56 protein-coding genes (1 of these 56 cut by a window edge) are annotated in these 56,525 nt (G+C 68.4%); 24 read left to right on the forward strand and 32 right to left on the reverse strand.

The features are described 5' to 3' along the window. A protein-coding gene (locus RPX00_RS01530; RefSeq protein ID WP_406636706.1) for an oxidoreductase crosses the window boundary here: on the forward strand, window positions 1-587 show its 3' portion. It extends 187 nt beyond the left edge of the window; 587 of the gene's 774 nt are visible here — the last part of the coding sequence; its start codon lies beyond the left edge, outside the window; the stop codon is at window positions 585-587. A 4-nt stretch (window positions 588-591) separates the two neighbouring features. After that, window positions 592-921, forward strand: coding sequence for a VOC family protein (locus tag RPX00_RS01535; RefSeq protein ID WP_406636708.1), 330 nt, complete (start codon window positions 592-594; stop codon window positions 919-921). Window positions 922-1,142: 221 nt separating this feature from the next. On the opposite strand, the gene RPX00_RS01540 is transcribed toward RPX00_RS01535, so the two are convergent. The 5 genes from RPX00_RS01540 to RPX00_RS01560 form a co-directional block, all read right to left on the reverse strand. Continuing rightward, entirely contained in the window at window positions 1,143-1,598 is a 456-nt protein-coding gene (locus tag RPX00_RS01540; RefSeq protein ID WP_406636710.1) for an NUDIX hydrolase, read from the reverse strand. Then, a complete protein-coding gene (locus RPX00_RS01545; RefSeq protein WP_406636712.1) occupies window positions 1,598-2,089 on the reverse strand; it encodes a nitroreductase family deazaflavin-dependent oxidoreductase in 492 nt (163 codons plus the stop codon). Before RPX00_RS01545 ends, RPX00_RS01540 begins: the two co-directional genes overlap by 1 nt. A gap of 84 nt (window positions 2,090-2,173) precedes the next feature. Then, window positions 2,174-2,338, reverse strand: coding sequence for a hypothetical protein (locus RPX00_RS01550; RefSeq protein WP_406636714.1), 165 nt, complete (start codon window positions 2,336-2,338; stop codon window positions 2,174-2,176). Window positions 2,339-2,352: 14 nt separating this feature from the next. Beyond that, window positions 2,353-2,919 (reverse strand): TetR/AcrR family transcriptional regulator, encoded by a 567-nt coding sequence (locus tag RPX00_RS01555; RefSeq protein ID WP_406636716.1) that lies wholly within the window; start codon window positions 2,917-2,919, stop codon window positions 2,353-2,355. A 136-nt stretch (window positions 2,920-3,055) separates the two neighbouring features. Then, window positions 3,056-4,465 (reverse strand): cytochrome P450, encoded by a 1,410-nt coding sequence (locus RPX00_RS01560; protein ID WP_406636718.1) that lies wholly within the window; start codon window positions 4,463-4,465, stop codon window positions 3,056-3,058. A 55-nt stretch (window positions 4,466-4,520) separates the two neighbouring features. Here RPX00_RS01560 and RPX00_RS01565 point away from each other — a divergent pair, with 55 nt between their 5' ends. Then, window positions 4,521-5,102 carry a TetR/AcrR family transcriptional regulator gene (locus tag RPX00_RS01565; protein WP_406636720.1) on the forward strand — a complete coding sequence of 194 codons (582 nt, stop codon included), beginning with the start codon at window positions 4,521-4,523 and terminating at the stop codon, window positions 5,100-5,102. A 34-nt stretch (window positions 5,103-5,136) separates the two neighbouring features. Here the strand turns inward: RPX00_RS01565 and RPX00_RS01570 are convergent, their stop codons facing one another. Further along, complete coding sequence (locus tag RPX00_RS01570) at window positions 5,137-5,778, reverse strand: GntR family transcriptional regulator (RefSeq protein ID WP_406636722.1); 642 nt, start codon at window positions 5,776-5,778, stop codon at window positions 5,137-5,139. A 133-nt stretch (window positions 5,779-5,911) separates the two neighbouring features. On the opposite strand from RPX00_RS01570, the gene RPX00_RS01575 reads away from it, so the two are divergent. The 4 genes from RPX00_RS01575 to RPX00_RS01590 all read left to right on the forward strand — a co-directional run bounded on the left by RPX00_RS01575 (window position 5,912) and on the right by RPX00_RS01590 (window position 10,496). Continuing rightward, a complete protein-coding gene (locus tag RPX00_RS01575) occupies window positions 5,912-6,676 on the forward strand; it encodes an SDR family NAD(P)-dependent oxidoreductase (protein ID WP_406636724.1) in 765 nt (254 codons plus the stop codon). Window positions 6,677-6,827: 151 nt separating this feature from the next. Next, window positions 6,828-8,285, forward strand: coding sequence for a flavin-containing monooxygenase (locus RPX00_RS01580; protein WP_406636726.1), 1,458 nt, complete (start codon window positions 6,828-6,830; stop codon window positions 8,283-8,285). A 358-nt stretch (window positions 8,286-8,643) separates the two neighbouring features. After that, complete coding sequence (locus tag RPX00_RS01585; protein WP_406636728.1) at window positions 8,644-10,032, forward strand: amino acid permease; 1,389 nt, start codon at window positions 8,644-8,646, stop codon at window positions 10,030-10,032. Then, on the forward strand, window positions 10,029-10,496 hold the full coding sequence (locus RPX00_RS01590; protein WP_406636730.1) for an OsmC family protein: 468 nt from the start codon (window positions 10,029-10,031) through the stop codon (window positions 10,494-10,496). The genes RPX00_RS01585 and RPX00_RS01590 overlap by 4 nt, the downstream gene beginning before the upstream one ends. An 18-nt stretch (window positions 10,497-10,514) precedes the next feature. On the opposite strand, the gene RPX00_RS01595 is transcribed toward RPX00_RS01590, so the two are convergent. From RPX00_RS01595 to RPX00_RS01625, 7 genes are all read right to left on the reverse strand, one after another. Beyond that, the gene (locus RPX00_RS01595; protein ID WP_406636732.1) at window positions 10,515-10,892 is read right to left on the reverse strand and encodes a Rieske (2Fe-2S) protein; all 378 of its coding nucleotides are present in this window, start codon (window positions 10,890-10,892) and stop codon (window positions 10,515-10,517) included. Then, on the reverse strand, window positions 10,889-11,173 hold the full coding sequence (locus tag RPX00_RS01600; RefSeq protein ID WP_406636734.1) for a hypothetical protein: 285 nt from the start codon (window positions 11,171-11,173) through the stop codon (window positions 10,889-10,891). Before RPX00_RS01600 ends, RPX00_RS01595 begins: the two co-directional genes overlap by 4 nt. Next, a complete protein-coding gene (locus RPX00_RS01605; RefSeq protein ID WP_406636736.1) occupies window positions 11,173-12,438 on the reverse strand; it encodes an amidohydrolase family protein in 1,266 nt (421 codons plus the stop codon). The genes RPX00_RS01600 and RPX00_RS01605 overlap by 1 nt, the downstream gene beginning before the upstream one ends. Window positions 12,439-12,460: 22 nt before the next feature. After that, complete coding sequence (locus RPX00_RS01610) at window positions 12,461-13,621, reverse strand: ABC transporter ATP-binding protein (protein ID WP_406636738.1); 1,161 nt, start codon at window positions 13,619-13,621, stop codon at window positions 12,461-12,463. A 40-nt stretch (window positions 13,622-13,661) separates the two neighbouring features. After that, the gene (locus tag RPX00_RS01615) at window positions 13,662-16,553 is read right to left on the reverse strand and encodes an extracellular solute-binding protein (RefSeq protein WP_406636740.1); all 2,892 of its coding nucleotides are present in this window, start codon (window positions 16,551-16,553) and stop codon (window positions 13,662-13,664) included. 160 nt (window positions 16,554-16,713) lie between these two features. Further along, entirely contained in the window at window positions 16,714-17,757 is a 1,044-nt protein-coding gene (locus tag RPX00_RS01620; RefSeq protein WP_406636742.1) for a pyridoxal phosphate-dependent aminotransferase, read from the reverse strand. Window positions 17,758-17,844: 87 nt separating this feature from the next. Beyond that, complete coding sequence (locus RPX00_RS01625) at window positions 17,845-18,567, reverse strand: FadR/GntR family transcriptional regulator (protein ID WP_406636744.1); 723 nt, start codon at window positions 18,565-18,567, stop codon at window positions 17,845-17,847. Between the two features lie 118 nt (window positions 18,568-18,685). Here RPX00_RS01625 and RPX00_RS01630 point away from each other — a divergent pair, with 118 nt between their 5' ends. Continuing rightward, window positions 18,686-19,870 (forward strand): M20 family metallopeptidase, encoded by a 1,185-nt coding sequence (locus RPX00_RS01630; protein WP_406636746.1) that lies wholly within the window; start codon window positions 18,686-18,688, stop codon window positions 19,868-19,870. A 151-nt stretch (window positions 19,871-20,021) separates the two neighbouring features. Here RPX00_RS01630 and RPX00_RS01635 read toward each other — a convergent pair whose 3' ends face one another. Continuing rightward, entirely contained in the window at window positions 20,022-21,632 is a 1,611-nt protein-coding gene (locus RPX00_RS01635) for a thiamine pyrophosphate-binding protein (protein WP_406636748.1), read from the reverse strand. Between the two features lie 74 nt (window positions 21,633-21,706). Between RPX00_RS01635 and RPX00_RS01640 the strand changes: the two genes are divergently transcribed. Next, complete coding sequence (locus RPX00_RS01640; protein ID WP_406636750.1) at window positions 21,707-22,858, forward strand: PucR family transcriptional regulator; 1,152 nt, start codon at window positions 21,707-21,709, stop codon at window positions 22,856-22,858. 55 nt (window positions 22,859-22,913) lie between these two features. Further along, the gene (locus RPX00_RS01645; protein ID WP_406636752.1) at window positions 22,914-24,290 is read left to right on the forward strand and encodes an aldehyde dehydrogenase family protein; all 1,377 of its coding nucleotides are present in this window, start codon (window positions 22,914-22,916) and stop codon (window positions 24,288-24,290) included. 59 nt (window positions 24,291-24,349) lie between these two features. Here RPX00_RS01645 and RPX00_RS01650 read toward each other — a convergent pair whose 3' ends face one another. From RPX00_RS01650 to RPX00_RS01695, 10 genes are all read right to left on the reverse strand, one after another. Further along, window positions 24,350-25,978: an FAD-dependent oxidoreductase gene (locus RPX00_RS01650; RefSeq protein WP_406636754.1), complete on the reverse strand. Its 1,629-nt coding sequence runs from the start codon at window positions 25,976-25,978 to the stop codon at window positions 24,350-24,352. Continuing rightward, on the reverse strand, window positions 25,972-26,934 hold the full coding sequence (locus RPX00_RS01655; protein WP_406636756.1) for a flavin reductase: 963 nt from the start codon (window positions 26,932-26,934) through the stop codon (window positions 25,972-25,974). The genes RPX00_RS01650 and RPX00_RS01655 overlap by 7 nt, the downstream gene beginning before the upstream one ends. 5 nt (window positions 26,935-26,939) lie before the next feature. Beyond that, the gene (locus RPX00_RS01660) at window positions 26,940-27,578 is read right to left on the reverse strand and encodes a 4-carboxy-4-hydroxy-2-oxoadipate aldolase/oxaloacetate decarboxylase (protein ID WP_406636758.1); all 639 of its coding nucleotides are present in this window, start codon (window positions 27,576-27,578) and stop codon (window positions 26,940-26,942) included. Next, window positions 27,575-28,222, reverse strand: a complete 648-nt coding sequence (locus RPX00_RS01665) for an RraA family protein (RefSeq protein ID WP_378307082.1) — start codon at window positions 28,220-28,222, stop codon at window positions 27,575-27,577. The genes RPX00_RS01660 and RPX00_RS01665 overlap by 4 nt, the downstream gene beginning before the upstream one ends. After that, a complete protein-coding gene (locus RPX00_RS01670; RefSeq protein ID WP_406636760.1) occupies window positions 28,222-28,890 on the reverse strand; it encodes an RraA family protein in 669 nt (222 codons plus the stop codon). Before RPX00_RS01670 ends, RPX00_RS01665 begins: the two co-directional genes overlap by 1 nt. A 2-nt stretch (window positions 28,891-28,892) precedes the next feature. Further along, window positions 28,893-29,909, reverse strand: a complete 1,017-nt coding sequence (locus RPX00_RS01675) for a hypothetical protein (protein ID WP_406636762.1) — start codon at window positions 29,907-29,909, stop codon at window positions 28,893-28,895. Window positions 29,910-29,920: 11 nt separating this feature from the next. Next, window positions 29,921-30,922, reverse strand: coding sequence for an amidohydrolase family protein (locus RPX00_RS01680; protein WP_406636764.1), 1,002 nt, complete (start codon window positions 30,920-30,922; stop codon window positions 29,921-29,923). Between the two features lie 18 nt (window positions 30,923-30,940). Then, complete coding sequence (locus tag RPX00_RS01685; protein WP_406636766.1) at window positions 30,941-32,395, reverse strand: 4-hydroxyphenylacetate 3-hydroxylase family protein; 1,455 nt, start codon at window positions 32,393-32,395, stop codon at window positions 30,941-30,943. Window positions 32,396-32,532: 137 nt separating this feature from the next. Then, window positions 32,533-33,981 (reverse strand): aldehyde dehydrogenase family protein, encoded by a 1,449-nt coding sequence (locus RPX00_RS01690; RefSeq protein WP_406636768.1) that lies wholly within the window; start codon window positions 33,979-33,981, stop codon window positions 32,533-32,535. A 124-nt stretch (window positions 33,982-34,105) separates the two neighbouring features. Then, window positions 34,106-35,719, reverse strand: coding sequence for a thiamine pyrophosphate-binding protein (locus RPX00_RS01695; RefSeq protein WP_406636770.1), 1,614 nt, complete (start codon window positions 35,717-35,719; stop codon window positions 34,106-34,108). 147 nt (window positions 35,720-35,866) lie between these two features. Between RPX00_RS01695 and RPX00_RS01700 the strand changes: the two genes are divergently transcribed. Both RPX00_RS01700 and RPX00_RS01705 read left to right on the forward strand, forming a co-directional pair. Beyond that, complete coding sequence (locus RPX00_RS01700; protein WP_406636772.1) at window positions 35,867-36,775, forward strand: SAM-dependent methyltransferase; 909 nt, start codon at window positions 35,867-35,869, stop codon at window positions 36,773-36,775. A 222-nt stretch (window positions 36,776-36,997) separates the two neighbouring features. Continuing rightward, window positions 36,998-38,692 carry a bifunctional diguanylate cyclase/phosphodiesterase gene (locus RPX00_RS01705; RefSeq protein ID WP_406636774.1) on the forward strand — a complete coding sequence of 565 codons (1,695 nt, stop codon included), beginning with the start codon at window positions 36,998-37,000 and terminating at the stop codon, window positions 38,690-38,692. Here RPX00_RS01705 and RPX00_RS01710 read toward each other — a convergent pair whose 3' ends face one another. Next, window positions 38,693-39,214 carry a phosphoribosyltransferase family protein gene (locus RPX00_RS01710; RefSeq protein ID WP_406636776.1) on the reverse strand — a complete coding sequence of 174 codons (522 nt, stop codon included), beginning with the start codon at window positions 39,212-39,214 and terminating at the stop codon, window positions 38,693-38,695. Between the two features lie 43 nt (window positions 39,215-39,257). Beyond that, window positions 39,258-39,656 (reverse strand): VOC family protein, encoded by a 399-nt coding sequence (locus RPX00_RS01715; protein ID WP_406636778.1) that lies wholly within the window; start codon window positions 39,654-39,656, stop codon window positions 39,258-39,260. An 88-nt stretch (window positions 39,657-39,744) separates the two neighbouring features. Between RPX00_RS01715 and RPX00_RS01720 the strand changes: the two genes are divergently transcribed. Further along, window positions 39,745-40,743, forward strand: coding sequence for a helix-turn-helix transcriptional regulator (locus RPX00_RS01720; RefSeq protein WP_406636780.1), 999 nt, complete (start codon window positions 39,745-39,747; stop codon window positions 40,741-40,743). Here the strand turns inward: RPX00_RS01720 and RPX00_RS01725 are convergent. Further along, entirely contained in the window at window positions 40,686-41,105 is a 420-nt protein-coding gene (locus RPX00_RS01725; RefSeq protein WP_406636782.1) for a MarR family winged helix-turn-helix transcriptional regulator, read from the reverse strand. The two genes, RPX00_RS01720 and RPX00_RS01725, sit on opposite strands and share 58 nt — an antisense overlap. A 66-nt stretch (window positions 41,106-41,171) precedes the next feature. Between RPX00_RS01725 and RPX00_RS01730 the strand changes: the two genes are divergently transcribed. From RPX00_RS01730 to RPX00_RS01740, 3 genes are all read left to right on the forward strand, one after another. Further along, the gene (locus RPX00_RS01730) at window positions 41,172-41,933 is read left to right on the forward strand and encodes an alpha/beta fold hydrolase (protein WP_406636784.1); all 762 of its coding nucleotides are present in this window, start codon (window positions 41,172-41,174) and stop codon (window positions 41,931-41,933) included. A gap of 42 nt (window positions 41,934-41,975) precedes the next feature. Next, window positions 41,976-42,527 carry a cysteine hydrolase family protein gene (locus RPX00_RS01735; protein ID WP_406636785.1) on the forward strand — a complete coding sequence of 184 codons (552 nt, stop codon included), beginning with the start codon at window positions 41,976-41,978 and terminating at the stop codon, window positions 42,525-42,527. Window positions 42,528-42,630: 103 nt separating this feature from the next. Then, window positions 42,631-43,476 carry an SAM-dependent methyltransferase gene (locus tag RPX00_RS01740; protein ID WP_406636787.1) on the forward strand — a complete coding sequence of 282 codons (846 nt, stop codon included), beginning with the start codon at window positions 42,631-42,633 and terminating at the stop codon, window positions 43,474-43,476. Window positions 43,477-43,524: 48 nt separating this feature from the next. Here the strand turns inward: RPX00_RS01740 and RPX00_RS01745 are convergent, their stop codons facing one another. Further along, window positions 43,525-45,045, reverse strand: coding sequence for an MFS transporter (locus RPX00_RS01745; protein WP_406636789.1), 1,521 nt, complete (start codon window positions 45,043-45,045; stop codon window positions 43,525-43,527). A 197-nt stretch (window positions 45,046-45,242) separates the two neighbouring features. Then, window positions 45,243-45,869 (reverse strand): TetR/AcrR family transcriptional regulator, encoded by a 627-nt coding sequence (locus RPX00_RS01750; protein ID WP_406636791.1) that lies wholly within the window; start codon window positions 45,867-45,869, stop codon window positions 45,243-45,245. 96 nt (window positions 45,870-45,965) lie between these two features. On the opposite strand from RPX00_RS01750, the gene RPX00_RS01755 reads away from it, so the two are divergent. From RPX00_RS01755 to RPX00_RS01785, 7 genes are all read left to right on the forward strand, one after another. Beyond that, window positions 45,966-46,595: a DUF5701 family protein gene (locus RPX00_RS01755; RefSeq protein ID WP_406636793.1), complete on the forward strand. Its 630-nt coding sequence runs from the start codon at window positions 45,966-45,968 to the stop codon at window positions 46,593-46,595. 186 nt (window positions 46,596-46,781) lie between these two features. After that, window positions 46,782-47,390 (forward strand): CatB-related O-acetyltransferase, encoded by a 609-nt coding sequence (locus RPX00_RS01760; RefSeq protein ID WP_406636794.1) that lies wholly within the window; start codon window positions 46,782-46,784, stop codon window positions 47,388-47,390. Window positions 47,391-47,408: 18 nt separating this feature from the next. After that, window positions 47,409-48,248, forward strand: a complete 840-nt coding sequence (locus RPX00_RS01765) for a hypothetical protein (protein WP_406636796.1) — start codon at window positions 47,409-47,411, stop codon at window positions 48,246-48,248. 130 nt (window positions 48,249-48,378) lie between these two features. Next, window positions 48,379-49,806 (forward strand): pyridoxal phosphate-dependent decarboxylase family protein, encoded by a 1,428-nt coding sequence (locus RPX00_RS01770; RefSeq protein WP_406636798.1) that lies wholly within the window; start codon window positions 48,379-48,381, stop codon window positions 49,804-49,806. Window positions 49,807-49,850: 44 nt separating this feature from the next. Next, window positions 49,851-50,885 carry a MerR family transcriptional regulator gene (locus RPX00_RS01775; protein WP_406636800.1) on the forward strand — a complete coding sequence of 345 codons (1,035 nt, stop codon included), beginning with the start codon at window positions 49,851-49,853 and terminating at the stop codon, window positions 50,883-50,885. Then, a complete protein-coding gene (locus RPX00_RS01780) occupies window positions 50,882-51,367 on the forward strand; it encodes a hypothetical protein (RefSeq protein WP_406636802.1) in 486 nt (161 codons plus the stop codon). The genes RPX00_RS01775 and RPX00_RS01780 overlap by 4 nt, the downstream gene beginning before the upstream one ends. Beyond that, window positions 51,368-52,273 (forward strand): phosphotransferase, encoded by a 906-nt coding sequence (locus tag RPX00_RS01785; protein ID WP_406636804.1) that lies wholly within the window; start codon window positions 51,368-51,370, stop codon window positions 52,271-52,273. Window positions 52,274-52,314: 41 nt separating this feature from the next. Here RPX00_RS01785 and RPX00_RS01790 read toward each other — a convergent pair whose 3' ends face one another. Genes RPX00_RS01790 through RPX00_RS01800 form a run of 3 tightly spaced genes read right to left on the reverse strand, consistent with a single transcriptional unit; the run spans window position 52,315 to window position 54,914 of the window. Beyond that, window positions 52,315-53,658 carry a serine hydrolase domain-containing protein gene (locus tag RPX00_RS01790; RefSeq protein WP_406636806.1) on the reverse strand — a complete coding sequence of 448 codons (1,344 nt, stop codon included), beginning with the start codon at window positions 53,656-53,658 and terminating at the stop codon, window positions 52,315-52,317. After that, on the reverse strand, window positions 53,645-54,442 hold the full coding sequence (locus RPX00_RS01795) for a class I SAM-dependent methyltransferase (RefSeq protein WP_406636808.1): 798 nt from the start codon (window positions 54,440-54,442) through the stop codon (window positions 53,645-53,647). Before RPX00_RS01795 ends, RPX00_RS01790 begins: the two co-directional genes overlap by 14 nt. Window positions 54,443-54,461: 19 nt before the next feature. Next, on the reverse strand, window positions 54,462-54,914 hold the full coding sequence (locus tag RPX00_RS01800) for an Lrp/AsnC family transcriptional regulator (protein WP_406636810.1): 453 nt from the start codon (window positions 54,912-54,914) through the stop codon (window positions 54,462-54,464). Window positions 54,915-55,021: 107 nt separating this feature from the next. Between RPX00_RS01800 and RPX00_RS01805 the strand changes: the two genes are divergently transcribed. After that, entirely contained in the window at window positions 55,022-56,431 is a 1,410-nt protein-coding gene (locus RPX00_RS01805; protein ID WP_406636812.1) for a pyridoxal phosphate-dependent decarboxylase family protein, read from the forward strand. Window positions 56,432-56,525 lie beyond the last annotated feature (94 nt).

A 56,525-nucleotide genomic window follows, 5' to 3' on the forward strand; every position in this document is an offset into this window, starting at 1 on the left:
GTGCGGCGGACCTCGGCCGCCGGGTCGTCGACAGCATCGGCGGGGTCGATGTCCTGGTCAACAACGCAGGCGCGGCAACCGGCACGACGCCGACGCTCAAGAGGGCCGACGAAGCCTGGCTCGCCGACCTGGAGATGAACCTGCTGAGCGCGGTTCGCCTCGACCGCGCACTGGTACCGGGAATGGTCGAGCGCGGTTCCGGCGTGGTCGTGCACGTCTCGTCGATCGCGAGTCACCTGCCGCAGCGCGGCGACGCTTCCTACGCGGCGGCGAAAGCAGCGCTCAACGTGTACAGCCGTTCATTGGCAACCGAGGTCGGCTCGCACGGAGTCCGGGTCGTGTGCGTGTTGCCAGGCTTCGTGGTGACGGAGGGCGCGGCCAAACACCTTTCGCAGATGGCGGCGCAGGAAGGCGTTGGAGTGGACGAGATTCAGCAGCGGATCGTGGACCACCTGGACCTGCCGATGGGGCGGCCGGGCGACCCGTCGGACGTGGCGGAGATGATCGCGTTTCTCGCGTCCAGCCGGGCGAAGTGGTTGACGGGGGCGGAATTCCGGGTCGACGGCGGAATCATCCCGGCGGTCTGAGGAGATGAACGTGAAACTTGGTGCGGTGATCATCGACGCGGCGTCGCTGGAGACGGAGAGCGCGTTCTGGCATCGGCTGCTGGGCGGTTCTCTCACGACCACGGAGACGCATCACTTCCTGCGCGCGGAGGGGTTTCCAGTGCTGGTGATCCAGCACGCCGCCGGACAGGCCCCACCGGAATGGCCGGACGGGGTGTCGCAGCAGCTGCACCTCGATCTGATCGCGGAAGACCTCGTTGCGGCGGAGAAACTAGCTGCGGAATCGGGTGCACGTCAGCTTTCCGGCCACGTCTACGCTAGTCCCGCCGGGCATCCGTTCTGCCTCCGTGTTTGATGGCGTCGGCATCGCCGCCGCGGCGGGATCGCCTTTAGTCGGCGATCCCGCGTTGTGGTCGCCGAAGGGGTGGCGGGGCTGGCGTACGGCGACTGCGTATCTGCCGGGACCGGAGCGAGCGGCGGCGCTCGGGCGGGTCCGGGCTGTCCTCGAGAGCAGGCCCGCGATGTCCGGCAGGTTCACCTCACCGATGGCGACTTGTGTGCTGCGCGCCAAAAGGCTCAGCGGCTGAACCGCTTCACGTAGTCCTCGATGATCGGCCGCTCCGGGGCGATGATGTCGTCCGGGAGCTGGTCCAGTGCGAAGAACTCGTAGCCGGAGATCTCCGCGCCGTCCACGGTGACGTCGGTGTTCTCGACGGTCGCGGTGAACGCGGCGGTGACGTTGTGGACCTCGTCGCCGTGCGGGTACCGGTAGAAGTATTCCGGTCCGGAGTAGACGCCGAGCAGTTCTAGATCGCGGACCTCCAGGCCGATTTCTTCCCGCACCTCGCGGCGGCCCGCGTCCTCATAGGACTCTCCGGGGTCGAGGAAGCCGCCGGGCAGGCCCCAGTCCTGGCTTTCCGCGCGGAAGATCAGCAGCAGCCTGCCGCGTTCGTCGGCGATCAGGACTGACGTGCCGGGCAGGATCAGCGGGCGGGTGCCGACGAGTTCGCGCAGTTCGGCGATGTAGTTCATCAGTGGCTTTCTTGGTCGGATTCGGTTGCGCCTCGCGGACGGAAGGCGACGATCGGGAGTTGCTGGGCCATCCGGCGCCGGGCCGCGGCGGAGCCGTCGTAGCGCCAGCCCAGCAGCTTGCTCAGCACGGGATGCAGGACGGGCCGCAACAGCCGGTTTCGCCGTTCGTAGTCGGCGAGCGCGGACGCGGCTTCGGTTTCGTCGAGGATTCGGTGCTCGGGAACGAACCTCCGGCGGCCGAGCGCGACCTCCACCGCGGGAGCGGCCTGGATGTTGCGGTACCAGTCCGAGGACGGGCCCAGTCCGGCGATCGCCAGGACCTCGTCCGTTTCGGGGCGGAGGCCGATCACCTCCAGCACCGTCCGGTACCGCCGGCCGGACTTGCGGCCGACGTGGGTCAGGCACAGGAAACGCTTGCCCAGCAACCAGCCGAGGTCGCGGTCGTACAGCTTCGCCGGCGCTTTGAAAAGCGTGCGCACGATCGGTTTCACGATCGGGCTCCTTCCCTAGCCGAATGGTGCGGGTTCGTGATGAGCGCGGCGGGCTTCCCGGTCGAACTCCCGGCCACGAACCGGTCAATTCCCGGCGACCGGGCCAGTTTCAGCATGACCCGGCGCTGCGGCTTGCTGGCCGGTAGGAACCGTCGCGAGCCAGCTGCTGCGCGGGCCCGGAACTCGCTCGGCGAGGATCACCTCGTTGCCCAGACCGGCGATGTCCGCCCCGCAAGCCAGGATCCTCATCGCGTTCCTCCTCCCTACGGCCGCGTGACCAGCCCGCGCAGGACGCCGGTGACCGCCGCCGGGTCGCCACCTGGAGCGAGGCCGCGGTGCAGCAGCAGGCCGTCGATGGTCGCGACCAGCACCTCCGTGGTCGCGTCCGGTTCGGGGACGCCGCGCTCGGCGAGCCAGCGGCTGACCTGGGCGCGAAACGCCAGGAGCAGTCCGCCGATCTGATCCCGCAGCTCCTCGTCGCGCCGCGCGGCCAGGTACGCCTCGACGAACAGCACCGACAACGGGTCCACCCCGGTGTACGGCTCGACCGAACCGACCAGCGCGGTCACCAGGTCCGCCGGGTTGTGCGTCTTGGCCAGCGCCGGGCCGACGCTTTCCAGCACCTCGCGCATCGCGTCGAGGACCGCCTCGCGCAGCAACGCCTGCAGGGACGGGAAGTGGTAGTGCACCACGCTCGGCGTCACCCCGGCCCGGTCCGCCAGCACCCGGGTGCTCACGGCCGCCCAGCCTCGTTCCGGCACCAGCTCCGTCGCCGCCGTCAGCAGCCGTTGCCGCACTTCACGGCCGCGCGCCGCCGCCGGAGAATCCATCCCCGCTCCCTCCTGGTCAGTCGTTCAGGGCGATCGTCCTGTACGACTGCCCTGATCGTAGCGCAGCCCAGGGCAAGGAGGTAAGACCGGTGATCGACAACTCACCTGAAGGAGGCGCGAGAAGACTCGCGCTGACCTAGCCGGCCAGCACCGCCGTGCGGTCCCGGAGCCGCGGCCGGAGGGTGAACCCGCTCGGCTTCAGCGTCAACGACTCCGCGATCTTCAGCTCGTACGCCGGATCTGCCTCGAAGTCGTAGCGCTGCACCATGGTCCCCAGCGCGAGCACCGCTTCGTGCAACGCGAACTGCCGCCCGATGCACGCGCGTTCCCCGGTGCCGAACGGTTTGTACGCCTGTGCCGGCCGCTTCCGCACCGCCGCCGGCTCGAAGCGATCCGGGTCGAACTTCTCCGGGTCCGGACCCCAGACGGTCGGGTCGCGGTGGAGCATCGGCAGCGGGACGATGATCGAATCACCCTTGCGCATCGGGTATTTTCCGCCCAGCACCAGGTCTTCGCGAGCTTCCCGGGCGTAACCCGGCGCGGTCGGCCACAACCGCATCGCCTCGTCGAGAACGCGGCGGACGTACCGCAGCTTCGCCACGTCGCCGAAGGCCGGTTCGCGATCGCCCCACACCGCATCGACTTCGGCGCGCGCCTTCGCCAGCAGCTCCGGATGACGCGTCAGGTAGTACAACGCGAACGACAGCGCACCGGACGTCGTCTCGTGCCCCGCGACCACGAACGTGATGGCCTGGTTGCGAATGTTCACCGGGTCGAGCTGCTCGCCCGTCTCCGGGTGCCCCTCGGTGAGCATCAACCCGAGCAGGTCGCGCGCTTCGCCGCCTTCCCGGCGTCGGCTTTCGATGACCTCGTCGACCAGATTCGTCATAGTCGCGATGTCCGCCTGGTTCTGCGCGGCCGACCCCGCCAGCGCGCGCCGCACGAACGGGAGCTTGACGTTCTCCAACTGGGCGAACCGCAACGCCCGGATCATCGCGGTGACGAACGGATGCGGTTCAGCCCGCTCGAACGACCCGAACCGGTACCCGAATCCCGCGAGCCCGATCGTCTCGAGAGTCAACCGGGTCATGTCGGCGGCGACGTCGACCGGACCGTTCGCGCGATCCCAAGCCGCAGTCAGCTCGCGGGTCACCTCGAGCATCGTCGAGTGGTAGCGGCGCATGGCCTCGGCGGAGAACGCGGGCTGCAGGATGTCGTGGGCCAGTCGCCAATTCGGCTCGCGGGTGTGCGCGGTGAAGAGCCCGTCGCCGGCGACCGCGCGCAACCGCTCGACCCCGAGACCGACGTGCTTGCCAAACCGCGTCTCGTCGTTCAGCTCGGTGACTAGGTCGATCCCGCTGACGAACACGATCTCGATCCCGAAGAACTTCCGGGTGAAAATCGGCCCCAGCCGAGCACCGACGCGCATCGTGCCCTGCAACGGCGTCCGCAAGCTGGCCCCGATGAGATCGCCGACCACCGGCAAGCGTCCGGGCCGGTGCGGAATCGCGGTGGTGTCCACAGTCTGCTCCCCTACTGAACCCACATCCAATAGGGTCACGATCCCCCGCTACTGAACCGGTGTCAAGTAAGCTGGGGAGATGCGGACGCGCCTGACCACCGAACAGCGGCGCGAACAGCTGCTGACCATCGGCGCCGGCCTGTTCGCGGGCCGCCCCTACGACGAGGTGTGGATCGAAGAGGTAGCCGAAATAGCCGGCGTCTCGCGCGGTTTGCTCTACCACTACTTCCCCACGAAGAAAGACTTCTTCGCCGCGATCGTCCGCGTCCAGCGCGACCAGCTGCTGGCGATGAGCGAACCCGACCCCGCACTCCCGGTGGCCCAGCAACTGCGCGCCGGGCTAGAGGTGTACCTGGAATTCGCCCGCACCCACCCCGACGGCTACCGCATCGTGCACCGCAGCGCAGGCGACGCAGACCGAGAAATCCGGGAAATCTGCGAAGCAGGCATGGCCGCGAACGCGGAGCGGATCCTGGCAGCCGTGAGCCTGCTGCGCCCAGTCACCCCCACGACTCGCCTGGCGGTCCGGGGATGGCTTTCGTTCGTAGCAACGCTAATCCTGGACTGGCTGGACGAACCGAAGATCAGCACCGAGGAACTACGGGACCTTTGCGCACGAACGCTTTTCGCGGCGGTCGAGGTGGATCCCGAAACCCGCTAACGCGGGCGCGTTCGAGAACGGACCGAGCAGCGGCTCAGGGGCTGCTCAGCTGCGACACAAAGGCTTCCATCGCGACCCGGTAGTGCTCCCGAACGAGATCTTCGACGCCGTCGGCGTCACGGCGCCGCAGTGCGTCGGCGATGTCGCGATGTCCCTGATGGCCTGCGCGATAGTCCTCGACCGACCACTTCTTGGCCGCGTTGAAGTCGAAGGAAAACTGCCGGTTGCGACTGATCAGCCGCACCAGATGGTCGTTGCCCGACGCCCGCGACACCGCTTCGTGGAAAGTGAGGTTCAGGGTCACCTGCTCCTCCGGGGGAAGCAGTTCCAGGTGCTCGTGCTCGTCCAGAATCGCCGCGATCGCCGCGAGTTCGGCATCGCTCGCCCGGACGGCCGCCAGCCTCGCCGCGTAGCCTTCGAGCGCCATCCTCGTTTCGTACACGTCCCGGATGTCCGCCGCGCCGAATTCCCGCACCGTCCAGCTCTGCCGCTGTTTGATCAGCATTCCCTGGTCCTCGAGCATCTGCAGCGCGCCGCGCACCGGCGTGCGGCCGATCCCGATGAGTTCGCATACCTCCGACTCGACCAGCCGCTGGTTCGGACGGAATTCGCCGCGCACGATCGCATCGCGCAGCGCCTGGTAGGCGCGGCCCGCCAGGACGGGATTCGACGGCATGAAGACTCCTCGGGTGGCTTCTCGGGCGCTCATAGGATATCACTTGGTGTACTACGTGGCGTTCCCGGCACGCCGGGCCAGATCCGCGCCGCCCTCGAGGGGCAAGACCACCAACGATCGGAGCACAAGCACCATGGTTTCTTCCTCCAGCACCCCCGCCGCCTTCGTCACCGGAGCAGCCAACGGCATCGGCGAAGCCGTCGTGGCGCGGTTTCTCGCCGGCGGCTACCGCGTCGCGATGGTCGACCTCGACGCCGATCGGCTGCGCGCGGCACGAGAGAAGGCCGACCCTGCCGGCGAGCGCACCATCGAAGCGGTCGCCGACGTCACGGACGAACAGAGTGTGCGGGCAGCGATTTCGGCCACCGTCGAGGCATTCGGCAGGCTCGACGCGGCACACAACAACGCAGGCATCACCAGTTCGGGGCCGAACACCCACGAACTGGAGCTGTCCGCCTGGCAGCGCACTCTCGATGTCGATCTCACCGGTGTCTGGCTGTGCATGAAACATCAGCTCCCGGTGATGCTGGAGCAGGGCTCCGGCGCGATCGTCAACACCGCCTCGATCGCCGGGCACATCGGCTACCGGAACGCGGCCGCGTACGCCGCGGCCAAGCACGGCGTCGTCGGCCTGACCAAAACTGCCGCGATCGAATACGCGCCGCAAGGCATCCGAGTGAACGCGGTCAGTCCCGGACCGGTCCAGTCGGACATGCTCGAGGCGTCGTTCGAGCGGCGCGGAGCCGCTGTCCGGGACTGGTACTACGCCAGCTCCCCGACCGGCCGCTTCGCTTCCCTTGAGGACATCGCGCACGCCGTGCACTGGCTCGCGTCGGCGGAAGCCAGCTTCATCACCGGGCACTGCCTAAGCGTCGACGGCGGATGGATCGCCCAGTAGCCGACCCCCTCCCCAGCAGGCACTCGACCGGGGCACCACTGTCGGCGGCATAGTATCCCATTTAAGATCCCATGCTGCCGACAGCTCCGGCGACAGTGCCGCACATACCCGATTCGAGGACGATATGCGTGGTTCGAGCAGGAAAATCTCTTTGCGAAACGTTTCGGTCGCCGTCGTCGGCGCAGGCTTCTCCGGCATCGCCGCGGGGGTGCACTTGCGCGCGGCGGGCTGTCGCGACTTCGTGATCTACGAAAGCTCCGAGGGGCCAGGAGGAACGTGGTGGGACACCCGCTATCCCGGCGGCGAGGTCGACACCCCCTCGCACCTGTACTCGTACTCGTTCAAGACCTACGACTGGTCCCGGCCCTACGCCGGGCACGCGGAATTGCGTTCCTACCTGCACGAGACGATCGCCGAGCACGATCTCGAACGGCATCTGCGGCTGGGAGTCACCGTCGAGCGAACGTCGTGGGACGAGGACCGGCAGCAGTACCGAGTCGAGACCAGCGACGGAGGGGTGCGCCATTTCACCGCGGTGATCAGCTGCGTCGGCATGCTCAACGAACCGCGAATCCCGCGGCTGACCGGGATGGAGACTTTCGCCGGCGAGATTTTCCATTCCTCGCGGTGGGATCCGGCCGTCGACCTGACCGGGAAGAACGTCGCCATCATCGGCACCGGATCCACCGCGGCCCAGCTCGTGCCCGCGGTCGCCGAGGTCGCCAAGAGCCTGACGGTTTTCCAGCGGCAGCCGTCCTGGGTCGATCCGAAGGCGAATGAACCGTACTCGCGGCGGCGGCGCGCAGCGCTCTCCCTGCCGCCGGTGCATTTCCTCGAACGGCTTCGGCGTTTCTACCAGGGCGAGAAACTATGGTTCGGCGGACGGCTCATCCGCCCCGGCACCAAGGCGGACAACCGTTCCGTGCGGATCAGCCGCGACTATATCCGTACGGCACTCGAGGGCAGGCCGGAACTCATCGCCGCGATGACGCCGGACATTCCCTACCAGGGACGCCGTCCAGTGCACGCCACCGGTTTCCTCGAGGCGCTGGCGCGCGACAATGTCACTCTTGTCCCCTGTGCCGCACAGGGAATGACGCATGCCGCCGTCATCGACGAAGCCGATGACGAGCACGAAGCCGACGTCGTCATCATGGCAACCGGGTTCCAGCCGAGCAATTACCTGGCCCGCCTCGACGTCATCGGCCGGAACCGGATCGCCCTGCGCGATTTCTGGGACGGCGAACCCCGGGCTTTTCTCGGCTGCACGGTGCCGAATTTCCCGAACTTCTTCATGCTGTACGGGCCGAACACGAACTTCTACGCGCTCGTGCACGGATTCGAGTCCCAGGCGAAGTTCGCGGTCCGCTCGCTGCGGAAAATGGTCGCCGAAGGCGGGACCTCGATCGAATGCCGGGAGTCGTTTTTCGCCGCCTTCAACGAATGGCTGCAGAATCGGCTGGCGAAAAGCTCATGGGCGGCGGGAGACAATTACTTCAAATCGGCCAGCACCGGACGGATCGTGACCCAATGGCCCGACGGCGCCGTGGTCTACCGCCTGCTCACCCGGTTCCTCGCGGCACCGTCGGGCCGGGTGCGCCGCCGATGACCCACGTCCAGCCTCGCCCCGGCCCGGGAGCCATGGTCCGCAGCCCGGCCCTCGCGGTGCTACCCACCCGGCCGAACCCCACGCCCGACGCGAGAGCAGCGGCCTGCAGCCCTCCCCTCACCGCACCATCGATCCGGTCGTACCCCGCGCCCGCCCCGGCAGGAGACCCGGCCACACTCCGTGCGCAAGGTCAGCAGCAGCCTTCTGACCTGCGATTCCAGCAGAACACCCACGAGGATCTTTCTTTGCATCTCGCTTGGGATATTGACTGGGATACCTTCACGTGCTGTCCTGTTCCCCGCCACGGGGCCGCCGCAGCATCGGCGCTGGGGTCGCCGCGAGCGGAAAGGGCAGAGACATGACCAGTACGGATCACGGGCTCAAGCCGGGCCTGCGCAACCGGCACGTCACCATGATCGCTCTGGGCGGCATCATCGGAGCCGGTCTGTTCGTCGGCTCGGGATCGGTGCTCGCCTCGGCGGGGCCCGCCGCCTTCGTTTCGTATCTGCTGGCGGGCCTCGTCGTCGTGCTGGCGATGCGCATGCTGGGCGAAATGGCGGTCGCGAATCCGTCGACCGGTTCGTTCGTCGACTATTCGCGCGAGGCTCTCGGCGAATGGGCGGGGTTCTGTTCCGGGTGGCTGTACTGGTATGTCCGGGTGATCGTCGTCGGATTCGAGGCCGTCGCGGGCGCGGCGATCGTGCGGTATTGGATCGACCTCCCGCTTTGGGTGCTCAGCCTCGTCCTGATGAGCGCGCTGACGATTTCGAATCTGGTGTCCGTCACGTCGTTCGGGGAATTCGAGTTCTGGTTCGCCGGCATCAAGGTCGCGGCGATCGCCGTGTTCATCGTGCTCGCCGGGACGTTCGCGGTGGGGCTGTGGCCGGGGCATTCGCTGGACTTCAGCAATCTCACCAGCCACGGCGGCTTCCTGCCGGGCGGCGTGCCGTCCCTGTTCAGCACCATCGTCGTGGTGATGTTCGGCATGATGGGGCCGGAGATCGCGACCATCGCGGCCGCCGAGTCCGCGGATCCGGTCTTCTCGGTGAGCAAGGCGACCAAATCCGTGATCTACCGGCTCATCGTGTTCTACGTCGGGGCCGTCTTCCTGCTCGCGGTCATCGTGCCGTGGAACTCGGTCAAGCCAGGGGAATCGCCGTTCGTCGCCGCGATGAACGTGCTCGGGATTCCCTACGCGGCGAACATCATGAACGGCCTCATCCTCGTCTCCGTGCTCTCGTGCATGAACTCCGCGATCTTCACCTCGTCCAGGATGCTGTTCGTGCTCGCCCGCCGGAACGAAGCGCCGTCCTGGCTGGTCGCCCTGAACAAGCGCCGGGTTCCGGTGCGGGCGATCCTGGTCTCCACGTTCGTCGGGTTCCTGTCGGTCGTCGCCGCCGCGATCTCGCCGGACACCGTTTTCCTCTTTCTGCTGAACTCGTCCGGCGCGCTGATTCTTTTCGTCTACCTGTTGATGTGCTTGTCGCAGATCGTCCTGCGGCGTCGCACTCCGGAGAAGGACCTGACCCTGAAAATGTGGTTCTTCCCCTGGCTTTCGATCCTGACCGTGGTCGCGATCGCACTGATCCTGGTGCTGATCGGGCTCGGCGCGGAAACCCGGTCACAGCTCGTCCTCGGCCTTGCCGCCTGGGCGGTGACCTTCGCCGTCTTCCTGATCCGCCGCCGGATTCTGCGCTCCCGCGCTTCCGGCTCGCACCCGCTGAAAACAACCCAAGGAGAAGCATGAACAACAAGGAACACGGCTACCAGGTGACGGTGCGCTGGACGGGCAACACCGGGACCGGAACCGCGACCTACCGCGGCTACGGTCGCGACCACGACATCCTCGCCGAGGGGAAGCCGCCGGTGAAGGCCACCGCCGACCCGGCGTTCCGCGGCACCGCCGACCGGTGGAATCCGGAGGAACTGCTCGTCGCTTCGCTCTCGGAATGCCACCTGCTGACCTATCTCGCCGAGTGCACCCGCGCCGGGGTCGTGGTCACCGCCTATTCCGACGCCGCCTGCGGCATCATGCGCGAGGAACCGGGCAACGGCGGCCGGTTCGTCGAGGTCGTGCTCCAGCCGGAGGTGACGGTCGCGGAACCGGACATGATCGACAAGGCCGTGGAACTGCACGATACCGCGCACCAGAAGTGCTTCATCGCCAACTCGGTCGCCTTCCCGGTCAGCCATCGGCCGACCGTGCGCTGACCGGGAACGATCCGCCGGTCAGAGGGTCACGAGCACGTCGTCGCCTTCCACTCGCACGGGGATTCCGCGCAGGCCCACCCGGGCCTGCGCGGGATGCCGTCCGGTCAGGACATCGAACTCGAACCCATGCCAAGGACAAACGATATTCCGATCCGCCGCATGAAACGCGGGCCCGCTGCTTTTCCGGTCCTCGCGCACCGGCTGGATCGTGCGGGGCATGATCTTCCCTTGGCACACTGGGCCGCCCTGATGCGGGCACACGTTATGCCAAGCCCGCACCTCCCCGGCATGGAAGTAAAGCCCCACCTCCACCCCGTCCACCTCAACCACAATCCGCTCCCGCGCCTGAAGATCGGAAAGACGAGCCACCACAACATCCCGCCGCACGGCGCTCATTCCGCCCTCCGATACCAAATCGCCATATCAAAGAGATTCACATCAGCCGCATCCAGCAACGCCGTCACCAGGACAACAGTCTCAGTAGCAGTAAGCGCATCCTCCCGAACCGGCCAAGCGATCTTCCCCACCCGATCAGTCTTAGCCGAGAACAACCGCGCCGCCGCATACAGCAACTCAGCGATCTCTTCATCAGCAACCGCAGCAGCACCGTCCTGTGCAGTGATCTCGGAAGTCACCTCACCCAACCGAGACACCAGCGAAGACAATTCAGCAGTCATCACGACACCCCAGGCCGGTCACGAAGCACACTCGCCGCGGCGGGCTTCCGGCGGTCAGTAGGAAGATTGAAAACCCGAGCAGCATTAAGACCCAGAATATTCCGCTTAGCCTGCTCAGAAAGAAACGGCAGCCGCGTAATAGTAGACGGCGCGTCCCAATCCCAATGCGGCCAGTCCGAAGAATACAGCAACTGCGTCTCCGCGTTGAACGCCTTCATCCCGGCTTCCAGCAGTTCCATGCTGGTCCGCTCCATCGGCTGGCTGGTGTACCACATGTCCTTCATGTACTCACTGGGCAACCGAGTCAGCCCAGGAGCCTCACTGGGCCGCATCAGCACCTCGTGGTCAAGCCGCTGCATGAGGAACGGAATCCAGGCGAGACCGCTCTCCACCCAGACCATCTTCAACCGGGGAAACCGCTCCGGCATCGCGTTGATGATCCAGTTCGTCACGTGGATCTGGTTGTAATGCGTGAACGACAGCGCATGCATCGACAGGAACCGGTTCAGCTGAGCAAAGGACGGATCGCCCCAGTGATACCCGGAGTGGAAGGCGAGCGGCTTACCGCTGTCTTCAATCAGCTGATACAACCGCGTATAAACATCCGAATGCACCGGGTTGTTCCGCGTAGAGCACACCGTGTACCCGATAATCCCGTCGTTATCGGCATACTTCTCGACCAGCTCCTCGCACACCTCCGGAGTGTTGTACGGCAGGTACAACATCCCCTTGAGCCGATCGTCCTGCGGCAGCACCACCTCGGTCAGCCACCGGTTGAACGCCCGCCCGAGCACCACCTCGATCTCGTCCTGCGGATGCATGCCCAGCAGCAACATCGCGCTCGGGAACACGACCTGGTAGTCCAGTCCCATCGCGTCCATCCCGCGCCGGGCGGCGGCGACGAACGGATGTCCGGACACCCCGTCCAGCGGTTCCTTCCGCCCCTGATGCCCGATCCGCCCGCCGACGCTTTGGTGCGACATCCCCGGCTGGATGTTCAGCAGCGCGTTGTTTCCGGCGAATTTCCCGAACTGGTCCATCCCGATCTGCCGCCACACATCGTTGTCGATGAGTTCCAGCACCTCGCCCCAGAAATGGTCCTCCGAGACGTGCGCGTCGATGTCGACGATGAAGTAGTCGTCGTACTCCCGCTCGGCCTGTTTGGTGGCGTGGGCGAGGACGTCGCGGGTGTCGGTGCGCCCGCCGATCTCGGCGAGTTCCCGGATCCTCGGCCCGTCGGAGCGAGGGGTGGCTAGGTCGGGCACGGATTCTTCCCTTCGTCCGGCGTCAGCGGGGCGCGACGGCGGCATCGGTCATCGTGGTCAGGTAGTCGTCGTCGGCCGGGGCCGCGTTCTCGTGCGGGATGACGACGGCGCGGTCCGGGCTCACCGCGAAGGTGTGTTCCTCACCGGCCGCGGGTACGGATTCCGCGGACAGCTCGGCCGTTTCGGTGCGCACGCGCATCGGGAGACCGTCCGCGCGGACGAGGAGGTTGACGGCGCTGCCGAGATACGTGGTGCGCTCGACAATGCCGCGGAACTTCCCAACACCGGAGCCGTCCGGACACAGCCGGGCGTGTGCCGCGCGGAACGCGATGTCGGCGCGGTCGCCCAGAGAAACCTCGCCGGTCGTGATGCCGGAGAAGACCAGCGAGGTGTCATCGACGCGCACCTCGGCGGTCTTGCCGTGCACGCCGGTGACAGTGCCGGGCAGGATGTTCTGAAAGCCCATGAAATCCGCGACATACGCCGAATTCGGGCGGTCGTACAGGTCGCTCGGCGTACCGGACTGGACGATGACGCCCTCGCTCATCACGATGATCCGGTCGGACAGCGTGATCGCTTCCTCCTGGTCGTGCGTCACGTAGACCGACGTCGTCTCGAACCGGTTGTGCAGCGACCGCACCTGCTGGCCCATCTGGTACCGCAGTTTGCTGTCCAAATTGGACAGCGGCTCGTCGTAGAAGATGATCCCCGGCCGGGCGGCCAGCGCGCGAGCAAGCGCCACGCGCTGCTGCTGGCCGCCCGACAAGGCGGTGACCGAACGCTTCCCGAGATCGGAAAGACCGACCGCGTCCAGCATCTCCTGCACCCGCTGCGCACGCTCCCGGCCGGGCATCCGGGCGACCTTCAGCGGGTACGCGACGTTGTCCGTGACGCTCAGGTGCGGCCAGAGCGCGTAGCTCTGGAACACCATGCCGACCTGGCGTTTGTCGGCGGGCACGAACGTGCGCCGCGCGGTGTCGACCACGACCCGGTCGCCCATGACGATCCGGCCCGAGGTCGGCCGCTCCAGCCCGGCCAGGCAGCGCAACGTGGTCGTCTTGCCGCAGCCCGACGGGCCGAGCAGCGTCACGAACTGCCCGGACTCGATCGTGAGGTCCAGTTCGTGCAGCGCCGCCTTCGCGCCGTACTTCTTGGTGAGTCCGGATACCTGGACTTCGGTCATGGTGACCTGCGCTTTCTCTCCGGCCGGGGGACGGGCGGCGTTACTTCTTGAACGCCTTGGTGATGAAGTCGAAGTAGGGCTTGTTGAACGCGGGGTCCGGGTTCGAGAACGGCAGCCGCGGCAGCTTGTCCAGCGACGGCAGTCCGGGCGGTCCGGGCGCGGTCGGGGTGCGGCCGTAGGAATTGTCCTTCTCCGCCAGCGCTTTCTGGCCCTCCGGCGAGTACAGCCAGTTGACGTACAGCTGCGCGGCCTCGGCGTGCGGCGCGTCCTTGATCAGGCACAGCGCCGACCGCGCCATGTAGTTCCCGCCGTCGGCCAGCGGGAACACCATGTCGATCGGCGCGCCCTTCTGCTTCTGCGCCTCGTAGTAGCCTTGGTAGACGGCGATGCCGACCGGGAACCGGCCGCTGGCGACGTCGGTGGGCACCATCGGCTCGGACTGCGAGATCTGCAGGTCCTGCGCGGCCAGCTTCTCCAGGTAGGAGCGGCCCCACTTCTGCTCGTTCTCCGGCAGCATCAGCGATTCCAGGATGTAGCGGATGCCGCCGGGGACGGTCATGTCGCCGACCGCGATCTTGCCCTTCCACTTCGGGTCGAGCAGATCGTGCCAGTTCTTCGGCGCGTCCTGCTTCTGCACCTGGTCGGTGTTGTAGACGAACCCGAAGTAGCGCAAGGCGAAGTAGGTGAGCCTGCCGTCGTTGTCGGTCGGCACCTTGAACCCGGGGTCGGCGGTGCGCACGTCCGCGGGCGCGCAGATGTTCGGCTTCGCGGCGGCCTGGGGCGATTCGCCGCCGACGTAGACGTCCGCGATCCGGTTGCCGCTCTGTGCCTCGGTGTCGAGTTTGGTGAGGATCTGCGCGTCCGCCTGGTCCTGCGGGAGCAGCCGGATCCCGGGGAAGCGCTTGGCGAACACGTCGTTCAGCGCCTGGTTCGCGGTCACGCCCGGCCCGTACAGCACGAGCTGGGTGTGGTTGGCCGCGAACGCCTTGTCGTACAGCTCGTTCATGTACTTGTTGGCCGCCGCGGACGCGCCGGGGACCTCGATCGGCGTGCTCGATTTGGTCGCGCCCGCCGACGCGCAGGCGGTGAGCGCGGCGAGCAGGCCGGCGGTGAGCGCCAGCGCGGGCGCGCGCAGTTTCGTACGGGAGAACCTCATTGTTCTTCCTCTCTGGTCAGGGGTGAGGCGGGAGAGCGGACCTGCGGAACGGTCGCGGCCGAGAATCCGGCCGCCGAGTTTGACGGACACCGCGGCGAGCGCCAGCACGACGAACGCGGCGATCAGGATGATCATGAACAGCGCCGCGCCGCGGGACATCTCGCCGGTGAGGAACTGCTGGAAGGCGGTCAGCGAAACCGGTTCCAGCCCGGGCGGGGCGAGCAGCATCGGCACCGCGAGGTTGCCCGAGATGAACAGCGCGGACAGGAACCAGCCGGCCAGGAAGCTCGGGATCACCAGGCGCAGCACGATGGTCACCAGCACCCGGCCCGCGCTCGCGCCGGACATCCGGCCCGCCTCCTCCAGTTCGGGCGACAGCTGGGCCAGCGCGCCCTCGGCGATCCGGCTGGACACCGGGATCGTGGCGACGACGAGCACGAGCGTCATCAGGAACGCCGAGCCGTACAGCCCGCGGAAGGCAGGGAGGTAGAGCACCGCGAACATGTACGCGAGGCCGAGCACGACGCCGGGCAGCGCCCACGGAATCCAGACGGCGAACGAGGTGTAGCTCCGGAGGAATCCCCTGCGCCGCGCGGTGACGTACGTGGTGAGCAGCGCGATCGAGATCGAGCCGAAGCCGCCGATGACCGCCAGCCACGCGGTGAGCGCCAGGCTCGCGCTGAACTGCGGGTCGGTGAGCATCGTGACGTAGTTGTCCAGGGTCAGCCCGGTGCTCATCACCCCGAAGATCGGCTGGAGGCTGCCGAGCACCATCGCGAACAGCGGCAGCAGGAAGTTCAGCAGCACCACCACGACGATCAGCGCGGACAGCACCCACCGGATCGGGCCCAGCTCCTGCGGATCGCGCCGCGACGTCTTCCCGGTGAGCGTGGTGAAGCTGCGGCCGCGCAGCATCCAGCGCTGGGCGAGGAAAAGCAGCAGCACCAACAGGATCAGCACGAGGGACAGGGCGAACGCCTTGGTGTACTCGGCGGGAGCCTCGTCCCGGACGTAGTGGTAGATCTGCGTCGAGAAGACGTAGATGCCCGCCTGCCGCCCGATCAGCTGCGGTCCGTCGAACGACTGGAACACCAGCACCGCGATCAGCAGGGCCGCGCCGGTGATCGCCGGGCCGACCGAGGGGATGGTGATCGTGAAGAACGTCCGCACCGTGCCCGCACCGCTGATCGCGGCGGCCTCGTCGAGCGACTGGTCGCGGTTCTTGAACGCGCCGAGCAGCAGCAGGTACGCGAACGGCATGTAGCCCAGCGAGGTCAGCAGGATCAGCCCGCCCCAGCCCTGGATGTTGATCAGCGGGCCGTGCGTGCCGAGTTCGCGGCCGAGCTGGTTGAGCAGGCCGTTCTGCGCGTTGCCGAGCATGATCCAGCCGAGGGTGTGAAACAGCGGCGGGACGAAGAGGTTGATCACCATGATCGGCGTGAGCAGCTTGCGGCCGGGGACGTTCGTGTTGGCCGCGATCCAGGCGAACAGCCCGCCGCCGGCAACCGAGATCGTGCCGCACACGACGACCAGCAGGATCGAGTTCCACAGCGTGTGCCAGGTTTCCCCGGACCCGAACGCCTCGAGCAGGCCGCTCATCGTGAACGGCATGTTGTCCGAGGGCAGCCCGTCGCGGAAGGCGCCGAGCACGATCATCGCGACCGGATAGACGAAAATCAGGGTGAGCCCGGCGAGCAGGGTCGCTTTGAGCACACCGCCGGTCACCGAGCGGCGCATCGATGCCCGCCGGTCGTGCTCGAATAGGCGCTCGGTCACTGCACCGTTCCTTCCTGCGAGCGATCGGTTACCCGCCGCGCGGACGAACCGCTCCGTCCGTCCTGCCGGCTAGCGTAAGAACTCGGGTGCGGCGGCTCTTCGAGCGGCTCTCCGAAGTCCTTCCGGTTTCCTCCGACACGGTGTCGGAGGAAACCGCTGATCAGATCAGGGCGGCGAGCACCGCGTCGTTTTCCTCGGGCAGCCCGATCGTCACCCGCGCGCCGCCCGCCTTCGGGAACGGCCGGGCGAGCACGCCGCGACCCTCCAAACGGGACAGCAGCTCCGCCGCGTCCCCAGGCAGGAAAAGGAAATTCGCCTGACTCGGGATGAACGCGACGTTCGCCGCGGTCAATGCGGCCTCGACGCGGACGCGCTCCGAGACGATGACAGCGGTTCTTTCCTTCGCCACAGCCAATCCTTCGGGCCCCAGCGCCGCGATGACCGCCGCTTCGGCCACGCTGTTGAGCGCGAATCCGACGGAGGTGCGTCGCAGCGCCTCGGCGATACGCGGTGCGGCAGCGGCATATCCGACGCGGATTCCCGCCAAACCGTGCGCTTTGGACAGTGTCCGCAGCAGCACGAGATTTTCGAACTCGTCGAGCAAGCTGACAGTCGCGTCCACTGGTTCAGCGGACACGAACTCGCGGTACGCCTCGTCGACAACAACCAGCACGCTCGACGGGACGCTTTTCAGGAAGTCCCGGATATCCTCGAGCCCGCGCATCCCGCCGGTCGGGTTGTTGGGATTGCAGAGGTAGACAATGCGGGTTTCCGGGCCGACCGCGGCGAGCATCGCGCCGAGATCCATCGCGCCGTTCGCGTCGAGACCGACCTCTGTGGACTCCGCGCCGGCCAGCGAAAGCGCGGCCGCATACGCCTCGAAGGACGGTGCCGGGCGCACGCCGTGCACGCCGGGTTCGCAGACCAGCCGGGCGAGCGCGTGCAGCAGAGTGCCGGAACCGTTGTCGATCGCGATGCGCCCCGCGTCCAGTCCCATCGCCTCGGCGACGGCGGCGCGGGCTGCGGAACGGTGGTAATCGGGGTAGCGGTGGGCGTTCCGGGCCGCTTCGGTCATCGCGGCGACGATGACGTCGGCGGGCGCCCACGGCATTTCGTTCTGCGACAAGCGGATCGGCGGCTGCGCACCGCGGGACGAGCGATCGGGAGCGGCGAGCACGCGGTCGACCACACTGCGGAGCAGCATGCATCCTCCTCAAGCCGGATGATTAACTGTAATGAATATACATAATTATGAGCGCGTGTACATCCATCAGTTCTCCGGCTTGAGAGTTCAGGAGGGCCGGGACGCCACCGCGGGACGGCGATGCCGCGCGATCGCCGACTCCGCCAGCTGGTGATCGCGCTGGACGACGGCCTCGGCGAAGTCGAGATGCGTCCGCAGGCGCTCTTGGGTGGTCGGTGCCGTGACGCCTTCGAGCCGCGCGGCGATGATGTAGTCGACGAGATTCGTGTACAGGCTGCGCAAAAGCTCATTCGGCGACACCTGGGCGATCCGCGCGTGCAGCGCCCAGATCGCGGTGGGTGCCTCTGCGGAATCCCAGGCCGCCTTCAGCGTCTCGGCGCATGCTGCGATGTCGGCGATGTCCTCGTCGCTGGCGTTCTCGACCGCGTCGTGCAGCACTGAACCGTCGAGCGCGTCGAGCACGCGCAGGCAGTTCTCCACCGTCGCCTTTCCTTCGCGCAACTGGAGGAGCTGGTCGCTCAGGTGCGTGAACGGCGAGCGCGTCGCGACGAAGATCCCGCCGCCCGGGCCCGGCTTCGCGTCGACGATGCCGCGGGCGCGCAACAGCTGGATCGCCTCGCTGAGCGTGGCCGGCGCGACCCCGAAGCGCGCCATCAACTCCTGGCGGCGCCCGACGAAGTGCCCGGCGCTCCAGCCCTCCGAGACGATCTCGTCCTCGAGCGCGCGAGCGACCTGAACGGCGGCGGCGGTGTTCGTGATCTGCGGCAAGGAGTCCTCCGAGGTACTCGGTCCGGTGACGTCGCGGGTCACGCGTAGTGACAGATTAGAGGCGCACCGGAACCCCGAAAACCCGGCATCGTCTATATTGATTGTAGACATTAGACGCTTGCGTCACCAGCGCGGCACGCACCGTGTCCAAGGAGCCCCCATGCCGGTCACCGCCTCGATTCTCGCCGACTCCGCCGCCCTCCAGCCCGACCTGGCCGCCCTCCGCCGAACCTTGCACGCGCGGCCGGAAGCCGGGTTCGCCCTTCCCCAGACCCAGCGAACCGTGCTGGCCGCGATGGCCGACCTGGACCTGGAAGTCACCCCCGGCCCGCACGATTTCACGTCAATCGTCGCAGTACTCCGCGGCACGCGACCCGGGCCATCGGTCTTGCTGCGCGCGGACATGGACGCCCTGCGTGTGACGGAAGAGACCGGTCTGCCATTCGCGTCCCAGACCCCCGGCCTGATGCACGCCTGCGGACACGACCTGCACACCGCCGCTCTCGTCGGCGCAGCGAAACTGCTTAACGCACGCCGCGACGAGATCGCCGGCTCGGTGATATTCATGTTCGAGCCAGGCGAAGAAGCAGGCGGCGGCGCACAACGACTGATCGACGAGGGAGTGCTTACGGACGTCGAGGCCGCGTATGGCATTCACGTCCTGCCCGGCCGAGCTGGCGTCTTCACGACCCGCCCCGGCTCGATCATGGCCGGGGCCAGCAGCCTGACCGTGCGCGTACTAGGCCGGAGCGGACACGGTTCACGGCCGCACCAGGCAGTGGACCCGGTTCCGGCTGCGGCACAGATCATTTCGGCCCTGCACACGTATGTCACGCGGCGGTTCCCGGTGTTCGATCCGGTGGTGCTGTCGGTGACCAAAATGCAGGCGAGCGAGATCATCAACGCCATCCCCGACGAGGCGACGCTCGCTGCGACGATTCGCGCGCTTTCGGCGGAGAGCGTGGAGATTCTGGCCCAAGAACTGCCCTCGCTGGCGGATGGGATCGCGTCGGCGTTCGGCTGCCGCGCAGAAGCGGAATTCCGGACGGTCTACCCAGTCACCAAGAACGACCCGAAGGCGGCGACCCATGCGCTGACCCTGCTAGGCGACCTGTTCGGCACGGAACGGGCAGTGCAACTAGAGCACCCGGTGATGGCTTCGGAGAGCTTCTCCGCAGTACTGAACAAAGTCCCCGGCGCCTTCATCTTCCTAGGCACCACCCCAAACGGGACAGACCCAGACACAGCGGAGATGAACCACTCCCCACGCGCAATCTTCGACGACAACGTCCTAAGCGACCAGTCCGCAGCCCTAGCCGCCCTAGCCTTAAGCCACGTGAGCTAACCACCCAACTCATCGAGGCACCCAGCCCCTCCCCCGCACCCCGATACGAAGCCGCCCTGCGGTCGGTGGGTGCTTGTCAAGGCATCTTTCCCGCCTTGACAAGCACCCACCGACCGTCAGCACAATTGGGCTTCGGGGTGCCCCACGCCACTCAATGCTTCTCGTGAATCAACGGCCAAGGCGACGGAAAAACATCCACCGGCACCTTAACAATCGCCGGACGACGCGCAGCAATCGCCGCAGCCACCTGCTTCTCCACCGCCGCAGCATCCTCAGCGAGCGCAAAATCCAACCCAAACGCCCGCGCAAGCAACCCAAAATCAGGATTAGTCAAATCAGACCCGATGAACCGCCCACCGTAGGTATCCCGCTGAATCCGCCACACATTCCCAAACCGCGAATCCTCAAACAACACGGTCACCAACGGAATCCCATACTTCTTCGCCGTAGCGAACTCCTGCATCGACCAGCCAATCCCCCCATCGCCAGTCACCGCAACAACCGGACGCCCGCCCGACCCCACCGCAGCACCAAGCGCAGTCGGCATCGCATACCCAAGCGTCCCCTGGTAGCCGGGCCACACGTACGACCGCGGCGCCCGCACCGGAAACCCATACGTCGACACATACCCGATCTGCGTCAACTCATTGACATAAACCCCATCCTCGGGCAACGCCGCCCGGATCGCATCGACGAACTCCATCTGCGGCCCAGCCTGCTTCCGAATCCGAGCCTCACAGTCCTCCCGCAGCCGAGCCAACTCCGAACCCCACGTGACACGCGGTGAGAGCCGCTCAACCAAGGCAGTCAACACAGCCACCGCATCAGCATTAACCGCCAGATCCGGCCGCCGAGGCTCCCGAAGATCAGCCGCGTCAATATTCACCAACGCAAGCCGAGCCTCCCCCACATTCAACTGCTGCCCAAACGGCGTCAAGAACCGGCTGCCAAACGAAACCACAAGATCCGCCGTAGAACGCAACTCCCACAAGGCGAACGCAGGCAACGCATGCGGATCCCGAGCATCAATCGCCCCGCGCCCGTTCTCGCTCATCACCACCGGCGCGTCCAGCAACTCAGCCAACCGAGCCAACAGCTTGAACGCACGAGGATCCCGCATCCCGCCACCAACATGGATCACCGGCCGCTCACTAGCCGACAACAACCGTGCAAGCTCGACAACATCCCGCTCCGGCGCTTCCGGCTCCCGCACCCCAAACGGCTCGCCCGGCTTCAGATCCGCGACCGCATGCAACAGATCCGGCCCCAATTCCAACGCAACCGGCCGCGGCCGCCCAGTCCGCATCTGCCGGAACCCCTCGTGCACGAGATCCGGAATCTCCTCGACCCGCTTAGGCCGCGCGGACCATTTGGTCAGCCCCTGCACGGTGTCCGTCTGCCGCGGAATCTCATGCAGCGCACCAAGTCCGCCACCGACGAGCGGCGACGGGATCGTCCCGGCCAGCAGCATCACCTGCGACGAGCACGCGTACGCCGTCGCCATCCCGGCGCCGGCATTCAGCACGCCGGGCCCGGGAACGACCATCGCCACGCCCGGCCGGCCGGACGCGCGGTAGTAGCCGTCCGCCATGTAGCTGGTCGCCTGCTCGTGCCGGGGGACGACGAGTTCCAGCTCGTCCTGCTTGCGGTACATGCCGTCGGTGAGCCCGTCCAGCTGGACCCCGGGAATGCCGAAGACCGTGTCGACGCCCTCGCTGATGAGCGCCCTGGCGAGCGCGTCACCGCCTGTCATCTGTGCCATGCGGATCCCTCTCGTCAAATGTCTATAATGAATATAGATCAAATCTCCGGCAGCTGGCAATGGAGGCGGCGAGCATGACTCTCGAAGGACAGGTGCAGGCCTACGCCGACCGGCTCGGGCGGCCGATCATCGTGTTCGACGTCGACTTCACCGTCATCGCGTTCAGCGTGCACGACCAGGACGTCGACCACGCCCGGCTGGCGATCATCCTGTCCCACAAAGGATCTTCGCGCGCCCGGGAGTCCATTCGGGACTATCGGGTCGGCCAGGCACGGGAGCCGGTGCGGATTCCGCCGCTCGACGGCGGGCAGTCCCGGCTGGTCGCGCCGGTCCGGCACGAGGGGCGGCTCGTCGGCTACCTGTCTTCGACCATCCCCGAGGACGACGAGTCCGCTTACGAGGACGACGACGAGCTGCGTGACCGCCGGGCACAGATCGGCTTGCTGCTGGCCGCCATGGCGCTCGGCAACCGGGAGGACGAGGACCGTGCGCGACGCCTGCTCGACGCACTCCTTGAAGGCAACGACGACCAGCGCGTCCGGGCCGCCGACGAGCTGCTGGCGAGTGGTCTCCTCTCCCCGGTCCCGCACTACACAGTGATTTCGATCGCGACCCCGCCGCGGGCCGAGCCCAGTTCGGCGACGCTCCGGCTCGTGCTGGACCGGGCGTTGTCGAGCATCCCGGTCTTTCCCACCTTGAAAGCGGTTGGCGCGGTGCTCGGCAGCGAAGCCATCCTGCTGGTGCCGTACGAGATCGACACCGAACGACTGTCGGACCTCCTTGCGCAGCCGGCGTTTTCCGGGCTACACGCCGGCGTCGGCGGAGCGCACGCGCCGCTGTCCGGCGTGCACCGGTCGCTACGGGAAGCCCGGATCGCCTTGCGCGGCAGCGATAGCGGCCACGTGGTCCGCTGGTCGGAGCTGGGCTTGGACCGGCTGCTGCTGCAACTCCCCCTCGAAGACCTCGCGGTCGCCGATCTCCCCGACGCCGTCCGCCGATTGCTCGACGCGCAATCCGGACCGGACCTCGCGCAGACCCTGGAGACCTACCTCGACTGCGGCTGCGACGCGCAACGCACCGCGCTGGCCCTGCACGTCCACCGCAGCACCCTCTACTACCGGCTGGATCGCGTGCGCGCGGTCGCCGACGTCGATCTCACCGACGGGAAGGTGCGCCGCGAACTCCACACCGGACTGCGGATCGCGACGCTCGCCGGTCTCCGCTAGCCCCAGCGTCGCTAATTGACTATATTCAATGTAAACTTTTACGGAAGGGTCCCGCATGAACGCACTGCTGACCACCGTCTCGGTCGCCGACGACCGCGGGCGGCCGATCCAGGACGCCGCGACGCGGGAGGTCGTCGGCCACGCACCGGTGCAGACGGTCGACGACCTGAACGCCGCGATCGCCGCTGCCGCAACGGCGCAGCCTGCATGGGCCGCGCTGGGACACGCCGAGCGCTCACGGCTCCTGCACCTCATCGCGGACGACATCGACGCGCAGGCCGAAGAACTCGGCGAGATCATCACCGCCGAGCAGGGCAAGGCGGGCGGTGCCGGTGAAGCGCACGGTGCGGCGCACTGGCTCCGAGCCGCGGCGGACACCGTGCTGGAACCGCAGCCGCTGCCGGACGGGGCAGAGCAGCATTACGTTCCGCTCGGCGTGGTCGCGTCGATCGGGCCGTGGAACTTCCCGGTGATGATCGCCGTCTGGCACGTCGCGCCCGCATTGCGGATGGGAAATACCGTGGTGCTCAAGCCTTCCGAGAACACGCCGCTGAGCGTGCTCGCGCTCGTGGAGATTTTCCGCCGCCACCTCCCCGCCGACGTGCTGACCGCGATCTCCGGCGATCGCGAGGTCGGGGCCGCGCTGGCCGCGCATCCGCGGATCGCCAAGATCGTCTTCACCGGCTCGACCGCGACCGGCCGCCGGATCGTCGAAAGCTCGGCGGGCAACCTCGCGCGGCTCACCCTGGAACTGGGCGGGAACGACGCCGCGATCGTGCTGCCCGGCACCGACGTGGACGCGGTCGCGGACAAGCTGTTCTGGGCGGCCTTCATGAACACCGGCCAGGTGTGCGCCGCGCTCAAACGGCTTTACGTGCACGAATCGATCTACGCCGATGTCGTCTCGGCCTTGGCCGAACGTGCCGAGAAAGCGCCGATGGGACCGGGGCAGGACAAGGCGAACCGGCTCGGTCCGGTGCAGAATCCGGCGCAGTTCGAGATCGTTTCCCGGCTGGTCGAGGACGCTCGTGCGCGCGGTGCCCGCATCGTCACCGGCGGTGTGCCGGCGACGGAACTGGGTCCGCTGTTCTACCGGCCGACCATCATCGCGGACGTCGAGGACGGGGCCGCGGTCGTCGACGAGGAGCAGTTCGGGCCGGTACTGCCAGTGATCCGATACTCCGAAGTGGACGATGCGGTGCGCCGGGCCAACGGCACTGACCAGGGGTTGGGCGCTTCGGTGTGGGGTGCCGACGACGACGAGACCGACTCGGTGGCGCAGCGGCTGGAGGCAGGCACCGTGTGGATCAACCAGCACGGCGGCGTCGATCCGGCGATTCCGTTCGGCGGCACGAAGTCGTCCGGGTACGGTCTGGAATTCGGCGTGGAAGGGCTTAAAGCTATGGCGGCCAGCAAAATCATCCGCCGCTGAAACCAGTGAAGGCCTCCTTGAGGGATTTCCTCGAGGAGGCCTTCACTGGGGGCCGGGGGTCAAGCGCCGCGAAGCTTTTCCCACAACTCGGCCGCGTCCGCCCGATCGGGCGGGGCACCTCGCCAAACCACTGTCTGGTCCTGACGCACCAGCGTGATCGGGCACAGATATTCGTCCGGCAGCGTCTCCGCTTCGACGACCGCGAACGGGATCCCTCGGTTTGCCGCCTCATTCGCCAGCACCGAGACGTCAACGCCGCCCGTGGTGATTGCCGTGTAGCCGGGCGAGAAATGGTCGTACAGCGAGGATCCGTCCGCAAGCAGGAAATGCGGGGCACGACAACCGGGCACAGTGGACGGTGTGTAGCTGCCCATCGTGTAGCCGGGCGCTTCTTCACCGTCGTACGCGATGATTGGCGAATCGTGGTACGCGTAGCCATAATTCAGGCCAGCGGCAGCGAATTGCGGCTCATTCAGCGCACGCACCGCAGCGCCGAAGGATTCGCGGGCGGCTTCGCCAGCCGGGGTGTCGTCTTCGAGCGCAGCGGGCAGGCCTGGCCGGGCGAGTTTCCGCTGGTGGTCCATCGCGAAACGCGACACCTGTTCGGTGATCGGCCGCCGCTCGGCCTCGTAGGCGTCGAGGATCCCTTCTTCAGCCCAGCCGCCGAGATGCGCGCCGAGCAGCCAGGTCAGGTTGAGCACGTCGGCGATGCCCGCGTTCATCCCGAATCCCGCGAACGGCACCCACAGGTGGGAGGCGTCCCCGGCGAGGAACACCCGACGGTCGCGGAACCGGTCGGCGAGCAGGCGGCGCGCGATCCAGTCCTCTTTGGACACGACTTCGTACTCAAAGGACTCGTCCACGCCGAGGATAGCCCGGATCGCCTCGTCCCGGTCGACGGCTTCTTCCGGCGAGGCAAGGTAGGTGTGTACGAGGAAGGTTTCGTGGCCGTCGATCGCGTACACGTGGCCGACGCGGCGGGCGTTGAACGTGTAGTAACCCCACGCTCGCGGTTCGTCCGCCGACATCAGCGAGTACAGCTTCGGCGCGCGGATGCAGGTGGACTGTACGTGCTGGAGTACCGGATCGCCGCTGAGCTTCGCGCCGATCTGTTTGCGCACCGCGGAACGGCCGCCGTCCGCACCGATGAAGTAGCGGGCGCGCAGCGTACGTTCACCCGAACCGTCGGACACGACCGCCGAGACAGATGACTCGTCCTGGCGCACCGAGTGGAAGCGGGTGCGGTTGAGCAGGGTCACGCCGGGCGCGGCGGCGGCGTTGCGGGCGAGGATCGGTTCCAGGAACGTCTGGTTGATCCGGTGCGGCGGCTCCGGCGTGGCCCAGCTCGTGTCGGGACCGACGCGTGAGGTGTACCGCTCGCCGCTCGCCGGGATCGGAATGCGCGACAGTTCACGTCCGGTCAGGGAAGTCCGGAACGCGACGTCCTGCGGGTAGTCGCGCGGCAGGCCGGCGGCGCGTACCTCGGCCGCGATCCCCAGCCGGCGGAAGCTTTCCATGGTGCGCGAGGCGACGTGATTGCATTTGACGTTCGGCGGTTCGAGAAATTCCCGTTCCTCGACGACAATCACCGACACGCCCCGGCTGCTCAGGTCGAGCGCGGCGACGAGGCCGACCGGGCCAGCGCCGATGATGAGGACGTCCGCGTCCATGGTTTCTCCGTTCAGCACGGCATTCCTTGCGCCACCACGCCAAGGTGCTCGGTCATCAACCGGCGGGCCGCGTCCGCGTCTCGGTCCTCAATGGCCTGGAGGATGCGGCGGTGCGCGTCGACGGCCCGGGTCGCCCGCTCAGCGTTGGTGTGCACGGCATACACGCTTTCCCGCGGCCGGTTGAGCGCGCCGACCGACGCGGCGATCGCCGGGTTTCCGCTGAGCAAACCGAGGCGGGCGTGGAATTCCAGCGACAGCGGGTTGTACCGGCTGGCGTCGTGGACGTGTTTCTCCGATTCTTCAACCAGCGCGCGCAATTGCGCTATCTGGTCGTCGGCGGCCGCGCGGGCGGCGAGCGCGGCCGCCGCGGGTTCGACCGCGTGCTGCGCTTCCAGCAGCTGTTCGGTTCGCATGCCGTGCAAATGCAGCTGAATGGAAAGCGAATCCGCGATCCGGCCGATGTCCGCCTCGGCTTCTTCCGCCGTGCTGAGTTCGCGGTATTCGCCGGACCAGTACAGCAGCGGCTGCCCGGTCCCGCCGCCTGCCGCAACCACCTCGCCGACGAGGATGATGTGGTCGCCGCCGCCCAGCATCGTGTGCACGGTGCAGTCGAACCAGCTCAGTGCGCCGGTGACGACCGGGGCTCCAGTCGCCTCGGTGTGCGTCTCGACCTCGTCGAACCGTTCCTTGCTCCGGCCGCGTCCACGGCGGGCGAAGCAGGCGGACACGTCCTGCTGGTGACGCCCGAGCACGTTGATCGCGAAGACCCCGCTTTCGCGGATCTCGTCGAGAATCGGACTGTGCGCATTGATCGAGACCGTCACCAAGAGCGGGTTCAGCGAAAGGGAAACGAACGAGGTCGCGGTGATTCCGTAAAGGTGCCCGTCGAGCGCGGTGGTCACCACTGTGACGCCGGAGGCGAATCGTCCGGCGGCCTGGCGGAAACTGTCGATCCGTTGCTGGTCGGAGGTCATGGCGTTCACCTCGCTTCGTCCGGGACGCCGAGATGACGGAAGTCGTAGACGTCCAAAGTGGTCTCACCGGACCGGAGCCGGTCCATAAAGGATTCTTCCTTCTCCGCCCGGACCCGAGACGCGGCCAGGACTCGGTCGTACTCGTCCGCCGGGAGCACGACGATCCCGTCCCGATCGGCTACAACGATGTCGCCGCGGCGCACCACCCGGCCGCGCAAGGTGATCGGGCGGCCGACGGTTCCCGGCCAGTGCTTAACCGTGCCGCGGATCGAAATCGACGTGCTGAACGCCGGGAACCCGAGCGACGCGAGCTGCTGGGTGTCGCGGACACCGCCGTCGATGACCAGGCCGTGAATGCCGCGTGCCTGCGCCGCGACCGCCATCACCTCGCCCCAGTACCCGAACGGTGCGCCACCGGCGTCGACGACGAGTACATCGCCAGCGCCCGCGGCCTCGATCCCGTGGTGCAAAGCCAGATTGTCGCCGATCTGCGCGGACACCGGCACCGCGCGGCCGACGATCTGCGCGCCGTCCCAGGCGGGCCGGAACGCGGCGTCCAGGAAGCAGTCGAGACCGGAAGCCTCGTACAGCGTGGCCGTGCCGAGTGTGAGGAGTTCCTTGGCGTCTTCGTCCAAAGTGGTCATGCTTCCGCCCGCTGCAGATCGTGGTAGCCGTATTTCGCGCGGGCTTCGGCGATCGTCGCGCCGCCGAGGGCCGCGGCGAGGATCGCTTCTTCGCGCGCCTGGATCATTTCGGCGACCTCCAGCACATCGTCCTCGCAGTCGGCGGGAATAGCCACGACACCGTCCGAATCGCCGAGCAAAATGTCGCCGTGGCGGACGGTTACCCCGCCGATGGTCACGGGCCCGCGCTCCTCGGCTACCTCGACCCGGTCCTTGCCGGTGCGCATGAAGCGGCCGCGGCTGTAGATCGGGTAGCCGATGGACAAGGCGCGATGCGTGTCGCGGCAAACCCCTTCAATGACCGTGCCGGAGATCCCGCGTTGGTGCGCGACGGCGGTCAGGATGTCGCCCCAGACCGTGCAGTCGACGCGGCCGTCGTTGTCGAGCACGATCACCTGGCCCGGTTCGACCTGGTCGATGAAGTCGCCGACCGTGCCGGCCGGCACCTGCGCGCTGACATAGCGCACGGTGAACGCGCGGCCGATCATGCGCTGCCCGTCCGCCAGCGGGGCGAGGCCGAGCAGGCTGCCCGGGCGCTTGAGTTTGTCGAGGGCGTCGGAAACCGTCGCGGTGCCGAGCACGGCGAACCTGTCCAGAAGAGACATCAGCGCTGCTCCGCGGTGACTGTGGGGAATTGGGAATCGTGCATGACCTCTTGCACGTCACGACCTGCTCGAACAGCCTCCGCCATCCGGGCTTCGCGCTCGGCAATCCGCTGCGCGAGGCCGATAACGCGTTCGGCGTCTCCGGCGGCGACGAAGACGACGCCGTTGACGTCCGCGAGCACGAAGTCCTGGGACGCCACTGAGATCCCAGCGACCTGGACGCGCTCGTCCATCGCGGCCTGCACGATGCGGCCCCGCGCGCTCACCGGGACGGCGGTGCGCGCGAAGACGGGGAGCTTCAGGGCTTCGCTCTCCTGGACGTCGCGGCAGGCGCCGTCCACGATGACGCCAGCCACACCGCGCAGGACCGCGGCTTCGGCGAGCAGGCCACCCCAGCACGAGACGTCCGTGCGGCCGTGATTGTCGATCACGACGACGTCGTCCGGCTCGGTGATCGCGACCAGCGGTGTGGCGATGTGCGTCGCCGGTCCAGCCGATGCTTTCGGTGCGGCGGTGACTGTGCGGACCCGGCCAGCCACGACCGTGCCCACGGGCCACATCGGCTTCAGGGCGGTGACCGCGCCGGGCAGGCCGAGGGTGTCCAGTGCGTCGGAAACCGCGCAGCTGTCGAGCCCGCGCAGTGCGGTGATGATCTCTTCGGGAGACATGGTCACTTCCGTTCCCAGGTGAGGAAGCCCATCGCGTTGCCGGTGCCCGCTTCCGTGCGGTAGCACGGCTCGTAGGCGGCACTCGTCACGGCGAGACCGGCTTCGTCGGCGATCCCGGCGACCGCGATCCAGTTGCGCAGTTCGGAGGCACCGGATCGCATCTCGGTGGCCGGGACGTTCGAAAGATATTCAGCGTCGTGGTCTCGCAGTGCCTGGAGGAACTCCTGATCAAGTTTCTCATCGATCACGAAGTGGCTGAGGCCGCCGGACGCGACGACGCCGACTCGCAGGTCACCGGGGAACGACCGGATCGCCCTGGCGACCGCGCGCCCGAAGTCGTAGCAGCGTTTGGCTCCCGGCGGATTGGGCTCCCAGAAGGTGTTGATGAAGATCGGGACCATCGGCAGCGTCGAGTCTTGTCCGAGAAACCGCTGGTAGATGAACCCGAACCCGTGCGGGATGGTGTGGTTCTCGTACCGGCCGGCCGGGATGACCTCGGTGGCGCCGGTGTCGAAGTCCTCGGCTTGGGTGGACTGGATGATGTGCTTGCCCAGCTCGCGGTGGGTGGGCCGCAGGATCGTGCGGTCCGGGACGTCGCCGGTCGCGGCCTCGGCCAGACCGGGGGCCATCGCGTCGAGCTGCGCCTGGGTGAACGGCACGTGCGCGACCTCGTCGCCCCAGAACACCGAGAACGGGGCGAGCCATTCGTCGCCGTAGGTTTCCTTGTGATCGCTGGACACGATGACGAGGACGTCCACGTCCTGGCTGTGAATGAATCTCGCGAGCCGGTCCATCGACCGCTGGCAGCTCTCCCAGCGGCGCGCCATCACCTCGGGGGTGATCTCGGCTGAGAAATCCTCACGCAGCTCGCGCAGTTCCGCGTAGCTGTAGGTCTCGCCGCGGAACTTGAGCCCCTTGCTGGCGCGGTCGGCCTTGCCCCGGGTGTCCCAGGCGGCCGGCGGCGGCGCTTTGAGCTGCGGTCCGTGCGAGGTGCCGAATCCGGCGACGATCTCCGTCATGATCCTCCCCCTCAGAGCTGGAAGAGCGCGCGGGCGTTGTTCTCGAGGACGTCGGCGCGTTCCTTCTCGCCGAGCCAGGCGATGTCGTCGATGAGCAGGTGGATGTCGTCGAACCAGCGGCCGGTGTCCGGGTCGATCTGCGAGCCGGTGCCCGGTTTCTCCGAGCCGAACAGCACCCGGTCGGTGCCGACGACCTTCATCAGCAGCTCAAGGCTGTCCTGGGTGTAGAGACAGGAGTCGAAGTGCAGCCGGCGCAGTTTGTCCAGATAGGACACTCCGGTGCGCACCACCGACGGCAGGAAACGGCCTACCTGGTACGGAATCGCGCCGCCGCCGTGCGAGACGATCACCTTGAGATCCGGGAAGTCCTTCAGCACAGTGGAGTTCACGAGGCTCCACACCGCGACGGTTTCCTCCTGGATGAAGTGCAGGCTGTAGGGCTCCCGGGCGGGCGGCTTGCACCCGGCCGCGTGCAGCAGCACCGGCACGTCGAGTTCGCACAGCGCCTCGTACACCGGATACCAGTACCGGTCGCCGAGAGCGAGCGGGGTTTCCGTGCCCTCGTGCGGATCGGTGTTGAGCATCGCGCCGACGAAGCCGAGTTCGGTGACCGTGCGGCGCAGTTCGGCGGTCCACTCCCGGGGCGTCAGGTCGGGGCTCTGCGGGAGCCCGGCGACGCCCTTGAACCGGCCGGGGAACAGTTCGGTCGCGCGGTGGATGAGGTTGTTCGTCTCCTCGGTGAACCACTGCACGAGCTTGGCGGGCCGTTCGCTGTGCATCATCTGGAACGGGCGGGGCGAGATCATCTGCAGATCGATCCCCGCGCCGTCGAGATGCGCCAGGTGTGAAATATTCCCAAAGCTCGGATGCGGGTGGTGATAAGCGCTAACAAGCGCGTCGTCGCTGATGGCCGGCGGTTTGCCGCCGTGCGCGCCGCGGTGCGACAGCAGCGAGGCTTTCCAGGCGTAGTACGCGTCCGGCGCGGACATGTGGCCGTGGACGTCGATGATCACGGAATGCTCCTTGCGGTCTCAGACGAGCGGCTTGCTGATGAGTTCGTCGACGCGCGCGTCCGTCGCCGACGTGTCGTAGAAGCGCAACAGCCGGGTGCGACCCGCGCCGGGGTCGCCGCGGTGCAGGTACTCGTACAGTTCCTGACGCATCCCGAAACTGGACCCGGCAAGTTCCCAGCCGAGCCGGAACAGCCGTGCCTTCTCCGCCGCGCCGATGTCGTGGCCGCGCATGTACCGGTCCAGGAACGGGCGCAGTTCCGGGTTCGCGAGGTCGGCCTCGGTCGGCTGCATGATGAGGCCGGACGCGGCGACCTGGCGCAGGATCTGCACCATCCGCGCCGAAATGTCGGCCGACCAGAAGCCGACGCCGTTGGTGTTGTTCGGGGCGAGGTGCCCGCCCGGCGTCACGACCGCGTCGGCCTCGGCGCCCTTGATCGCCAGTTCGAGCGTCTGGACGTAGGAGATGAGTTCGCCCAGCTGTTCCTGGATGCCGCGGAAGGTGTCCACGCCGATGGAATGCGCGAGCTTCTTCGCGACCGACGTGAAGAACTTCATCCGGGCGAGGAAGCGGATGTGCGTGCTTTGCAGGCTCCAGACGTTGATCCGGCCGAGTCCCTTGAGCGCGCGCAGCGAGTCGCCGAGCAGGAAGATGCGTTCGCGCGGAAGGAAAACGTCGTCGAAGAACAGCATCGCGTCCTGCTCGTCGTACCGGTTGCCGAGCGCGTGCGAATGGCCGCTCTCCGGCGCGCCGAGCGGTTCGCGCAGCAGAATCTTCAGGCCAGGGGTGTTCATCGGCAGCGCGAACCAGATGACGAAGTCTTCCGCGCCGCGCGCGGCGGTGACGCCGTTGAGGTACACCAGCACCTCGTGGGAGAACGGCGCGAGCGTGGCGAGTTGCTTGGCCCCGCGCAGGATCACGCCGTCCTCGCGCTCCTCGATCACGCGCAGGGCGAGGTCCGGGTCGTCGAGCGGGCTGGCGCTGCGGTCGATCTGCGGATCGCCGAGCGCGTGGGTCAGGACGAGGTCGTGCTCCATCGCGAACCGGCGGTAATTCCGGGCGTTCTCGCCGAACCCTTCGCGATTCTGTTCGAGTTCGTCCGCGTAATCGGCGAGACCGGCCGCCACGTTGGACATGAAGTCGGGCGAACGGCCGAGCTGGCCAAGGCTTTCCCGCATCCACCATTCCGACGCGGCAAATTTGGCGCGCAATTCCTCCGGAGTCTTCGGCAGCGAAAAGGCGTAGCTGACCTCGTTGCCGGTCTCCTCGGATTTGAACAGCGTCGCCGCCCGCCCTTCGGGGGTGGCGAACCGCAGGTCAAGCAGCCGGGCGAACTCGTCGACGGTCGGCTTCAACGCCGGGTGTTCCGCGACGTTCTCGATCCGCTTGCCGTCCAGCCAGACCTCGCGGCCGTCGTTGAGGCTCGCTTTGTACTGCTCGCCGGTCAGCGCCCCGGTGGCACCGGAAATGTCCATGTACTCCGACTCCTTTGTCTTCGCGACCCGATGTGAAACTACGGAAATCGCGCCGCCGCGGAATCGGTCCGGTGCGGGAATCTCCGTCACGCTCGTCCGACACGGTGTAGGAAAGTCCGACGCGGTGTCGGAAACCCTCAAGGCTGGATCGTCGGAACCGTCACCCATTGCCAGTAGGTGAACTCGTCCAGGTTCCAGTGCCCGCCGTGCCGTCCGCCGTTGCCGGACGCGCCGAGGCCGCCCATCGGGATGTGCGCGGCGTCGTAGATGGTCTGGCCGTTGAGGGCGACCATCCCGGCGCGCAACCGTGCGGCGAAACCGAGGGCGCGCGCGACATCCCTGCTGTGGATCGCCGCCGACAGGCCGTATTCGGTCGCGTTGGCCAGTTCGAGCGCTTCCTCTTCGGTCGAGAAGCGAGTCACCGGAGCGACCGGGCCGAAGATCTCGCTCCGGAACGCCGCATTGTCCGCGGTGACACCATCAAGGACGGTCGGCTGGTAGAACGCGCCGTCGTGCCCGCCACCGTGCACGACCCGTGCGCCGTCGGCGACTGCGGCTTCGACAATGCCGTGCACCCGCTCGGCCTGCGCGGTCGTGATCAGCGGGCCAAGCGTCGTCCCCGGCGCCTTCGGATCGCCGAGCCGCAGTTTCCCGGCGGCCGCTTTGAGCCGTTCGACGTATTCGTCGGCAATGCTTTCGTGCACCAGATGCCGTCCGGTGGCCATGCAGATCTGCCCTTGGTGCCGGAAGGTTCCGCCGACGCCACCAGCCGCCGCGCGGTCGAGGTCGGCGTCCGCGAGCACGATGAACGCGTTGTTCCCGCCGAGTTCGAGCACCACCCGCTTGAGCAGGCCGCCCGCGATCTCGCCGACCCGGCGGCCCGCGGCGGACGATCCGGTGAACGAGATCGCGTTCGTGTGCGGCGAACGCACCACCGCTTCGCCGGTCGCGGCACCGCCGGGCAGCACGTGCAGCACGCCGTCGGGCAAACCGGCCTGCTCGAAGATGTGCGCGATAACCGCGCCGCCGGAGAACGCGGTCTTCACGTCCGGCTTCACCAGCACCGCGTTGCCCAGCGCGAGCGCCGGCGCGACTGAACGCATGGCGAGCATCAACGGCGCGTTCCACGGCGCGATCACTCCCACCACGCCGACGGGGATCCGCCGGGCCAACCCCAGCGTCGCCGGGTCTTCCACCGGGAGGAGATCGCCCTGCGACTGCGTGACCAGCCCGGACGCGGCGATCAGCTCGTCGATCGCTTTGTCGACTTCATGCTTCGCCTTCGCGGGCAGCGAACCGCTTTCGCGCACGAGCACGTCCTCGACGTCGGCGCGGATGTCGCGCAGCGCGTCCGCGGCCCGGGTGAGCACGTCGGCCCGCACGCGGTAGGACGCTCGGCTCCACTCGGCTTGCGCCTGCGCGGCGCGTGCTCCGGCCCGTTCGACGTCGTGCTGGTCGGCGATGCCAGCGAGGCCGACTTTCCCGCCGTCTCCCGGCGAAACCACCGGTTGCGTGCCTCCTCCGCCGGCCCGCCAGCCGCCGGAGTAGATCCGCCCGTCAGCCTCGTTCAGATCCCAACCGGGCATCGTCGTCGCCTGCCAATCCTGGTGCGGGGTGCGGAGATCGCCGCGATGCTAAGTCGGCGCTGGACCTCGCTTCATCGCCTCAGCGACGCAAATCCCGCACCGGCGACTGGACACCGTGTCGGAATCACTGCCACAGCCGGTCGGTCACGCGGACCTCGATCAGCCGAGGCCCGTCGTCCGGTTCCTCAGCGAGCGCCGTCCGCAGCCCGGCCGCGTCGCCGACCGTCGTGGCGTTGATGCCGAAGGACCTCGCCAGCGCGGAAATGTCCACGCCGCTGATGTCGGTGAGCGGGTACTCCCCTCGCTCGGCCGCCGCACCGCCGCTTTTCGCGAGACCGGCGATCACCGCCTGGTACTTCCCGTTGTTCACCACGAGATAGGTCACCGGCAGGTGGTAGCGCGCCGCGGTCCAGAACGCGGGCACGCCGAACTGGACCACCCCGTCGCCGACCACCGCGAGCACCCGCTCCCGCCGGGCCATCGCAACGCCCGCCGCAGCGCCCATTCCCCAGCCAAGCGAACCGCTCGCGGTGGCAAACAGCGAATCAGCCCGCGTACGCCGCAGAAACCGCAGCAACGGCAGCGTCGAGGTGACCGCATCGAGGACCAGTAGGCGTTCGCCGCCAATCGCGTCGGCGACGGTCCGCATCGCCAGCGCAGCGCTGAATTCCCCGTCCCACGGAACCTCGGCTTCCCAGCAGGCACGACGGTCCTCGCTGTCCTTGCGCACCCTGGCCAGCCAGTCACTCCGCGAAGGCGCACGGACCCCTTCGGCCAGTCCTCGCAACACGGCTGCGGTATCGCCGACGACCGCCCCGGCGGGCACATACCGGCGGCCCGGCTCGGCAGCGTCTTCGGAGAGATGCAGGATCGGGACGCCCGACGGCAGCGCCGCGACCTCGGACGAGAACTCCAGCGGCGTCGGCATGCCCGCCAGCACCAGCAGGTCGGACTCCGCCAGCAACGGCGCGCGAGGTTCGAACAATCCGGCATAGTGCGGATGATCCGTGCGAAAGGCCCACCGCTCGAGATCGCGCCGGGACTCCACGAACACCGGCGCGCCGAGCCGCTCGGCCAACCGCGCCAAGTCCTCCTCAGCGCGACGGCGGGCGACATCCGATCCGGCGACCACCACCGGCCGACGCGCCGCATCCAGCAACGCGCTCGCGTGTCGCACCGCCTCCGCCGCCGGGCCCTGCCGCGCACCCCAGCGGACCAGAGGTGCGACACCGGGTTCAGCGGTCAGATGGTCTTGCGGGATAGTGAGAATCGCCGGTTGCTCAGGAACCACTGTGGTCCGCCACAGCGTCCGCGCGACATCGTCCAGCAGGTCCTCGGCGCGGAGGTTCTGCCAGGCATGACCCACATACGGCGCGGCGGTTTCGAGCAGACGCGGCGAAGTCGTCAACGCGCGGTGCGGGAGGGTCGCCGTCCCCTTCACACCAGCGAGAATCGCGACGCTGCTTCGTGCCACCTGTGCCGCGTACAGATGCGCCAAGCCATTCGCGACGCCGACGTTCGTGTGCAGGTAGGCCACGCCGATCCGGCCGGAGGCACGCGCGTAACCGTCGGCCATGGACACCGAGATCGCCTCGTGCGTAGTCAGCACGAACTCGGGCCTGCCTCGGCTCGCGGCGAGAGCGTCGAGCACCGGGGTCTCGCTCGTGCCGGGACAGCAGAAAACGCGCTCGACTCCCCACTGCGCCAAGGTTTCCAGCAGTCGCGCGGCAGCCGTCATCTCGCCTCCTCAGCGCCGCACGTTACGCAGCGCGCCGGGCCGGGCGCTCCGACGCGGCGCCGGAAGAAAGTGGGCGAACAGTGCGACACGGTGTCGGGATCGGAGTAGGTTGCGATCTTGGCCCCCAGCGAAAGGCAAGGCAGCTCAATGACTTCTGCCCGGCACGACGGAGACACCTGGGACCTGGCGTCCAGCGTCGGCGCGACCGCCACGATGGCCGCGGCGGCCAGGGCGATCGCGACCCGCGAGGACAGTTCGCTGTTCTCCGACCGCTTCGCCGAGCCGCTCGTCCAGGCGGTCGGCGTCGATCTCCTCGCCAAACTGGCGACCGGCGAGACCTCCTCGGGCGGGCTGGTCGGGCAGATCTGGATCGACGCGGCCAAGATCCGCGGCAAGTTCTACGACGAGTTCTTCCTCGCCGCGGCGAACGCGGGCGTCACTCAGGCGGTGATCCTGGCGTCCGGGCTGGACTCCCGCGCCTACCGGCTGCCGTGGCCCGCCGGGACCGTGGTGTACGAGGTGGACCAGCCGCCGGTGGTCGAGTTCAAGGCCGCCGCGCTGGCCGAACTGGGCGCGGAGCCCACCGCCGACCGGCGACCGGTGGCGATCGACCTCCGCGACGACTGGCCCGCCGCCCTGCGCGCCGCCGGTTTCGACCCGGCGCGGCCGACCGCGTGGAGCGCCGAAGGCCTGCTGGGCTACCTGCCGCCAGAAGCGCAGGACCGGTTGCTGGACACCATCACCGAACTCAGCGCGCCGGGCAGCCGGGTCGCCACCGAGAACCGGCCCAACCCGCGTCCCGGCGACGAGGACAAGACGAAGGAACGCCTCGACCGCATCTCCGCCCAATGGCGTGGCGAGGGTTTCGACACCGACATGACCCGGTTGCGCTACTTCGGCGAGCGCAACGAAGCGGAGCCCTACCTGACCGGGCTCGGCTGGGCGGTGGACGGCAGCAGCGTCCGGGAACTGCTCGCCGCCCACGGGCTGCCGCCGCTGCAGGACGACGATCTGCGGATGGGCGACCTTCGGTACATCAGCGGCGTGCTGGGCTAGCACGCATCGCCAGTGGTCAGGCCATCACGCCTGGTCACGCCGCTTCGTAGCCGGTTTGTGATGGTGGTCACGAGCCGTACCACGGGTATGCGCGGCGCTCTCGCGAATCCCAAGCACAGCAATCAATCCCGAAGACTTTTCCGGTTCGGCGGGACGACTCCGCAGGTCAACGGAAGATAACGGTTTCATGGAGATCCGTGCGTTCCGGGCGAGGATCTGCGTGTGCTCGCCCCAGCCGACCAGGTTCGCTTCGCCTTCGAGCCGCTGTACAGCCTCTACAGCGGCTCGGCCGTCGCAGTCGAGGCGGTCGCGCATCCCGGGGGCGGCTGGGTCCAGGATCTCCTCGGCGCGGCGGGCGACCAGGCCCAGCTGATCGACGCCGACCTCGACCTCGCGGCGCGCGCGGCCGCGGCGGTCCCGCACGCCTCCGCCGGGGTTTCGCTGCACCTCAACCTGAGCGCCAGCACCGCGGGCGCGCCCGCCGAGCGGTTCATCCCGCTGCTGCAGACCCTCGAACGCACCGGACGCCGTCCCGCCGACGTCGTGCTGGAGGTGACCGCTCCGCTCGCCGTCCCGAATCCCGGATCGCTGGTCCAGGGCCTGCACCGGCTGCGCGACCTCGGCTTCCGGCTGGCCTTCGACCGGCTCGGCGCGGCAGGCCTGCCGATGAACCTCCTCGCCGACGCGCCGATCGAGATGATCAAGCTGGACCGCGCGACGCTGCGCCGGCTCCCGGCGAACGCGGCGACCGTCGCGCTGGTCGAGGCGCTGGTGCAGTTCGCCGCGCAAACCGACCTGCGGCTGGTCGCGACGGGGATCGAAAACGACGCGGAACTCGACGTCGCGCGGCGCGCCGGAATCCGCCTCGTGCAAGGGAATCTGTTCGCCACCGCCGCGCCCGAGCGCGTGCTGCCCACCGCCGAACGCGGCGACCAGCCGGGCACCATGGTGGTCTCGCCCGCCGCCGGGCTGCGGATCCCCGAGTTCCTCCGCCAGGCCAAAACCCTGCCGGACGACGCGACGTGCGACGACGTCCACGCGATCCTGTCCGCCGAGCACGCGCCGAAGGCCATCGTCGGGCTCGACCAGCAAGCACGTCCACAGTGGACGATCGACCGGATGCGCTTCCTGCTCGCGGTCACCGGCCGGTACGGGCACGCGCTCTACTCGGGCAAACCCGCCGCGAAACTGGCCGGGCCGCCGCGGCTGGTCCCCATCGACACCGGCACCCGCGAACTGCTGGAGATCATCGCCGACGGCGGAGCCGAGCACAGCGGCGACGACCTCGTCGTGACCGACGCGTCCGGCCGGTACCAGGGCGTGGTGCGGCCGAACGAGGTCATGCGCCGGATGGCCGCGGTGAAGGTCGAGGCGGCGGTCGCGCTCAACCCGCTCACCCGCCTGCCGGGCAGCGACGCGATCGCCCAGGACGTCGAACGCCGCGCGAACGCCGGACGGCCGTTCGTCGTGGCCTGGCTGGACATCGACCAGTTCAAGCACCTCAACGACACCGCCGGCTTCGCCGCGGGCGACGACCTCATCCGCGCCATCGGCCGGGCACTGACCGACCACGCCCGGCGGCTCGGAGACGTGACGGTCGGCCACGTCGGCGGCGACGATTTCCTGGTCGTCTGCGGCATCGAGGACATCACCTCCCTCGCCGACGCGGTCCTCGGCCACAACTGGTCCGCCGACGGGGTGCCGATCACGCTCTCCCTCGCAAGCCTCGTCCAGACCGGCGCCGCGACGGGTTCCTACCGCGAAAGCGCGCGCTTGCTAGCGCCGCTGAAGAAGCAGGCCAAGGGAATCCGCGGGTCCAGCTGGGTCAACAGCTGGCCGGGCGCCGGGCGGGCGCAGATTCTTCGCGGGGGCAAGGAAACCAGCAACGGGTCACGGCAACTGGTGGCCCGCCGGTAGTCATTCCTCCGGCAGTTCTTCCTTGGCCAGCAACGAATGCAGCCGCCCGAAGCGCGACCGCAGGGCCGGGTCGAGCTGATCGACCAGTACCGCACAGCCGACCAGCTCCGCGCCTGCCTCGACCACCAGCTCACGCACCGCCGACGCCTGGCTGCCCGTCTCGATCCAGTCGTCCACCAGCACCACCCGATCGCCGGAGGACAACGCCGAGCGCTGCATCCGCAAGACATGCCGGAGCCCCCGGTAATCCGGGGCCGTTTCCCGAGTCAGCTTCTCTCCAGGGAAAAGCCCAGCGGCCTTGCGGATCGCGGTGAACCCGACGCCCAGTTCCAACGCGACGGCCCCACCGAGCAGGAAGCCCCGCGACTCGATCCCGCACACCGCGGTCACGCCTTCATCCCGGAACGGCTCCGCAAGGGCTTTGACCACCCCGGCGAACGCCGCCCCGTCCCGGAAGACCGGCCAGAGATCGGCATGTCCGTCGACCCATTGGAACCGGTCCAGCAGAAGCGCACGTGTCATGCCGCGATCCTGGCCGGTCACCGGGTCACCAAGCGAACCGATTTCACCGCGCCAGCCGAGCCCGCGCCTCCTCAGTCTGCGGCGCGAACAGGTTCACCAGGTTCCCATCCGGATCGCGGAACAGCAGCGAGCGGTTGCCCCACGGCATCGTCGTCGGCTCCTGCACCACCTCCGCCAGCAGCGGCCGGAGCCGCGCGTACTCCTGGTCCACGTCCTCGACCCGGAACTCCAGGATCACGGTCCGGTTCGACTCCGGCACCGCCGCGCCCGCGCTGAACAGCGCCATCGTCTCGGCGCTGCCGATCGCCAAGGTCGCCGTCTCGCCGACGAACTCGGCGAACTGCTTCGCGGGCCGGCTCGCCACGAGGCCGGTCACCTGCTCGTAGAAGGACGTCAGACGGTCGATGTCACCGGTGATGATCCGGACGGAAGTCAACTGCACGGCCCACATTCCTCTCTCTGGATTGCCTGCGGACCACGCTAGAAGCAATAGTGGACAGGATCCGCCCGGTATTGCGAGAATTCTCCGCATGACCCGGCCGATCGCCCGCGTGCTGGCGCTGCTGGAGATCCTCCAGGGCGGCGGCACCCGGACCGTCGCCGAACTCGCCGGGCGGCTCGACGTGGACGAGCGCACCGTCCGCCGCTACGTCGAGCACCTGCTCGACCTGGACATCCCGGTCCGCTCGGTGCGCGGCCGCTACGGCGGCTACCGGCTCGCCCCCGGCTACCGGATGCCGCCGCTGATGCTCACCGACGAGGAGGCGCTCGCGGTCCTGCTCGGACTGGTCGCGGGCCGGCGCGCGGGCCTGGTCACCACGTCGGTCGCGGCCGCGGAAAGCGCCGTCGCGAAGGTCCGGCGAGTGTTGCCCGAGGCGCTCGGCCGTCGGCTCGACGCGTTGCTGGAGGTCGCCGACTTCACCACGCCCGCCCGTGCGTCGCTCACCGCCGAAGCCGAGATCCTGCTCGCGGTCGCGGAGGCCGCGCGCGATCAGCGGCCGGTCGAACTCGCCTACACCGCCGCGCACGGCCGGAGCAGCGAACGCGTCGTCGAGCCGTACGGCGTCGTGGCGCATTCCGGTCGCTGGTATCTGACCGGCTTCGACTCCAGTGCCGGGCAGGTGCGCACGTTCCGCGTCGACCGGATCACCCGCGCCGAACCGCGGGACGGAACCTTCCGCGCACCAACGGATTTCGACCCCACCCACCAGGTGCTCACCGGCATCGCCGAAGCGCCGCACCGGCACGAGGTATCGGTGCGGATCGACGCGACGGCGGAGGAGATCCGGACGATGTTCCCGCCGTCCATCGCCGTCCTGGAAACGGACGGCCCGTGGACGCGGGCGCGGATCCGGGCCGAACGGCTCGACTGGATCCCGCCGCGGCTCGCCGCACTCGACCGGCCGTTCGTCATCGAGCGGCCGGACGCGCTGCGCGACCAGATGCGCGCACTGGCCGACCGGCTCACCGGTTACGCCGGATCGGACTCCAGCGCCACGTCCAGCAACGCCCCCAGCTCGTCGAGCTGAGCAGCCGACAGCCGGCTGAACGACGACTTCACCACCACGTCGGCGAGTTCCTGCCCCGCCGCGCGCAACTCCGCGCCCTTCTCCGTCAGCCGGTGCCGCACCGCGCGGCCCGGGCCCGGCACCCGCTCGATCAGGCCGCGGTCCACCATCCGGGCGGCCAGCGTGCCGAAGGACTGGTCGGTCTGGAAGGTCAGCACAGCGAGGTCGTGCAGCGACGCGTCGGGGTGATTGGCCAAGTGCCGCAACGTGTCCCACTGCACCAGCGACAGTCCCAGCGGCTGCAGTGCCCGGCTCAGCGCGCGGTGATGGCGGTGCTGCAGGCGTTTGACGGCCAGTGCGACGTCGGCGTGGCGGTACCTCATGACCCGGCAGCCTACCCGTTCTGAAACAGGTTGCTTATATCAGCTTCCTTAACTAAGGTTCCTGATATGACTTCCTCCCAGCTCCTCCAGTTCGAATCCGCCGGCCCGGTCGAGGTCGCCGTCCAGGACCGGGACCGCACCCGGACGTTCCTGCTGCTGCACGGCGGAGGCGGCGTCGCGACGATGGCCGGTTTCGCCGATCTGCTCGCCGAACGCACGCGCTCGCGAGCCCTGCTGCCCACCCACCCCGGCTTCAACGGCACGCCGAAAGCCGCCGGGCTCACCGACGTCACCGCGCTGGCCAGGGCGTACGTCGCGATGCTCGACCACCTCGACGTCGCGGACGTGACCGTTGTCGGCAACTCCTTCGGCGGCTGGCTGGCCGCGGAAATCGCCCTGCTGCGCAGCCCGCGGGTCAGCCGCGCGGTGCTGGTCGACGGCATCGGCATCGAGGTCGACGGGCATCCGCTGGCCGACGTCCGGGGCAAGACCGTCGCCGAAATCCAGCAGTTCTCGTTCCACGACCCGGCAAAGGCGCCGGCCCCGCCGACTGGCGGCACGGGCCCGAGCCCGGACGTGCTGGCGCTGATCGGCTACACCGGTCCGGCGATGACCGATCCGACGCTGGCCGAACGATTGGGCAAAGCAGACATTCCCGTCCACGTCCTGTGGGGCGCAAGCGATCGCATCGCCGGCCCCGAGTACGGCAAGGCCTACGCCGCCGCGATCCCCGGCGCGACGTTCGCCGTGCTGCCGCGAACCGGGCACCTGCCGCAGGTCGAAACCCCGGAGGAACTGCTCGGCGCGCTGCTCGCCTTCGACGCCTGACCACGGGGTTAAATGGCAGCAATCGCACAAAGGGGGACTCTCGTGACCACCGCACTGATCGTCGGCGACGTCCAGCGGGGCATCACCGACAGCTATCCGTTCGCCCGCCAGGTCGTGCCGCCGCTCACCGAACTGCTGCCGCGGGCGCGCGAAACCGGCGCGCTCGTCGTATTCGTCCGCTTTGCCATGCGGGACAACGGAACCGACCTGCCCGCCGGCCCGCTGTACCGCTCGTTCTTCGACGCCGGGGACGCTTTCCACGAGGGTTCGCCGGGCACCGAGCTGACGCTGCCGGTCGCCGAAGAGGACGTCGTCGTCTTGAAGCGCCGGGCCAGCGCGTTCGCCGGAACGGATCTCGACCTCGTGCTCCGCGCCCGGGGTGTCCGCCGCGTCGCGGTCGCCGGGGTCGCGACGAGCGCGATGGTCACCGCGACCTGCTACGACGCGGCGGACCGCGGTTATGCGGTGACCGTGCTGCGCGACGGCTGCGCCGACGGCGACCAGGGGGTCCACGATTTCCTGATGGACAAGGTCTTCCCCGGCCGGGGATTCGAGGTCGTCTCCTGCGCCGCATGGGCCGGAGCGACCGCCTGAGCGGCTAAAACACGGATGGCGGCACCGGTTTCACCGAGTCCCCGAAGTCCGCTACTCTCAGTATGGCAACTATCACCGTGGCAGCACGCGGGAGGTACGCGTCGTGGCCGACGCAGTCAGCGCACCGCCGGGGGTCAACCAGAACCAGTCGAGCGCCGCGCGCGTTTACGACTACCTCCTCGGCGGCAAGGACAATTACGAGATCGACCGGCAGGTCGCCCGCGAAATCGCCAGGGTGATGCCGGACGTCGCGGAAACCGCGCGGGTCAACCGGCACCTGCTGACCCGGATCTGCCGGTTCCTCGCCTACCACGCGGGCATCCGCCAGTACATCGACTGCGGGTCCGGCATGCCGACCTCGGAGAACGTGCACCAGATCGTGCAGCGCGGAGACCCGACGGCGAAGGTCGTCTACGTCGACTACGACCCGGTGGTGGCGAGCCACGGACGGGCCCTGCTCGACGAAAACGAGTTCACCGAGTACATCCAGGCCGATTTCTTCGACCCGCCGAGCATCCTCGAGCACCCGACGGTGCAGCGGCATCTCGACTGGGACGAGCCGATCGCGGTGCTGTTCCTGCTGGCGCTGCACCACCAGACGGGCGACCGCGAGGTGCCGGGGAAGGTGACGAAGGAGTTCATCGACCGGCTTCCGTCCGGTTCGTACGTGGCGATCTCGCATCTGCTCGACCCGCACGACGGTTCCGAGGACGACGAAACGGTGCAGGGCATCATCGATTCGATCCACAATGGCTCGATGAAGGACGTCTCGTCCCGCACCCGCGCCGAGATCAAGGAACTGTTCCACGACATGGAGCTGATCCCGAGCGGGCCGAACAAGCCCGCGGAGATCGTGCCGGTGGTCGAATGGTGGCCGGACGGCCCGCTGCTGGGCGAACCCACCGTCGCGCAACGGATCGTGGCGGTCGGCGTCGCCAAGAAACCCTGATCTTTCCCGCGAAGGGGCCGGTGCTTCTGCCAAGCACCGGCCCCTTTGTCATGCCGCGACCGGCTCCGGTTCCTCGGCGGGTGCCGAGGAACGCCGCAGCGCGACCATCCCGACCACCGCGAACACCACCACGATCGCCGCCCCGATCCCGGCGACCGTGTGCAGCCCCGAGGCGAACGCGTCCCGCGCGGTGGCCAGCAGCTGGTCCGCGGTCGAGCCGGGCAGTGTCGCCGACGCCCCCAGCGCCCCGGCCATGCTGTCGGTCGCCTGAGCCGCCGTCGCGGCGGGCACGTGCGCCGGGACCTCGATCTGCCCGCGGTACACCGCCGTCCCGATGCTGCCGAACACCGCGATCCCCATGGCGATCCCGAATTCCGCGCTGGTTTCCGACATCGCCGAGGCCGCGCCCGCCCGCTGCGGCGGAACCGAGCCGACGACCATCTCAGTGCACAGCACGCCCTGCGGCCCCATCCCGAAGCTGCCGATCGACATGCCCAGCACCACGAACACCACCCCGCCGGACCCGCTGACCAGGGTGAACAACAGGATTCCGCCCGCCGCCACCAGCATTCCGAAGCCCAGCACGAACTCCGGCCGGAACCGGCGCGCCAGCCGCGGCGCGATCATCGACCCGGCGACCACCGCGAGCGCCTGCGGAACCAGCAGCAGTCCCGCGTCCACCGTGCTCAGGCCGGCGACCATCTGCAGATATTGGCTCACCAGAAGGAAAACCCCGCCCATGGTGACCGCGCCGACCAGCATGATCGCCACCGCCGCGCTGAACGCGCGCACCCGGAACAGCCGCAGGTCCAGCAGCGGGTGTTCGAGCCGCCGCTGCCGCCGGACGAACACCGCGCCGACCGCTAGCCCCGCGATCAGCAGGACGATTTCGGTCAGGGACAAGCCGTTCTTCGCGATTTCCTTGAGCGCGTAGGTGACCGGCAGGATCGCGGCGAGCGACAGACCGACGCTGACGAGGTCGAGGCGTCCGGCTGAAGCGTCACGGTACTCGGGAAGCAGCTTCGGCGCGGTCGCGAGCAGCAGGACCATCACCGGCACGCCCATCAGGAACACCGATCCCCAGCGGAAATGCTCCAGCAGGAAGCCGCCGGCGACCGGGCCGACCACCATGCCGCCCATGAAACAGCTCATCCACACCGCGATCGCCGTGCCGCGCTGTTTGGCGTCGGTGAACATGTTGCTGATCAACGCGAGCGTGGACGGCATGAGCGTCGCCCCGGCGATCCCGAGCACCGCCCGCGCGGCGATCAGCATCTCCGGACTGGTCGAAAACGCCGCCGCGACCGACGCGAGCCCGAACGCGCCGCCGCCGATCATCAGCAGCTTCCGCCTGCCGATCCGGTCGCCGAGGGTGCCCATCGTGACCAGGAACCCGGCGATCATGAAGCCGTAGATGTCGATGATCCACAGCAGCTGCGTAGCTGACGGCCGCAGATCCGCGGCGAGGTGCGGAACCGCGAGGTGCAGCACGCTCATGTCCAGCGACAACAGCACGGTCGGCAGGGCAAGCACCGCCAGGCCCAGCCACTCGCGTCGTCCGGCACTCATGTGTCTCTCCCCTGTCGATCGGTCGTCTCACTGAAGCGACGATCGGGGTGCGGGCGGATCGACATCCCGGGGGAGAACTTTTTCGGGCGGCTTGGCGAGCTGCGTGATCTTCAAGTCCGAGGGTGGCCTTCACGGGCGCACAGTGGGTGCGTTCGAGGCGTGTCTGCCCAGGTGGAAGGGGCTGGCCGGGCGGCGGATCAGGCCACCGCGTAGCTCCCGAGCGACGGTTCCAGCAGGTCGAACGCCCGCGCCGCCTCCGCCGCGACCGTCTCCGCGACCTCGTCAACGGGCCGTCCGGCCAGCGTCAGTTCCTCGATCCGCTGGAACAGGCTGTGGTGCACCGCCCCCAGCACCGCGGCCGCGGTCCGGACGGTGATGTCCGTCCGGGGGCTGCCCACCGCGTCCGCCAGCGCCTCCGCCAAGGCTCGCTCCCGCCGCTGGTGCAGGCCCCGCAGGCACGCCGACAACGTCGGGCTCTCCGCGATCATCCGGCTGAACTCCAGCCCCGCGAACCCGATCACCGGGTCCTTCGCGGCGACCGCGGCCTCGAACGCCCGGCGCAGCGCCGCGAGCGCGGACTCGCCAGGTTCGCGGGACTTCACCGCGTCCGCCAGGGTGGCGACGAACTCGTCCTGGTGGTCGAGGACCAGGTCTTCCTTGCGGGCGAAGTAGTTGGTCACCGTCTTCTTCGCGACCCGCGCGGCCGTCGCGACCTGCGCGATCGTCGTTTCCTCGAAGCCCTGCTCCAGGAACAGCCGCGTCGCGTGGTCGGAGATCAGCTGGCGGGTCTCCTGTTTCTTGGCTTCCCGCAGACCCAGCTCCATCGAAAACTTACCTCCGACGTAATTTTACCTTGACACCCCTTCGGTGCCCCGGCATACTTTTACTACCGACGTAACAATAGCCCGAAGGAGAACCACTTGTCGATCGCCGCTCTCCCGTCGCCCGCAGCCCAGGCGGACCACCTGATCGCACTGGGAGTGCCCGAGATCGCGCGGCTTTCCGCCGACGACCTCCGTTCCTTCGCCGCCGCGCACGGCGACGTGGACGGCGCGCTGCTGGCGGTGCACCCGGACCGGGCGCCCGCGTCGGCGCTGTCGCCGCTGATCAGCCGGGAAGGGAAGACCGGGTTCGTCGTCACCGACATGCCCGACGTCGACCAGTTCGCGCCGCAGGGCATCGACCTGCCCGACGCGCCGTTGTACCTGGTCACCGGGCTCGACCGGGGCGACGAGATGGGGAACTGGAGCCCCGAGGAAGCGCTGCCCGCGATCACGAAAGCCGGAAGGAGCCCGTTGCTGCTCACCGAGGGAATTCACTGGGTGCTGCAGCAGCCGTCAGCACTGGAGCGCAATCATTGCTTCATGACCATCGGCTCCCGGCTGCGCAAGGAGAACGGCAAGTTCGACGCACGCACGCCGGCGCTGTGGATCAGCAACGGCACCGGCCGCGACGGCAGCGAACGGCGCAACGCCCCGAAGGTCGGCTGGTGCTGGTGGGGCAACCGGCACACCTGGCTGGGTTTCGGGTCCGCCGCCGCCCGCAGTTGAGACATCCGAAACACACTGCCGCCGCCCGCCGTTGAACACCCGAACCACACCGCCCGCCGTTGAGACACCCGAACCACCCTGCCGCCGCCCGCCGTTGAACACCCGAACCACGCCGCCCGCAGTTGAGACACCCGAAACACACTGAGGAGGAGTTCCATTTTCCCTGATCCGAACGTCCTGCACCCGATGCCCGAACAGCCGCGCGTGGTGCTGCTCAAGCCGCTGGTCACCTCGCCGCTGATCGACGTCGGCGAGTTCTCCTACTACGACGATCCGGACGATCCGACCGCCTTCGAGACCCGCAACGTGCTGTACCACTACGGGCCGGAGAAGCTCGTGATCGGCAAGTACTGCGCGCTCGGCGAGGGCGTGCGGTTCATCATGAACGGGGCGAACCACCGGATGGACGGGCCGTCGACGTTCCCGTTCCCGATCATGGGCGGCGACTGGGCCGGGCACTTCGACGTCATCACCGGCCTGCCCGGCCGCGGCGACACGGTGCTGGGCAACGACGTCTGGCTCGGCTACCGGGCGATGGTCATGCCCGGGGTCCGGATCGGGCACGGCGCGATCGTCGCGTCCGGCGCGGTGGTGGTGGACGACGTGCCGGACTACGGCATCGTCGGCGGCAACCCGGCCAAGCTGATCCGGCGGCGGTACCGCGACGAGGACGTCGACCGGCTGCTGGCGATCGCGTGGTGGGACTGGCCGCTGGAGCACCTCACCAAGCACGTCCGCACGGTCATGTCCGGCAGCGTCGACGACCTGGCGAAGGCCGCCGCCGAACTCGCGTGACTCGGTACCGTGGCTGGCGTGCCCCGTGAGATCCCGGAGGAAGTCCGCCGAAGCACCGCGCTGTTCCTCGCCGAAGCGGACCAAGCCGTACCCGGACTCGTGACCGGCTTCTACCTGGTTGGTTCGGTCTGCTTCGGCGATTTCCATGCTCGCGGGCCCGGACGCGGGCGGCTCAGCACAGCCAGCGACATCGACTTCGTCGCGGTCACCGAACGGCGTGCGGGGCCTGCCGAGGTCTCCGCGCTGGCACGGGCGCACGCCGCCACGATCGCTCGGTTCCCGCGGCCGCATTTCGACGGAGCCGTGCTGACTTGGGCCGATCTCGCCGTCGGGCCGGACGGGTGCCCGGATGTTCCGTGCGCGCAGGAGAACCGGTTCCGCGCATCGGGCCGGGACGGGATCAACCCGGTGCTGTTCTGCGAGCTGGCCAGCCGGGGAATCGCGCTGCGCGGGCCCGAACCGTCCGATGTGGACATCTGGGCGGACCGGGACGCGTTGCGCGCGTTCACTGTCGACAACCTGAGCCGCTACTGGCGGCCGTGGTGGGAGAAGAACCGGAAGGCCAGCGCGCTGTCGCTCGCGATCGGGGTGAGCCCGTGGTTCCCGGTGTGGGCGGTGCTCGGGGTGAGCCGGCTGCACCATCTGCTGGCCACCGGCGAGATGACGTCCAAATGCGGCGCGGGGCGTTACGCGGCAAGGGAATTCGACCCGCGCTGGCAGCGCATCGTCGCCGAAAGTCTGAGCCTGCGCACCGAAGGCGCGGAAGGCCGTCGCAGCTACCGGAATCCGCTGGCCCGGCGGCGTGACACGCTCGCCTTCCTGGACGCCACGATCGACGGCGCGCTCGCACTCGCCTAAGCGGAAAACGCTGGAATTGAGCCAAAACTGGCCGGAAATCGCCGCTTGCGGCCGGGTTCGGACGCGCTTAGCCTCGAATACCCGCTGGCACACCATGGTTGTGGGCTGGCACGAACTGGGGAGCACCGGGTTGGCGAACGAGGATCGAGCCGGGGTCGCGACGGACGCGGAGCCGGCGGCGAGGCTGCTGCACGGCGTGGTGGACCAGCTGGTCGAGGGGTGGCGCACGCGGCCGGAACGCCCGGTGAGCCCGGTGACCGCGGACGCGGCGGAGATCCGCGCCTGGCTCGGGAAGTATCCGCTGGAGAAGCCGGAGGACCTCGAACAGGCCGTCCCGGACGTGCTCGCCGCGCTGGACCGATGGACTGTGCACACCGACCATCCGGGGTATTTCGGGCTGTTCAACCCGTCCGCCACCTGGGCCGGGGTGGCCGGAGACCTCATCACCGCGGCGGTCAACCCGCAGCTCGCCGCGTGGAGTCACGCGCCCTTCGCGGTCGAGGCGGAGCAGCGCTGCATCGACCTCTTCGCCGAGCGGCTCGGGCTGCCGGACACCGCGGGCGGCCATTTCACCAGCGGCGGCGCGGAGGCCAACGCGACCGCGGTGCTGACCGCGCTCACCCACGCGTTTCCCGGATACAGCACCGGCGGTCTGCGGTCCCTCGACGCCGCGCCGGTGTTCTACGCGGGCGCGGATTCCCATCTGGCCTGGCTGAAGATCGCCCATTCGGCCGGGCTCGGCCGAGACGCCTGCCGGCTGGTGCCGTCCGACCCGAGCGGCCGCCTGGACGTCGCCACGCTCGAAGCGATGCTCGCGGAGGACCGGCGGGACGGCAAAGCCCCGTTTCTCGTCGTGGCCACGGCCGGGACCACCGGCGCCGGAATGATCGACCCGTTGCCGCGCATCGCCGATCTCGCCCGCGAGGCCGGGCTGCGGTTCCATGTGGACGCCGCGTGGGGCGGGGCAGCGTGCCTGTCCGACCGGCTGCGCGGGATCCTGAACGGGATCGAACGCGCGGACACGATCACGGTGGACGCGCACAAATGGCTGTCCGTGCCGATGGGCGCGGGGATGTTCTTCACGCGCGACCGGGCTGAGCTGAGTTCGTCGTTCACCGTGTCGACCTCGTACATGCCGGGGCAGGTGGAGGACACCGCCGATCCGTACACGACCAGCGCTCAGTGGTCGCGCCGGTTCATCGGGCTCAAACTGTGGCTGAGCCTGCTCGCGTACGGGGTTTCCGGGTACCGCGACCAGATCGAGCGCGACGCGGCGCTCGGGCAGGAACTGCGAGACCAGCTCAGCGGCGCGGGCTGGCTCGTCGTCAACGACACGCCGCTGCCGATCGTGTGCGCGACGCGCGCCGACGCGCCGGCCGATCCGGAGGCATCCTGGCAGTGGCACAGCGATCTCGCGGACCGGGTCAACGCCACCGGCTCCGCGTGGGTCAGCCCGGTCCGCGTCGCGGGACGGCCGGCGTTGCGGGTGTGCGTGATCAGCTGGCGCACCCGGACCGAGGACCTCGTGCGGCTGCGGGAGATTCTCGGCCGCGGGTGAGCGCTGGTTGACCTTCAAGCTGCTTGAAGCCCGATGATGGACCGGTGCCCACCACCGACCTGCTGACCATCGGGGCGTTCGCCCGCCGCAGCGGCCTGACCTCCAGCGCGCTGCGCTTCTACGCGGACTCGGGCCTCGTCCGGCCGATCCGCGTCGACGAGGAGTCCGGCTACCGCTACTACTCCCCCGGCCAGGTCGCGGACGCCCTGCTCATCCGGCGGCTGCGGGAGATCGGCCTGCCGCTGGAGCGGGTCAGCGCCGTTCTCGACGCAGAGCCCGGCGAAGCGGCGCGGATCATCGACGACCACGTCGCCGGGTTGGCCGCTCAAGCGCAGCAGGCACGGGACACCGCCGCGACGGTGAAGGCCGCGCTGGGCTCGACGGTGTCGTCGCCATCGGTGCTGGTCACCGGGCCGGTGTTCACCGCGGCCGTCGAGCAGGTGCTGACCGCGACGACGCCGGAGCTGCCGGTGCTCAACGGCGTCCACCTCGAAGTCTCCGCCGAGGCGATCGTGCTCACCGCCACCGACCGGTACCGGCTGGCGACCCGCACACTGGTCCCGGCCGAGCCGAGTTCGGCACCGTGGACGGCAACCGTCGACGCCGACGAACTGCGGCTCGCCATGCCGTGGACGCGCCGTCAGCACGAACTGCGGCTGAGCGTCCGCCCCGACGGCATCGAGTTCCGGGCCGACACGACGCGCACCTGCCGCACGCTCGCCGACGAGTTCCCCGATTACCGCCTGATGCTGGCTTCGCTGCCCGAAGTCCGTACCCGGGCGGTGATCTCGCGCAACGCCCTGGTCGCTGGCCTGGAACGCCACTACTCCCCGCAAATCCGGCTAGACCTCTCTGCCGGGGCCATCGTGGTGGGCACCGAATCGATCCCCGCCGTCGTCACCGGCCCGCCGATCTCGCTCTCCTTCGCCGTGAGCACGCTGCACCCGGCGATCAGCACCGCCGTCGGCCCGGACGTGATGCTCGACGTCGCCGCACCAGACCTGCCGGTCGTCGTGCGCTCCGCCGACAACGGCGACCTGACCACCCTTGCCATGCCAGTGAAAGGAACTGCCGAATGACCGACACGATGGCCGAGATCACCGCCGCGGTGACGCAAGGCCGCGCTGGCTCGGTGGACGCCGCACGGACGCGTCTGCAGGAGCTGTGGGACGAGATCGGACCGGCCGGCGATCCGTTCCACCGCTGCGTTCTCGCGCACTACCAGGCCGATCTGTTCGCCGATCCGGCCGAGGCGCTGGTATGGGATGTCCGAGCCCTGGACGCTGCTGCGACGGTGACCGACGAGCAGGTGCGGGCCCACGACGCCGGGCTTCGGATCGCGGGCTTCTACCCGTCGCTGCACCTGAACCTCGCCGACAACTTCCGCCGCCTCGGATCGTTCTCCGCGGCGGCGGAGCAGATCGCCGCAGCGCGAAAACGGCAGGACGCGCTCGCCGACGACGAGTACGGTGCGATGATCCGGCGGGCGATCGACGGGGTCGCGGAAGCCATCGAACGCCGGTCCACCGAACGACGCGCGACGGCACCGGGGGTCGAATAGTTGGCGGAATGGCTGTCTGCCTGGTGTCTCGCCCACCTGGGTTCCGTACCGGCTGACGTGCTGTTCGAGGTACGACAGATCTCGTCGGTGCACGGCCTCCGGCTCGAAGACGGCCGAAAGATCGTGGTGAAAGCCCGCCCCGACGACGGCCGTGCCGAAGCATGCGTCAACGCGCAGACCCAACTGGCGGAGCGGGGTTTCCCCTGCGCCCGGCCACTGACGCCGGTCATCGCGGTGGGTTCGCTGGCCGTGCACGCCGAGGAGTACCGCCCCGGCGGCGAAGTGGTTCCCGGAGACACTCCGGCGATCGCCACGCGGTACGCCGAGGTATTCGCCCGCTTGCTGGCCGCTCTCGGCGGGATCTCCGTCGAGCCACCACTGCCGAACCCGCGCTGGCTGCGATGGGACCACGCTGACTCTGGTCTGTGGCCAGCGATCGAGTTCCTGGACGAACGGGACCAGCGCGTCGTCCCGGAGCACGTCACCAAGACCGCCGACCGGGCCCGCCGCCGATTGCTCGCGGCCACGCTGCCGAACGTCCTCGGGCACGGCGATTTCGAAGCGCAGAACCTCCGATGGCAGCCCGCCGGAGGCTGGACGGTGCACGACTGGGACAGCCTGGCCTGGCAACCGGAAGCAGCGCTGGCGGGCGCGGCGAGCGGAATGTTCCCGAGCACCATCCCGCCGACGCTGGCCCCGATCGAGAGTTCCGCGGCTTTCCTGGAGTCCTATCAGGACTTCCGCGGCCGCCGATTCAGCCTGGCAGAACAGGAAGTCGCGTGGGCGGCGAGCCTGTGGCCTGCCGCGCACAATGCCCGCTGGGAGGCGCTGCACGGAGATCCGCCGATCTGCGGTGCGGCACTTCGGGAGCAGGCAGCGGAACGACTTCGCCTCGCTAATGCTTGAGACGCGGGAGTTTCGCGATCGTGCTGAGCGTCAAGGGCCGCCTAGGGCGTGAAGGTGCGGTAGAGAGAGCAACCGGAGTAGTCAGCGCGGACCGCGACTCCATTAAGGACAGTGTCGAACCTCAGCCGCTCCGGCAGCCGTTCGTCCGTGCCGACACGGAAAGTGCCGTCCGGCTGCGGCACGAGTTCGTCAGGCGGACCTCCGGCGACCGATACCCACAGCCGGTCGTCGTGAGCGTAAACGTGCACATTGGACAGCCACGGGTTGTGGCATCGGTAGTGTCCGACGACCTCGGCCCAGCGCGCGGGAGGATCGTCTGGAGCCGGTGGTGCCGGACGTTTTCGTTCTGCCACCACGAATTCGGGCTCGCCGCCGCGCGTCGCGGCGACGAGATGGACGGCCGTCTCCTGCCAGGGTCCGGTGCCATTGGCCAGCACGACCGCCCCGATCCCGGCGTCGACGTCGCACGCGATGGCCGCGTAGTAGCCGATCATGCCGCCGGTGTGCCAGACGTGCGGACGGCCGTCGAACTCGCTCATCAGGACGCCGAGCCCGTACGAGCAGTCTTCCCCTTCGACCTGGATCTCCGGGGTACAGAGGTCTCTCGCCAGCGATCCGCCGCTCATCAGGAACCGCAGCCAGGCCGTCATGTCGCGCGCGGTCGAGACGACGCTGCCGTCCGCGGTGGCGGTCTCGATCCAGGTCGCCGGGACCAGACCGTCTTCGAGGACCGGGACGCGGTCGTCGTAGCGCGGTTCGTAGCCCACCGCGCTTCGGGCGCGGACTTCGTGCGTGATCGCTGGCGCGCTGGCCGACATCCCCAGTTCAGCGAGGAAATCGCCGAGGAGTTCCTGGTACGGCCGCCGGTGAACGGCTTCCAGCACTAGCCCGAGCGCCTTGTAGCCGACGTTCGAATAGTGGAACCAGGTCCCCGGCGGGGTCGTGGCTTCGGTGTCGCGCAGCGCCCAGACCTCGAAGGCGGAGTCGCCGGAGAAGTCCGTGCCCTCGATGATCCCGGCGGTGTGCGACATCAGGTGGCGCAGGGTGATCGGCGCGTGCGCGGACCGGACGGAGAACCACGGCAGATACTCGGTCACTGGGCGGTCCAGATCGACCAGCCCGGCGTCGCGCGCCCGCAGCAGCAGGGCGGCCGTCATGCCTTTGGAGATCGATCCGATCTGGAACAGCGTGTCCTCGGTCGCCGGCCGGGCTGCGGCCAGATCGGCGTGCCCGAACGCGCCGGACACGAGGATCCCGTCGCGGCCGGTGACCGCCATCGAGAGCCCGGCGGCGAAGGACTGTTCGTGCAGCGCGGAGCGGCAGGCTCGGTAAAGCGCCTCCGACCACGGCGAGTCGTCGGGCACGAGCCCGTCAGAATTCCGCACGAAACACCCGCAGGAAGTCCGCCACCCAGCGAAACCGGCTCGCCAGCCGATCGCCAGACCCCAGCACCGAGACCGTCCCGCGCGGGCTTAAGGCCGGATTCCAGCGCCGGAGATCCGCCTCGTCCCGGATCGCGGTCAAGTAAACCGGGTAGGGATACCAGCGTGGCGGCAACACTTTCTTCAACACCTGTGTCGTCCGCGCGGTCAGCGGGGAAACGCCGTCGAAGATCACCGTGCCGGAGGGAAAATGCCCGGTGAGCCGCCGCAGCAGCTGACGCACGTCGTCCTCCGCCAGGTACATCAGCAGCCCCTCGGCGAGGATCAGCGCCGGGCGATCCGCCGGAATCTCCGCCAGCCACCCGGAATCGGTCACCGACGCGGCGAGCATCCGGTAGCCGTCGCCGTCGGCGTACAGCTTCCGGCGCAGCGCCACGACGTCCGGCAGGTCCACGTCGAACCACCGGACGCCGGACGGGCGGTCGAGCCGGAAGGCCCGGCTGTCCATCCCGCAGGCGAGGTGCAGCACGGTCGCGTCCGGGTGCTCACGCAGGAACTCCGCGGCCCACGTGTCGAACTGCCGCGCCCGCAGCGCGACCCCGGTGCGGCTGCGCACGATGGACGGTTTGGCGAGCTTCGCCCAGTCGTAGTCGATCGCCTCGACCGCCTCGGCCGCGAACCGGTCGCCCAGAATGGGCCGCGGGTCGCGGGTGTCCCGCGCGCGGAGGAACAACGTCACGAGCATTGTCGACTGCACACCAGTGAAATCGACCCGTCCTGTCGTCACTGGTTCGATCGTACGCCGATCACCATTGATGCCCCGGCGTCGTTTTCACCGTCTTCATCGCGAACTGCGAATTCGTCCGCGCCACCCCGGGCATCCGGGTCAGCGCGGTCATGTACAGCTGCTCATACGCCGCCATGTCCGCCACCGCGATCTGCATCAGATAGTCCGGCGTGCCGAACATCCGCCGGCACGACACCACGTCCTCCAGGCCCATCGCCGTGTCCTCGAACGCCTCGATGACCTCGCTGCGCTGGTCGGCCATCTCCACGTGCAACAGCACTCCGAGGCCACGGCCGAGCGCCGCCTGGTCGACCGACGCGTGGTAACCCGTGATGACCCCGGCCGCCTCGAGCGCGCGGACCCGGCGCAGACACGGCGACGGCGACAGCCCGACCCGGTCGGCCAGCTCGTTGTTCGGTAGCCGCCCGTCGGCCATGAGGTGGCGGACGATTGCGTGATCCGTCTTATCCATGGCATCCGATGCTAATCGGACGCACCAGAAGCGCAATCTTCAGCATCGGCTGCCTCGCCTTTCGCACTACCGTCGATTCCGGCACTCGATCTCCCGGAAGGCATCCCGTGAACACCCTCGTCCTCTCCCCGGCGGAACGCACTCAAGCCGCCGCCGCGCTGGCCAGTTTCGTTGACAGCTATGAGGAATCCCTGTCGACCCGCCCGATCCTCCCGGACGTCGACCGGGACACGCTGGCCAAGCTGCTCGCCGAGCCGTTTCCGTCGAAAGGCCTTGGCGTAGAAGGGTTCTTCGCCGACTTGCGGGACCGCATCGTGCCCAACTCGACCACCATCGCGCACCCGCGCTTCCTCGCGTACGTACAAGGCCCGCCGAACGGCATCGCGCCCTACGCCGACGCGATTACCGCCGTGCTCAACCAAAATTGCAACTTCTGGCAGCTCTCCCCCGCCGCGAGCGTCGTCGAACGCTCTGTCGTCCAATGGCTCGCCAGCCTGTTCAACCTCGGCCCCGACTCGGGCGGCATCCTGACCAACGGCGGTTCCGGCGCGACCAAGGACGCGATCACCACGGCCCTCGCCGACCGCCGCCCAGATTTCCGTGAGCGCGGCCTGCAATCCGGTGCCCCACCGCTCGTGCTGTACACGTCCGAAGAGGCCCACCGGTGCGTCGACAAGGCAGCCGCGACCCTCGGGCTCGGTCTGGACCACGTCCGGCACATCCCCACCGATGACGCGTTCCGCCTGCGCGTGGACCTCCTCGCCGACGCCATCACCGCCGACCGCGCCGCCGGGCTCGAACCGTTCTGCGTCGTCGCCACCGCCGGCACCGTCACCAGCGGCTCAATCGACCCGATCGATTCCATCGCCGATCTGTGCGCGCGAGAAGACCTTTGGCTGCACGTCGACGGTGCTTATGGCGCGCTCTTCGTCCTCGCCGATTCCGCGCGGGAGACGTTCGCCCCGCTGTCGCGTGCGGACTCCATCGCGCTGGATCCGCACAAAATGCTGTTCACGCCACTCGAAGCCGGTGCACTGGTGGTGAAAGACGCCGCAAAGCTGCGGGCTGCCTTCGCGTTCTCGTCGTCGTATCTGACCGTCGCCGAGGACGACCTGATGCTCGACTTCATGGACTACGGCCCGCAACTTTCGCGCAGCTTCAAGGCGTTGAAGGTGTGGGCCGCGCTGCGGACCTTCGGCGTCGACACCTTCCGCGCCGCCGCCGAACGCTGCCTTGACCTCGCCAACCGCCTCGCCGCCCGCGTCGCCGCCGAACCCGGACTGACGCTGCTGAACCCCGTTGCCCTGACCGCGGTGTGCGTGCGCCTCGACGACCGCCGCGACGAGGAATACCCGGAACTGCTCGCCCAACTCGCCGACGAAGGCACCGCGCTGCTCGGCCCAGCACGGCTGCGCGGCCAGACCGCGATCCGCGCGTGCGTCGCGAACTACCGCACCACCGAGGCCGACATCGACCTCATCGCCGACCGGCTGGCCGCACTGGCCAAACGTCCGTGAAGGACTCCTTGAGGGAATCTGATTCCCTCAAGGAGTCCTTCACGGACCGCTGCTCGAGTCATGGTGCTCGGCCGGTCGGAATCCCGTGGCCGCG

It is taken from the genome of Amycolatopsis sp. WGS_07, from assembly GCF_045278895.1.
In the GTDB taxonomy this organism is placed as follows: Bacteria; Actinomycetota; Actinomycetes; order Mycobacteriales; family Pseudonocardiaceae; genus Amycolatopsis.

Bases quoted from the DNA above. Each gene is read 5' to 3' on its own strand.
- RPX00_RS01540 (WP_406636710.1), bottom strand. From the start codon at position 1,598: ATGAACTACATCGCCGAACTGCGCGAACTCGTCGGCACCCGCCCGCTG.
- RPX00_RS01665 (WP_378307082.1), bottom strand. From the start codon at position 28,222: ATGTCTCTTCTGGACAGGTTCGCCGTGCTCGGCACCGCGACGGTTTCC.
- RPX00_RS01730 (WP_406636784.1), top strand. From the start codon at position 41,172: ATGACTTCCTCCCAGCTCCTCCAGTTCGAATCCGCCGGCCCGGTCGAG.
- RPX00_RS01725 (WP_406636782.1), bottom strand. From the start codon at position 41,105: ATGAGGTACCGCCACGCCGACGTCGCACTGGCCGTCAAACGCCTGCAG.
- RPX00_RS01640 (WP_406636750.1), top strand. From the start codon at position 21,707: ATGACTCTCGAAGGACAGGTGCAGGCCTACGCCGACCGGCTCGGGCGG.
- RPX00_RS01620 (WP_406636742.1), bottom strand. From the start codon at position 17,757: ATGCTGCTCCGCAGTGTGGTCGACCGCGTGCTCGCCGCTCCCGATCGC.
- RPX00_RS01700 (WP_406636772.1), top strand. From the start codon at position 35,867: ATGACTTCTGCCCGGCACGACGGAGACACCTGGGACCTGGCGTCCAGC.
- RPX00_RS01585 (WP_406636728.1), top strand. From the start codon at position 8,644: ATGACCAGTACGGATCACGGGCTCAAGCCGGGCCTGCGCAACCGGCAC.
- RPX00_RS01710 (WP_406636776.1), bottom strand. From the start codon at position 39,214: ATGACACGTGCGCTTCTGCTGGACCGGTTCCAATGGGTCGACGGACAT.
- RPX00_RS01645 (WP_406636752.1), top strand. From the start codon at position 22,914: ATGAACGCACTGCTGACCACCGTCTCGGTCGCCGACGACCGCGGGCGG.
- RPX00_RS01780 (WP_406636802.1), top strand. From the start codon at position 50,882: ATGACCGACACGATGGCCGAGATCACCGCCGCGGTGACGCAAGGCCGC.
- RPX00_RS01720 (WP_406636780.1), top strand. From the start codon at position 39,745: ATGACCCGGCCGATCGCCCGCGTGCTGGCGCTGCTGGAGATCCTCCAG.
- RPX00_RS01570 (WP_406636722.1), bottom strand. From the start codon at position 5,778: ATGCCGTCGAATCCCGTCCTGGCGGGCCGCGCCTACCAGGCGCTGCGC.
- RPX00_RS01555 (WP_406636716.1), bottom strand. From the start codon at position 2,919: ATGGATTCTCCGGCGGCGGCGCGCGGCCGTGAAGTGCGGCAACGGCTG.
- RPX00_RS01630 (WP_406636746.1), top strand. From the start codon at position 18,686: ATGCCGGTCACCGCCTCGATTCTCGCCGACTCCGCCGCCCTCCAGCCC.
- RPX00_RS01600 (WP_406636734.1), bottom strand. From the start codon at position 11,173: ATGACTGCTGAATTGTCTTCGCTGGTGTCTCGGTTGGGTGAGGTGACT.
- RPX00_RS01750 (WP_406636791.1), bottom strand. From the start codon at position 45,869: ATGGAGCTGGGTCTGCGGGAAGCCAAGAAACAGGAGACCCGCCAGCTG.
- RPX00_RS01575 (WP_406636724.1), top strand. From the start codon at position 5,912: ATGGTTTCTTCCTCCAGCACCCCCGCCGCCTTCGTCACCGGAGCAGCC.
- RPX00_RS01590 (WP_406636730.1), top strand. From the start codon at position 10,029: ATGAACAACAAGGAACACGGCTACCAGGTGACGGTGCGCTGGACGGGC.
- RPX00_RS01685 (WP_406636766.1), bottom strand. From the start codon at position 32,395: ATGGACATTTCCGGTGCCACCGGGGCGCTGACCGGCGAGCAGTACAAA.
- RPX00_RS01695 (WP_406636770.1), bottom strand. From the start codon at position 35,719: ATGACGGCTGCCGCGCGACTGCTGGAAACCTTGGCGCAGTGGGGAGTC.
- RPX00_RS01660 (WP_406636758.1), bottom strand. From the start codon at position 27,578: ATGACCACTTTGGACGAAGACGCCAAGGAACTCCTCACACTCGGCACG.
- RPX00_RS01610 (WP_406636738.1), bottom strand. From the start codon at position 13,621: ATGACCGAAGTCCAGGTATCCGGACTCACCAAGAAGTACGGCGCGAAG.
- RPX00_RS01655 (WP_406636756.1), bottom strand. From the start codon at position 26,934: ATGACCTCCGACCAGCAACGGATCGACAGTTTCCGCCAGGCCGCCGGA.
- RPX00_RS01565 (WP_406636720.1), top strand. From the start codon at position 4,521: ATGCGGACGCGCCTGACCACCGAACAGCGGCGCGAACAGCTGCTGACC.
- RPX00_RS01690 (WP_406636768.1), bottom strand. From the start codon at position 33,981: ATGCCCGGTTGGGATCTGAACGAGGCTGACGGGCGGATCTACTCCGGC.
- RPX00_RS01595 (WP_406636732.1), bottom strand. From the start codon at position 10,892: ATGAGCGCCGTGCGGCGGGATGTTGTGGTGGCTCGTCTTTCCGATCTT.
- RPX00_RS01675 (WP_406636762.1), bottom strand. From the start codon at position 29,909: ATGACGGAGATCGTCGCCGGATTCGGCACCTCGCACGGACCGCAGCTC.
- RPX00_RS01745 (WP_406636789.1), bottom strand. From the start codon at position 45,045: ATGAGTGCCGGACGACGCGAGTGGCTGGGCCTGGCGGTGCTTGCCCTG.
- RPX00_RS01535 (WP_406636708.1), top strand. From the start codon at position 592: ATGAACGTGAAACTTGGTGCGGTGATCATCGACGCGGCGTCGCTGGAG.
- RPX00_RS01800 (WP_406636810.1), bottom strand. From the start codon at position 54,914: ATGGATAAGACGGATCACGCAATCGTCCGCCACCTCATGGCCGACGGG.
- RPX00_RS01635 (WP_406636748.1), bottom strand. From the start codon at position 21,632: ATGGCACAGATGACAGGCGGTGACGCGCTCGCCAGGGCGCTCATCAGC.
- RPX00_RS01670 (WP_406636760.1), bottom strand. From the start codon at position 28,890: ATGTCTCCCGAAGAGATCATCACCGCACTGCGCGGGCTCGACAGCTGC.
- RPX00_RS01550 (WP_406636714.1), bottom strand. From the start codon at position 2,338: ATGAGGATCCTGGCTTGCGGGGCGGACATCGCCGGTCTGGGCAACGAG.
- RPX00_RS01760 (WP_406636794.1), top strand. From the start codon at position 46,782: ATGCCCGAACAGCCGCGCGTGGTGCTGCTCAAGCCGCTGGTCACCTCG.